General features: G+C 73.9%; 54 protein-coding genes, 1 tRNA gene and 1 riboswitch. Of the genes, 36 read left to right on the top strand and 19 right to left on the bottom strand.

Annotated elements, in window-relative coordinates; all coding sequences use genetic code 11:
• Positions 1-170 precede the first annotated feature (170 nt).
• Positions 171-446, bottom strand: coding sequence for a MoaD/ThiS family protein (locus LPA27_RS14205; RefSeq protein WP_056863510.1), 276 nt, complete (start codon positions 444-446; stop codon positions 171-173).
• 60 nt (positions 447-506) lie between these two features.
• Positions 507-1,742, bottom strand: a complete 1,236-nt coding sequence (gene thrC / locus LPA27_RS14200; RefSeq protein WP_056863601.1) for a threonine synthase — start codon at positions 1,740-1,742, stop codon at positions 507-509.
• Positions 1,743-1,808: 66 nt separating this feature from the next.
• Positions 1,809-1,953, bottom strand: a riboswitch (SAM riboswitch).
• A gap of 200 nt (positions 1,954-2,153) precedes the next feature.
• Between thrC and LPA27_RS14195 the strand changes: the two genes are divergently transcribed.
• A complete protein-coding gene (locus LPA27_RS14195; protein WP_228942852.1) occupies positions 2,154-3,941 on the top strand; it encodes a PHP domain-containing protein in 1,788 nt (595 codons plus the stop codon).
• Positions 3,938-4,549 carry a hypothetical protein gene (locus tag LPA27_RS14190; RefSeq protein WP_228942851.1) on the top strand — a complete coding sequence of 204 codons (612 nt, stop codon included), beginning with the start codon at positions 3,938-3,940 and terminating at the stop codon, positions 4,547-4,549. Before LPA27_RS14195 ends, LPA27_RS14190 begins: the two co-directional genes overlap by 4 nt.
• 43 nt (positions 4,550-4,592) lie before the next feature.
• Here the strand turns inward: LPA27_RS14190 and otsB are convergent, their stop codons facing one another.
• The 3 genes from otsB to LPA27_RS14175 are packed head-to-tail and all read right to left on the bottom strand — an operon-like array spanning position 4,593 to position 6,311.
• Complete coding sequence (otsB, locus tag LPA27_RS14185; RefSeq protein WP_056863507.1) at positions 4,593-5,438, bottom strand: trehalose-phosphatase; 846 nt, start codon at positions 5,436-5,438, stop codon at positions 4,593-4,595.
• A gap of 26 nt (positions 5,439-5,464) precedes the next feature.
• The gene (locus tag LPA27_RS14180; RefSeq protein ID WP_228942850.1) at positions 5,465-5,980 is read right to left on the bottom strand and encodes a LytR C-terminal domain-containing protein; all 516 of its coding nucleotides are present in this window, start codon (positions 5,978-5,980) and stop codon (positions 5,465-5,467) included.
• 40 nt (positions 5,981-6,020) lie between these two features.
• Positions 6,021-6,311, bottom strand: a complete 291-nt coding sequence (locus tag LPA27_RS14175) for a DUF3263 domain-containing protein (protein ID WP_056903452.1) — start codon at positions 6,309-6,311, stop codon at positions 6,021-6,023.
• A 121-nt stretch (positions 6,312-6,432) separates the two neighbouring features.
• Between LPA27_RS14175 and LPA27_RS14170 the strand changes: the two genes are divergently transcribed.
• From LPA27_RS14170 to LPA27_RS14150, 5 genes are all read left to right on the top strand, one after another.
• Positions 6,433-7,497, top strand: a complete 1,065-nt coding sequence (locus tag LPA27_RS14170; RefSeq protein WP_228942849.1) for a Gfo/Idh/MocA family protein — start codon at positions 6,433-6,435, stop codon at positions 7,495-7,497.
• An 80-nt stretch (positions 7,498-7,577) separates the two neighbouring features.
• Entirely contained in the window at positions 7,578-9,002 is a 1,425-nt protein-coding gene (locus LPA27_RS14165; protein WP_056903450.1) for an alpha,alpha-trehalose-phosphate synthase (UDP-forming), read from the top strand.
• Between the two features lie 58 nt (positions 9,003-9,060).
• Positions 9,061-10,161 (top strand): alpha/beta fold hydrolase, encoded by a 1,101-nt coding sequence (locus LPA27_RS14160; RefSeq protein ID WP_228942848.1) that lies wholly within the window; start codon positions 9,061-9,063, stop codon positions 10,159-10,161.
• A 9-nt stretch (positions 10,162-10,170) separates the two neighbouring features.
• Positions 10,171-10,863, top strand: coding sequence for a uracil-DNA glycosylase (locus LPA27_RS14155; RefSeq protein ID WP_228942847.1), 693 nt, complete (start codon positions 10,171-10,173; stop codon positions 10,861-10,863).
• Between the two features lie 34 nt (positions 10,864-10,897).
• Complete coding sequence (locus LPA27_RS14150; protein ID WP_228942846.1) at positions 10,898-11,707, top strand: dioxygenase; 810 nt, start codon at positions 10,898-10,900, stop codon at positions 11,705-11,707.
• Positions 11,708-11,723: 16 nt separating this feature from the next.
• Here LPA27_RS14150 and LPA27_RS14145 read toward each other — a convergent pair whose 3' ends face one another.
• On the bottom strand, positions 11,724-12,263 hold the full coding sequence (locus tag LPA27_RS14145) for a GNAT family N-acetyltransferase (RefSeq protein WP_228942845.1): 540 nt from the start codon (positions 12,261-12,263) through the stop codon (positions 11,724-11,726).
• A gap of 46 nt (positions 12,264-12,309) precedes the next feature.
• Between LPA27_RS14145 and pdxY the strand changes: the two genes are divergently transcribed.
• From pdxY to LPA27_RS14130, 3 genes are all read left to right on the top strand, one after another.
• On the top strand, positions 12,310-13,161 hold the full coding sequence (gene pdxY / locus LPA27_RS14140; protein ID WP_228942844.1) for a pyridoxal kinase PdxY: 852 nt from the start codon (positions 12,310-12,312) through the stop codon (positions 13,159-13,161).
• A gap of 22 nt (positions 13,162-13,183) precedes the next feature.
• Positions 13,184-13,606 (top strand): DUF6153 family protein, encoded by a 423-nt coding sequence (locus LPA27_RS14135; RefSeq protein WP_228942843.1) that lies wholly within the window; start codon positions 13,184-13,186, stop codon positions 13,604-13,606.
• A 73-nt stretch (positions 13,607-13,679) separates the two neighbouring features.
• The gene (locus LPA27_RS14130) at positions 13,680-14,363 is read left to right on the top strand and encodes a DUF305 domain-containing protein (protein WP_228942842.1); all 684 of its coding nucleotides are present in this window, start codon (positions 13,680-13,682) and stop codon (positions 14,361-14,363) included.
• Between the two features lie 21 nt (positions 14,364-14,384).
• Here LPA27_RS14130 and LPA27_RS14125 read toward each other — a convergent pair.
• Positions 14,385-14,460 (bottom strand) — tRNA-Thr (locus LPA27_RS14125).
• 127 nt (positions 14,461-14,587) lie between these two features.
• Between LPA27_RS14125 and LPA27_RS14120 the strand changes: the two genes are divergently transcribed.
• Both LPA27_RS14120 and LPA27_RS14115 read left to right on the top strand, forming a co-directional pair.
• On the top strand, positions 14,588-16,465 hold the full coding sequence (locus LPA27_RS14120) for a glycoside hydrolase family 13 protein (protein ID WP_228942841.1): 1,878 nt from the start codon (positions 14,588-14,590) through the stop codon (positions 16,463-16,465).
• Positions 16,466-16,505: 40 nt separating this feature from the next.
• Positions 16,506-17,717, top strand: a complete 1,212-nt coding sequence (locus LPA27_RS14115) for a DUF4032 domain-containing protein (protein ID WP_056903444.1) — start codon at positions 16,506-16,508, stop codon at positions 17,715-17,717.
• A gap of 22 nt (positions 17,718-17,739) precedes the next feature.
• On the opposite strand, the gene LPA27_RS14110 is transcribed toward LPA27_RS14115, so the two are convergent.
• The gene (locus tag LPA27_RS14110; RefSeq protein WP_228942840.1) at positions 17,740-19,293 is read right to left on the bottom strand and encodes a metallophosphoesterase; all 1,554 of its coding nucleotides are present in this window, start codon (positions 19,291-19,293) and stop codon (positions 17,740-17,742) included.
• Positions 19,294-19,414: 121 nt separating this feature from the next.
• Here LPA27_RS14110 and LPA27_RS14105 point away from each other — a divergent pair, with 121 nt between their 5' ends.
• Positions 19,415-20,473 carry an aldo/keto reductase gene (locus LPA27_RS14105; protein ID WP_228942855.1) on the top strand — a complete coding sequence of 353 codons (1,059 nt, stop codon included), beginning with the start codon at positions 19,415-19,417 and terminating at the stop codon, positions 20,471-20,473.
• A 10-nt stretch (positions 20,474-20,483) separates the two neighbouring features.
• Here the strand turns inward: LPA27_RS14105 and rlmB are convergent, their stop codons facing one another.
• Positions 20,484-21,437 (bottom strand): 23S rRNA (guanosine(2251)-2'-O)-methyltransferase RlmB, encoded by a 954-nt coding sequence (rlmB, locus tag LPA27_RS14100; protein ID WP_228942839.1) that lies wholly within the window; start codon positions 21,435-21,437, stop codon positions 20,484-20,486.
• A complete protein-coding gene (cysS, locus tag LPA27_RS14095) occupies positions 21,427-22,845 on the bottom strand; it encodes a cysteine--tRNA ligase (RefSeq protein ID WP_228942838.1) in 1,419 nt (472 codons plus the stop codon). Before cysS ends, rlmB begins: the two co-directional genes overlap by 11 nt.
• Before the next feature lie 85 nt (positions 22,846-22,930).
• On the opposite strand from cysS, the gene LPA27_RS14090 reads away from it, so the two are divergent.
• On the top strand, positions 22,931-24,244 hold the full coding sequence (locus tag LPA27_RS14090; protein ID WP_228942837.1) for a C39 family peptidase: 1,314 nt from the start codon (positions 22,931-22,933) through the stop codon (positions 24,242-24,244).
• Positions 24,245-24,248: 4 nt separating this feature from the next.
• Here the strand turns inward: LPA27_RS14090 and LPA27_RS14085 are convergent, their stop codons facing one another.
• Positions 24,249-25,811: a molybdopterin-dependent oxidoreductase gene (locus LPA27_RS14085; RefSeq protein ID WP_228942836.1), complete on the bottom strand. Its 1,563-nt coding sequence runs from the start codon at positions 25,809-25,811 to the stop codon at positions 24,249-24,251.
• A gap of 31 nt (positions 25,812-25,842) precedes the next feature.
• On the opposite strand from LPA27_RS14085, the gene ispF reads away from it, so the two are divergent.
• Positions 25,843-26,370, top strand: coding sequence for a 2-C-methyl-D-erythritol 2,4-cyclodiphosphate synthase (gene ispF / locus LPA27_RS14080; protein ID WP_056903440.1), 528 nt, complete (start codon positions 25,843-25,845; stop codon positions 26,368-26,370).
• A gap of 21 nt (positions 26,371-26,391) precedes the next feature.
• Here the strand turns inward: ispF and nirD are convergent, their stop codons facing one another.
• Positions 26,392-26,763 carry a nitrite reductase small subunit NirD gene (gene nirD / locus LPA27_RS14075; RefSeq protein ID WP_228942835.1) on the bottom strand — a complete coding sequence of 124 codons (372 nt, stop codon included), beginning with the start codon at positions 26,761-26,763 and terminating at the stop codon, positions 26,392-26,394.
• Positions 26,764-26,971: 208 nt separating this feature from the next.
• Between nirD and LPA27_RS14070 the strand changes: the two genes are divergently transcribed.
• From LPA27_RS14070 to LPA27_RS14015, 12 genes are all read left to right on the top strand, one after another.
• Positions 26,972-27,949, top strand: coding sequence for a thiamine pyrophosphate-dependent dehydrogenase E1 component subunit alpha (locus tag LPA27_RS14070; RefSeq protein ID WP_228942834.1), 978 nt, complete (start codon positions 26,972-26,974; stop codon positions 27,947-27,949).
• A 43-nt stretch (positions 27,950-27,992) separates the two neighbouring features.
• The gene (locus LPA27_RS14065; protein ID WP_056863487.1) at positions 27,993-29,018 is read left to right on the top strand and encodes an alpha-ketoacid dehydrogenase subunit beta; all 1,026 of its coding nucleotides are present in this window, start codon (positions 27,993-27,995) and stop codon (positions 29,016-29,018) included.
• Positions 29,018-30,322 (top strand): dihydrolipoamide acetyltransferase family protein, encoded by a 1,305-nt coding sequence (locus LPA27_RS14060; protein ID WP_056903439.1) that lies wholly within the window; start codon positions 29,018-29,020, stop codon positions 30,320-30,322. The genes LPA27_RS14065 and LPA27_RS14060 overlap by 1 nt, the downstream gene beginning before the upstream one ends.
• A gap of 203 nt (positions 30,323-30,525) precedes the next feature.
• Positions 30,526-31,512, top strand: a complete 987-nt coding sequence (locus LPA27_RS14055) for a sugar-binding transcriptional regulator (protein ID WP_056863485.1) — start codon at positions 30,526-30,528, stop codon at positions 31,510-31,512.
• A gap of 1 nt (position 31,513) precedes the next feature.
• Positions 31,514-31,918 (top strand): transcriptional regulator GutM, encoded by a 405-nt coding sequence (locus LPA27_RS14050; RefSeq protein WP_056863484.1) that lies wholly within the window; start codon positions 31,514-31,516, stop codon positions 31,916-31,918.
• Positions 31,919-32,070: 152 nt separating this feature from the next.
• Positions 32,071-32,697, top strand: a complete 627-nt coding sequence (locus LPA27_RS14045) for a PTS glucitol/sorbitol transporter subunit IIC (protein ID WP_082500122.1) — start codon at positions 32,071-32,073, stop codon at positions 32,695-32,697.
• A complete protein-coding gene (locus LPA27_RS14040; RefSeq protein ID WP_082500121.1) occupies positions 32,694-33,290 on the top strand; it encodes a PTS glucitol/sorbitol transporter subunit IIB in 597 nt (198 codons plus the stop codon). The genes LPA27_RS14045 and LPA27_RS14040 overlap by 4 nt, the downstream gene beginning before the upstream one ends.
• Before the next feature lie 32 nt (positions 33,291-33,322).
• Positions 33,323-33,694: a hypothetical protein gene (locus tag LPA27_RS14035; protein WP_056863483.1), complete on the top strand. Its 372-nt coding sequence runs from the start codon at positions 33,323-33,325 to the stop codon at positions 33,692-33,694.
• Positions 33,695-33,696: 2 nt separating this feature from the next.
• Complete coding sequence (locus tag LPA27_RS14030; RefSeq protein ID WP_162242360.1) at positions 33,697-34,098, top strand: PTS glucitol/sorbitol transporter subunit IIA; 402 nt, start codon at positions 33,697-33,699, stop codon at positions 34,096-34,098.
• Entirely contained in the window at positions 34,095-35,426 is a 1,332-nt protein-coding gene (locus LPA27_RS14025) for an NAD(P)H-dependent oxidoreductase (protein ID WP_056903437.1), read from the top strand. The genes LPA27_RS14030 and LPA27_RS14025 overlap by 4 nt, the downstream gene beginning before the upstream one ends.
• Before the next feature lie 112 nt (positions 35,427-35,538).
• The gene (locus LPA27_RS14020) at positions 35,539-36,330 is read left to right on the top strand and encodes an IspD/TarI family cytidylyltransferase (RefSeq protein WP_228942833.1); all 792 of its coding nucleotides are present in this window, start codon (positions 35,539-35,541) and stop codon (positions 36,328-36,330) included.
• Positions 36,327-36,635 carry a hypothetical protein gene (locus LPA27_RS14015; RefSeq protein ID WP_056863480.1) on the top strand — a complete coding sequence of 103 codons (309 nt, stop codon included), beginning with the start codon at positions 36,327-36,329 and terminating at the stop codon, positions 36,633-36,635. Before LPA27_RS14020 ends, LPA27_RS14015 begins: the two co-directional genes overlap by 4 nt.
• Before the next feature lie 21 nt (positions 36,636-36,656).
• Here the strand turns inward: LPA27_RS14015 and LPA27_RS14010 are convergent, their stop codons facing one another.
• From LPA27_RS14010 to LPA27_RS14000, 3 genes are all read right to left on the bottom strand, one after another.
• Entirely contained in the window at positions 36,657-37,364 is a 708-nt protein-coding gene (locus LPA27_RS14010) for a 2-C-methyl-D-erythritol 4-phosphate cytidylyltransferase (RefSeq protein WP_228942832.1), read from the bottom strand.
• A gap of 31 nt (positions 37,365-37,395) precedes the next feature.
• The gene (locus LPA27_RS14005) at positions 37,396-37,992 is read right to left on the bottom strand and encodes a hypothetical protein (protein WP_056903435.1); all 597 of its coding nucleotides are present in this window, start codon (positions 37,990-37,992) and stop codon (positions 37,396-37,398) included.
• A 118-nt stretch (positions 37,993-38,110) separates the two neighbouring features.
• Positions 38,111-38,596, bottom strand: a complete 486-nt coding sequence (locus tag LPA27_RS14000) for a CarD family transcriptional regulator (protein WP_056863477.1) — start codon at positions 38,594-38,596, stop codon at positions 38,111-38,113.
• 268 nt (positions 38,597-38,864) lie between these two features.
• Here LPA27_RS14000 and LPA27_RS19285 point away from each other — a divergent pair, with 268 nt between their 5' ends.
• The 3 genes from LPA27_RS19285 to LPA27_RS13985 all read left to right on the top strand — a co-directional run bounded on the left by LPA27_RS19285 (position 38,865) and on the right by LPA27_RS13985 (position 41,354).
• Positions 38,865-39,854, top strand: coding sequence for a UbiA family prenyltransferase (locus tag LPA27_RS19285; protein WP_267477216.1), 990 nt, complete (start codon positions 38,865-38,867; stop codon positions 39,852-39,854).
• 64 nt (positions 39,855-39,918) lie between these two features.
• Entirely contained in the window at positions 39,919-40,599 is a 681-nt protein-coding gene (locus LPA27_RS13990; RefSeq protein WP_056863475.1) for a hypothetical protein, read from the top strand.
• Positions 40,600-40,601: 2 nt separating this feature from the next.
• Positions 40,602-41,354, top strand: coding sequence for a phosphoglyceromutase (locus LPA27_RS13985; RefSeq protein ID WP_056903432.1), 753 nt, complete (start codon positions 40,602-40,604; stop codon positions 41,352-41,354).
• A 28-nt stretch (positions 41,355-41,382) separates the two neighbouring features.
• On the opposite strand, the gene phoU is transcribed toward LPA27_RS13985, so the two are convergent.
• Positions 41,383-42,039: a phosphate signaling complex protein PhoU gene (gene phoU, locus LPA27_RS13980; protein WP_056863473.1), complete on the bottom strand. Its 657-nt coding sequence runs from the start codon at positions 42,037-42,039 to the stop codon at positions 41,383-41,385.
• 121 nt (positions 42,040-42,160) lie between these two features.
• Here phoU and LPA27_RS13975 point away from each other — a divergent pair, with 121 nt between their 5' ends.
• From LPA27_RS13975 to LPA27_RS13960, 4 genes are all read left to right on the top strand, one after another.
• Entirely contained in the window at positions 42,161-43,309 is a 1,149-nt protein-coding gene (locus tag LPA27_RS13975; protein ID WP_056903431.1) for a sensor histidine kinase, read from the top strand.
• On the top strand, positions 43,306-43,983 hold the full coding sequence (locus LPA27_RS13970; RefSeq protein ID WP_056863471.1) for a response regulator transcription factor: 678 nt from the start codon (positions 43,306-43,308) through the stop codon (positions 43,981-43,983). Before LPA27_RS13975 ends, LPA27_RS13970 begins: the two co-directional genes overlap by 4 nt.
• A gap of 79 nt (positions 43,984-44,062) precedes the next feature.
• Entirely contained in the window at positions 44,063-45,016 is a 954-nt protein-coding gene (locus LPA27_RS13965; protein WP_228942831.1) for a DMT family transporter, read from the top strand.
• Positions 45,013-46,371: an EAL domain-containing protein gene (locus LPA27_RS13960; protein ID WP_228942830.1), complete on the top strand. Its 1,359-nt coding sequence runs from the start codon at positions 45,013-45,015 to the stop codon at positions 46,369-46,371. Before LPA27_RS13965 ends, LPA27_RS13960 begins: the two co-directional genes overlap by 4 nt.
• Positions 46,372-46,381: 10 nt before the next feature.
• Here the strand turns inward: LPA27_RS13960 and LPA27_RS13955 are convergent, their stop codons facing one another.
• Together LPA27_RS13955 and mshA are read right to left on the bottom strand one after the other, a co-directional pair.
• Entirely contained in the window at positions 46,382-46,897 is a 516-nt protein-coding gene (locus LPA27_RS13955) for a YbjN domain-containing protein (RefSeq protein ID WP_193666241.1), read from the bottom strand.
• On the bottom strand, positions 46,894-48,147 hold the full coding sequence (gene mshA, locus LPA27_RS13950) for a D-inositol-3-phosphate glycosyltransferase (RefSeq protein WP_228942853.1): 1,254 nt from the start codon (positions 48,145-48,147) through the stop codon (positions 46,894-46,896). Before mshA ends, LPA27_RS13955 begins: the two co-directional genes overlap by 4 nt.
• A 204-nt stretch (positions 48,148-48,351) precedes the next feature.
• Here mshA and LPA27_RS13945 point away from each other — a divergent pair, with 204 nt between their 5' ends.
• Both LPA27_RS13945 and LPA27_RS13940 read left to right on the top strand, forming a co-directional pair.
• Entirely contained in the window at positions 48,352-49,152 is an 801-nt protein-coding gene (locus LPA27_RS13945; RefSeq protein ID WP_228942829.1) for an SDR family NAD(P)-dependent oxidoreductase, read from the top strand.
• Between the two features lie 33 nt (positions 49,153-49,185).
• On the top strand, positions 49,186-49,875 hold the full coding sequence (locus LPA27_RS13940) for an aspartate/glutamate racemase family protein (RefSeq protein WP_193666243.1): 690 nt from the start codon (positions 49,186-49,188) through the stop codon (positions 49,873-49,875).
• 16 nt (positions 49,876-49,891) lie between these two features.
• Here the strand turns inward: LPA27_RS13940 and LPA27_RS13935 are convergent.
• Positions 49,892-50,200: protealysin inhibitor emfourin (locus LPA27_RS13935; protein ID WP_324251260.1), on the bottom strand; the 309-nt coding region annotated here is incomplete at its 5' end.

Below are 50,200 nucleotides of genomic sequence, written 5' to 3'. Positions count from 1 at the left end.
TTGCGCTGTCGCGCGAGGGTGGTTTCGAGACGGTCGCTGGCGCTCCCTCCTCAACCACCGGGGCGCGGGCGCTCCCTGCTCGACCACCGGGGCGCGGGCGCTCCCCCCTCGACCACCGGGGCGCTGGAGGTCCAGCCTTGACCGCCGCTCCGGGCAGGGATCGGGGCGGGTCAGCCGCCGGCGACGGCGGGGATGACCGAGACCTGGGTGCCGTCGGGGGTGGGGGTGGCGAGGTCGTCGAGGAAGCGGACGTCCTCGCTGCCGACGTAGACGTTGACGAAGCGGCGCAGCTTGCCGTTGTCGTCGAGCACCCGGGCGCGGATGCCGGCGTACTGCGTCTCGAGGTCGTCGAGCACGTCGGCCAGGGTGGCGCCGGAGGCGGTCACCTCGGACTCACCACCGGTGTAGGTGCGCAGGATGGTGGGGACGCGGACGGACACGCTCATGGGGTCGATCTCCTGGTGCTGGTGCGGCGAGGGCTGGGAAGGGTGCGGCGGACCGGCCGGTCAGGCGATGCCGGTGGCGGTGAACGCCGCGTAGGACGCGTCGATCGTGGCGGCCGGGCCGACCTGGTCGGAGACGGCGTCGAGGGTCTTCAGGCCCATGCCGGTGTTGATGACGACGGTCTCGAGGGTGGGGTCGAGCTGACCGGTCTCGACGAGCTTCTTGAGCACACCGACGGTCGTGCCGCCGGCGGTCTCGGTGAAGATGCCCTCGTGGCGGGCCAGCAGCAGGATGCCCTCGCGGACCTCGTCGTCGGTGATGTCCTCGACCGCGCCGCCGGTGCTGCGGCAGATGTCGAGCACGTAGATGCCGTCGGCGGGGTTGCCGATGGCCAGGCTCTTGGCGATGGTGTCGGGCTTGACCGGGCGGATCGCGTCGACCTCGGCCTTGTAGGCGGTCGAGACCGGTGAGCAGCCGGTGGCCTGGGCGCCGAAGATCTTGACCGGCTTGTCCTCGACGAGACCGAGGCGCACGAGCTCGCCGAAGGCCTTGTGCACCTTGGTCAGCTGCGAGCCCGAGGCGACGGGGATGACGACCTGGTCGGGCAGGCGCCAGCCGAGCTGCTCGGCGATCTCGTAGCCGAGGGTCTTGGAGCCCTCGGCGTAGAAGGGGCGGACGTTGACGTTGACGAACGCCCAGCCGTCCTCCTCGCCCGCGATCTCGGAGGCCAGCTTGTTGACGTCGTCGTAGTTGCCGTTCACCGCGACGAGGGAGTCGGTGTAGACCGCCGAGTTGACCTGCTTGGGCTTCTCGAGGTTGCTCGGGATGAAGACCACGGTCTTGATGCCGGCGCGGGCGCCCGCCGCGGCGACGGCGTTGGCCAGGTTGCCCGTCGAGGGGCAGGCGAAGACCTTCGAGTGGAACTCGGTGGCGGCGCTCAGCGCGCAGGCCACGACGCGGTCCTTGAAGGAGTTGGTGGGGTTGGTGCTGTCGTCCTTGACCCACAGCTTCTCCAGGCCAAGCTCGCGGCCGAGGTTGCGGGCCTGGAGCAGGCGGGTGAAGCCCGGCTCCATGTTGGGGCTCTGCTCGATGTCGTCGGGCACCGGCAGCAGGGCCTTGTAGCGCCAGATGTTGCGCGGGCCGGCCTCGATCTCCTCGCGCGTCACGACCGGGAAGTCGTAGGACACCTCGAGCGGACCGAAGCACTCCGGACAGGCGTAGTGGGGGCCGAGCTCGACCTCGTTGCCGCACTCGCGACAGGCGAGGGCCCGGGCGTTGCCGAACGCGCCCTCGCGGATCCCGGGCTGGTCGGCCGGGGTGGGCTGGGCGGTCTCTACTTCAGCGACGGTGCTCACGCGTCCTCCTTCTCATCTTCCCCGGCTGCGACTCTCGCGCCGGGCGGAATTGGCACCGTCTCCACGTCCGTTTCCCCGATGTGCCGGGTGGCGGAGGCTCGTGGCGGTTGCCGGGACTTCACTGGGCCGTTCCCTCAGTCCCTCTGGATGAGCTGTTGAAAACAGTACGACGCCGTCTCAGCATGCGCACATCGGTCCCGCGATGTGGACCCGCCCACCGGGGTGAGACGTACGCCGGGCGCGCGTCGTTCACCGGCGGGCCGCGCGCAGCGGGGCCGGCGTTCACCGTCGCGGTGGAGCGTCGCAGGGCTGGCCCGCGGCGGCCGGCTCCCCCACGTCTCGAGGAGAGCGACAGTGAGCACGCACGACGGCCACACCCACGACCCCGACCACCCGCACGACCACTCCCACGGGCACACCCACCACCGCCACACCACCGACGAGGCCACCGACGAGGCCACCGCGGTGACGTCGGCGGCGCTGGCCGGGGACGCCCCCGACACCGACCTCTCCCCCGGCGAGCTGTCACGGCGCAACCTGCTGCGCGCGGCCGGGCTCACCGGCGCGGCGGCGGCCGGCATGGCCGGCATGAGCGGTGTCACCGCGGCCACCGCGGAGGAGGCCGCCCGACGCGGCCCCGGCCCCTCCGGCGGCGCGGTCACGCAGTGGCTGGCCGGCGACCACCACATCCACACCCAGCACAGCTCCGACGGGCAGTACACCGTGCTCGACCAGGCCCAGCACGCAGCGGCCTACGGCCTGGACTGGCTGGTCATCACCGACCACGGCGGCGCCACCCACGCCCGCATCGGCGTCGACCTGGTCAACCCCGACATCCTCGACGCCCGCGCCGAGCTGCCCGGCACCCTGGTCTTCCAGGGCCTGGAGTGGAACATCCCCGCCGCCGAGCACGGCACGGTCTTCGTCGCTCCGGGTCCGCACGAGGTCGCGGTGCTCAAGCAGTTCGAGAACGACTACGACGGCTCGGTCAAGGGCGCCTCCGCCAGCAGCCCGGAGAACGAGGCGCTGGCCGTGGCCGGCATCCAGTGGCTGGGCCGGCAGGTCAGCCGCAAGCGGGTCACCGACGCGCTCTTCCTGGCCAACCACCCCGCCCGCAACGGCATCGACAGCCCCCACGAGATCCGCGCCTGGCGCGACGCCGACCCCAGCGTGGCCATCGGCTTCGAGGGTGCGCCCGGCCACCAGGCCGCCGGTCTGCCCGAGGGCTACGGCGCCGGCTCCTCGCGCGGCTACTACGGCAACGCGCCCGGCCCGAACTCCTTCGCCGCCTACCCGCCCGAGAGCTACCGCACGTGGGGCGGCTTCGACTGGATGACCTCCACCGTCGGCGGGCTGTGGGACTCGCTGCTGGCCGAGGGCAAGCCCTGGTCGATCAGCGCCAACTCCGACTCCCACGTCAACTGGACCGACACCTCACGGCGCCCCGACGGCTCCACCTCCGAGCAGTTCAACGCCGACGGCCGCTACGGCGACCCGGTCTACGCCGGCCGGGTCAACACCACCGCGGGCGACTTCTGGCCCGGCTTCTACAGCCGGACCCACGTCGGCACGACCTCGCGGTCCTACCGCGCGGTGATGAAGGGCATGCGCGACGGGCGGGTGTGGGTCGACCACGGCGGCCTGGTGAAGTCGGTCGACGTCAAGGTGGTCGCGACGCGGGGTAACGGACGGCGCCCCGGGCGGCTCACCGAGACCCTCGGCGGCACGCTGGTCGCCCCGCGCGGCGCCCGCCTCAGCCTGGTGGTGACCATCACCGCCCAGGACGTCCCGAACTGGGCGATGTTCACCCCCCGGCTCAACCGCGTCGACCTCGTGCGCGGCGTCGTGGACCCGGCCTCGGCCAGCGACCGCGACACCTTCACCGCCCCCGACACCACGGTCGTGGAGCAGTGGGACACGTCGGCGCGCACCGGCACCTTCCAGATCCGCCACGACCTCGGCACGGCCGAGGAGGCCTTCTACGTGCGCCTGCGCGGCACCGACGGCAACCGCCAACAGCCGGGCTACCTCGGCGCCGGCGTCGACCCGGCCGGTCCCGCGCTCGACGTCATGGGCGACGCCGACCCGTGGGTGGACCTGTGGTTCTACACGAACCCGATCTGGGTCGTCCCGGCGAGGTGACCCCGCCCCTGCGCACCACGCTGGGCGTCGACGGCGGCACCCGCGACCACGGCGCCGCCGAGCACCTCGTCCACGCGGTGGGCGAGGTGCTCGCGCAGGTCGCCGGCACCGGGTCGGACCGCTGGGCCAGCACCCACGTGGTGCGCGTGCCCGACGCGCACACCGCGGTCGCCCTCTCCTGGGCCGATCCCGGCGAGGGCGCGGGACCCCCCGCCCGGGCCGACGTGCTCTGCCGTCTGGCCGAGGCCCTGCCCGGGGTCGCGCTGGTGCTCGACGGCGCCAGCGCCGGGCCGCCCGAGCTGCTCGGCGGCGCCCGGGCGGCACGGGGCGAGCACCGCGCCCGGCGGGCGGGGCGGCTGGTCGACTACCCCGGCCGCGCCGCCGTCGAGCGGGTCACCACGCCCGCCGCCGTCGAGGCCGACAGCGGCGTCGACGCCGTGGAGGGCCTGGCCGGGAGCGACGTACGCCGCGACGCGGCGCTCGACCTCACCGGCTTCGCCCGGCCGGTGTGGCGGGAGGGCCGGTGCGTGCTCCTCGTGCAGCCGGGTCGTGGCGGCCTGGTCGCCTTCGAGCAGCGCGTGCAGATCCCCTGCTGCTCGGCGCACTGAGCCGCCCGGTCCAGGAGGACACGGCCCGGGGCGGACGGCGGTGTCAGGCCCGCGAGTCGCGCGCGTCGGCGGTGAGCTGGGCCAGCAGCGCGAGGACGCCCTCGGGCCCGGCGACCACGACGTCGGACATCGCGACGAGCGTGCTCTCCTCGTCGCTGGCCGAGCACACCCGCAGCGTCGGCAGCCCCGCGTCGTCGAGAGCGCCGACGGCCTCGAAGGCCTCGACGTCGCCGAGGTCGTCGCCGGCGAAGAGGAAGCCGCCGGCGCCCAGCTCCTCGACCAGCCGCTCCACCACCAGTCCCTTGTGCATGCCCGCCGAGCGCACCTCGATCACGTGGCGGCCGGGCTCGACGCTGAGGTCGTGGCTGCGGGCGAGGTCGCCCACGGGGCCGAGCAGCGCCTCGAAGGCCGCGTCGGGGTCGGGCAGGCGGCGGGTGTGCACGGCCACCGCGAGGCCCTTGTCCTCCAGCCACGCCTCCCCCGCGCCGGCGCTGCGCAGCGTGCGGGGCAGGTCGCGCAGGAAGGTGGCCAGGCCGTGCGGCGGGCGCGGCCCGACCACGCGGCGCCGCGTGGAGCTCCAGCGCTCGTTGCCGTACTGGCCGAAGACGTAGAGCTCCTTGCCGGCCTCGCCGACGGCGTTGCCGACCTCCTCGAGCCCACCGAGGTCGAGGGCCTGGCGCGCGGGCCGCCCGGTCACGACGGCGACCGCGGAGACCTGCGTGGCCAGGTCGACCAGCACCGCGCTGGCGTCGGGGTGGATGTGGGCCTGCTCGGGGTCGTCGACGATGGGCGACAGCGTGCCGTCGAAGTCCAGGCCCACGACGGTCTCGGCGGCGGCGCGGACCAGGGCGGCGTAGCGCTGCTCGCCCCGGGTCGAGGTGAACTCCATGGACCCAGCCAACCACGCCCCCGCGCTCAGGACAGGGGCGCGGTGAGGATCAGGGTGAGGCGGTCGGGCTTCATGACGCCGACCGCCGGCATGGTGCGGTCCACGCCGAGGTCGAGGGCGAGCAGCTCACCCTCGCGCTTGAGGCCGGCGGGGTAGTAGACGGTGGTGGCCGGCACGGTGCCGTACCAGTTGTCGGTGCCGACGACCTGCCAGCCGACGTCGGAGGCGCTGGCGCCCGCCTCGGCGGCCAGGCCGGAGATGCTGGAGTTGTTGTAGACCTCGACGTAGACCGCGCTGCGCTCCACGGCGGGCTTCGGCTTCTTGGTCTTCTCCGGCTCCGCCGGCTCGGTCGTCTCGTCGGCCTCGGGCGTGGCGCTCGGCGAGGGGCTGGCCTCCTCGCGCGCGATCGGGGTGATCTCGCGCTCGGTGGGCTCGCTGCCCTGGGTCGCGAAGAACGCCACGGCCGCCATCGCGACGGCGATGATGGAGAGGATCACCACGGGCGAGGGGTAGACGACGCCTCGCTGGTCACGCACCCGCATGGGAGCTCCCTGTCAGGGTCTGGTCGTGCTGGGGAAGGGGTCAGACCTCGAAGCCGAGGCGGCGCGCCGAGCGCTGGCGCTGACGGGCGGCCCGCAGCCGCCGCAGCCGCCGCACGAGCAGCGGGTCGGCCTCGAGCGCCTCGGGGCGGTCGATGAGGGCGTTGAGGACCTGGTAGTAGCGCGTGGAGCTCATGTCGAACTTCTCGCGCACCGCCGACTCCTTGGCGCCGGCGAACTTCCACCACTGCCGCTCGAACTCGAGGATGTCGCGGTCGCGCTCGCTGAGCGCGGCGTGGCCGGGGTCGCGCTGGGTGTCTCGCTGCGGCTCCATGCGTTGCGCTCCGGGAGGTCGTGGTGGGGGTGGCCGGGGCTCACTGTAGTCGCCGAACCACAACGGTGTCATTCGAACCGCCGCCGGACCCGCCGCGCGTCGCGCTCCTAGGGTGGGGCCCATGAGCGCCCCCACCCCGACGCCCGACGCCGCCCCGGTCCCCGAGCTGCGGTGGGGCTTCCTGGCCACCGGCAAGATCGCGCGCAGCGTGGCCCAGGACCTCGCGCTCACCCCGGGCGCCCGGCTGGTGGCCGTGGGCTCGCGCCGCCAGGAGGCGGCCGAGGAGTTCGCCGACTGGTACGCCGGGATCGGCCCCCGGCCGACCGCCCACGGCTCCTACGAGGCCCTCGTGGCCGACCCCGAGGTCGACGTCGTCTACGTCGCCTCCCCCCACGCCCTCCACCTCGAGCACGCCCGCCTGGCCTTCGAGGCCGGCAAGCACGTGCTGTGCGAGAAGCCGCTGACCCTCGACGCCGCCCAGGCCGAGGAGATGGTGCGCCTGGCCGGCGAGCACGACCGCTTCCTCATGGAGGCGATGTGGACCGCGACCCACCCGGTCGTGCGCGAGGTCGCCGCCCGGCTGGCCTCCGGCGAGCTCGGCACGCCGCGCCACCTCCACGCCGAGCTCGGCTTCCGCGTCGACGCCGACCCCGGCGACCGGATGCTCGACCCCGCGCTGGGGGCCAGCGCCCTGCTCGACATGGGCATCTACCCCCTCACCGTGGCCCACCTGCTGCTCGGGGAGGCCGAGGCCCTCACCGCGACCGCCACGCTCTCCGAGGGCGGCATCGACCTCGACATCGCGGTCGCCGGTCGCTACCCCGGCGGCGCCCTGGCCACGATGACCGCGTCGATGACGTCGTGGTCCTCGCGCGCCGCCGCCGTCGCCACCAGCCTCGGCCGCGTCGACCTGCCCGACTTCCACCACCCGGCCGCCGCCACCTTCACGCCGTACGCCGAGGGCAGCAGCAACGACGGCGGCGGGCTGGGCGAGGTGCTGCTCCTCGAGGGCGCCGAGCCGGTCGTCGGGCGCGGCTACGGCAACGAGCTGCTCGAGGTGGCGCGCTGCGTCGCGGCGGGGCTGCGCGAGAGCCCGCTGGTGCCGCACGCCCAGACCCTGGCCCTGCTGCGGCAGATGGACGACCTGCGCGCGCAGGTCGGTGTGCGCTTCCCCCACGAGCGCTGACCCCGCCCCCCCTCCGATCCGCCCCCGATCCACCCCACCGGGGGGACGCGCCGCCCCCGAGGACTGACTAGGGTCGCCCCGTGCCCTACGACCTCGTCATCGTCGCCAACCGCCTGCCGGTCGACCGGGTCACCCAGCCCGACGGGTCCTCGGGCTGGCGCACCTCCCCCGGCGGCCTCGTGACCGCCATCGAGCCCGTGATGCGCGCCAACGACGGCGTGTGGATCGGCTGGCCCGGCGGCACCGAGGAGGGCCTGGAGCCCTTCGAGCACGACGGCCTCGAGCTGGTGCCGATGTCGATGACCCAGGCCGACATCGAGGGCTTCTACGAGGGCTTCTCCAACGGCACCCTCTGGCCGCTCTACCACGACCTCGTGGCCAAGCCGGAGTTCCACCGCGAGTGGTGGGACTCCTACGTCCACGTCAACCAGCGCTTCGCCGAGAAGGCCGCGTCGCTGGCCGCCGAGGACGCCACGGTCTGGGTCCACGACTACCAGCTGCAGCTGGTGCCGCAGATGCTGCGCACGCTGCGCCCCGACCTGCGCATCGGCTTCTACCTCCACATCCCCTTCCCGCCCGCGGAGCTCTTCCAGCAGCTGCCGTGGCGCCGCCAGCTGCTCGAGGGCCTGCTCGGCGCCGACCTGGTCGGCTTCCAGCTGCCGGGGGCGGCGCAGAACTTCGTGCGCCTCGTGCGCCAGCGCGTGGGCCACAAGACCCACCGCGACCTGGTCTACCTGCCCGACGGCCGCACCGTGCGGGCCTCGCCCTTCCCGATCTCCATCGACGCGGCCGGCTTCGAGGAGATGGCGCGCTCCGAGCCGGTCGTCGCGCGCGCCGCGGAGATCCGCGAGGCGCTCGGCGACCCGCGCAAGGTCTTCCTCGGCATCGACCGGCTCGACTACACCAAGGGCATCTTCGCCCGGCTGCGCGCCTACGCCGAGCTGATCGAGGACGGCCAGCTCGACGTCGAGGACGCCGTCTTCGTGCAGGTGGCCGTGCCCTCGCGCGAGCAGGTCGAGGAGTACCGCATCCTGCGCGACGAGATCGACCGGCTGGTCGGCCGCATCAACGGCGACCTGGGCCGCATCGGCCGCCCGGCGATCTCCTACCTGCACTCCTCCTACCCCCGCGAGGAGATGGCCGCGCTCTACACCGCCGCCGACGTCATGGTCGTCACGCCCTACCGCGACGGCATGAACCTCGTGGCCAAGGAGTACGTCGCCTGCCGCTACGACAACGACGGCGCCCTGGTGCTCTCGGAGTTCGCCGGCGCCGCCGACGAGCTGCGCCAGGCGTGGCTGGTCAACCCCTACGACATCAACGGCATGAAGTCGGCGCTGCTGGAGGCCTTCAACGCCGAGCCCCGCGAGACCACCCGGCGCATGAAGGCGATGCGCAAGACCGTCACCCAGCACGACGTGGCGGCGTGGGCGGCCTCCTTCATGTCGGAGCTCTCCGACGTCGGCACCCACGGCAAGGCGGTCAAGCCGGCCCGGCGCTCGTGACCTGCTCCCGACCCGATCCTGGCCCGCTCCTCGCGGACCCCGGGGTAACTTTCGCAGCATGGATCTGATCCCCAAGCCCGATCAGGTCGTCTCCGCGGCCGGCAACGTCGCCCACAAGGTCCTCTACGGCGGCCTCGCCGACCTGCGACCGATGCCGCGCACCCTCATCGACGAGGGCACGCTGCGCGAGGTCTACCACTACCGGCCCGCCGCCGCGGTCAAGCAGACCGGCGACCCGGTGCTGCTGGTGACGCCGCTGGCGGCGCCCGCGACCTGCTACGACCTGCGCCGCGGCTGCTCGCTGGTCGAGCACTTCGTGCGCGCCGGCCGCCCGACCTACCTGGTGGAGTACGGCCAGGTCTCCTTCCGCGACCGGGCCCTGGGCATGGAGCACTGGGTGGAGGAGGTCGTGCCCACGGCCGTGCGCGAGGCCTCGGCCCACGCGGGCGGGCGCCCGGTGCACGTGGTGGGCTGGAGCCTGGGCGGCATCTTCTCGATGCTCGCGGCCGCGGGCTCCCCCGACCTGCCCATCGCCTCGCTCACCGTGGTCGGCTCCCCGGTCGACGTCAGGCTGGTGCCGCTGGTGGCGCCGCTGCGCCCGCTGCTCAACCTCAGCGACGGCCGCGGCCTGGTCACGCGGGGCTACCAGGCCCTCGGGGGCGCCCCGAAGCCGCTGGTGCGCTGGGCCTTCCAGCTCTCGTCGTTCCAGAAGGTCGTCACCAAGCCGCTCGCGGTGGCCCGCAACCTCGACGACGGCGAGTGGCTGGCCCAGATCGAGGCGGTCGACCGCTTCACCGACGGCATGATCGCCTACCCCGGGCGCACCTTCGGCCAGCTCTACCACCGCTTCGTCAAGGGCAACGCCCTGGTCGGCGGCACCTTCGACGTCGAGGGACGCACCCTCGACCTCGCCGACATCGACGTGCCCGTGCTCGTCTTCGCCGGCGCCACCGACGGCATCGCCCCGGTGCCTGCGGTCAAGGCCGTCGTGCCGCTGCTGTCGGGCTCGCCCGAGGTCCGCTTCGAGATCGTGCCCGGCGGCCACCTCGGCATGCTCACCGGTCGCGCGGCCCGGAGGACGACGTGGGTCGCGCTCGACGAGTGGATCGCGCAGTGGTCCTCCGACGCCGCCGGGGCGACCCCCTCCGGCGCTGGGTAGCGTCGCGGCATGAGCGCACTCGCCGGACTCGTGGAGAAGGGCCTCATGGCCCCCGACTGGGCCGAGGCCCTGGCCCCGGTGGACACGCAGGTGGCGGCGATGGGTGCCTTCCTGCGCGAGGAGGTGGCGGCGGGCCACGGCTACCTGCCGGCCGGCGAGCACGTCTTCCGCGCCTTCCAGCGGCCGCTGGCCGACGTGCGGGTGCTGGTGGTGGGCCAGGACCCCTACCCCACCCCCGGACACCCGATCGGGCTGAGCTTCGCCGTCGACCCCCACGTGCGGCCGGTGCCGCGCAGCCTGGCCAACATCTACGCCGAGCTGCGCAGCGACGTCGGCGTCGAGCCACCGCCGCACGGCGACCTGACGGCCTGGGCCGACGCCGGGGTCATGCTGCTCAACCGCGTGCTGACGGTGCGTCCCGGGGAGTCGGCCTCGCACCGCCGCAAGGGCTGGGAGCAGGTCACCGACGCCGCGATCGCGGCGCTGGCGGCCCGGGGCGGGCCGCTGGCCGCGATCCTGTGGGGTCGCGACGCCCAGTCGCTGCGCCCCGCACTGGGCGACGTGCCGGCAGTGGAGTCGGTGCACCCCTCGCCGCTCTCGGCGAGCCGGGGCTTCTTCGGCTCCCGCCCCTTCTCGACGGTCGACCGGATGCTCGTCGAGCAGGGTGGCTCCCCGGTGGCGTGGGCGCTCCCGAAGGAATAAGGTTGAATCCTCAACCATTGATCTGGACGTGACCATGCCCGACGCAGCAACCCCCGCCTCACCCGCGCCCGCGCCCGCGCGCGTGCCCGCCCTCTACATCGGCCACGGCGCGCCGCCGCTGCTCGACGACCCGCTGTGGTCCTCGCAGCTGGCGGCCTGGGCCGGTGACCTGCCGCGCCCCACCGCCGTGCTCATCGTCAGCGCCCACTGGGAGTCGGCCCCGATCAGCCTGAGCGCCAGCGGCGCCCCGCTGGTCTACGACTTCGGCGGCTTCGACCCGAAGTACTCCCGGATGACCTACCGCACCCCCGACGCCAGCGCGCTGGCCGCCCGGGTCGCGGCGATGATGCCCGCGGGCGAGCCGGTGCACCAGCACACCTCCCGCGGCCTCGACCACGGTGCGTGGGTGCCGCTGAAGGTCATGTACCCCGACGCCGACGTGCCCGTGCTGCAGATGTCGCTGCCCACCCACGACCCGGCCCGCCTGCTGGCGATCGGCGAGCGGCTGCGCCCGCTGCGCGACGAGGGTGTCCTGGTGATCGGCTCGGGCTTCCTCACCCACGGCCTGCCCTTCCTGCGCGACTTCCGCATCGACGCCGAGGCCCCTGCCTGGTCGCAGGACTTCGACGCGTGGGCCGCGGAGGCCCTGGCCCGCGGCGACGTCGACGAGCTCGCGGCCTACGCCGACCGCGCACCGGGCCTGCCCTACGCCCACCCCACGGTCGAGCACCTCTCCCCGCTCTTCGTGACCCTCGGCGCGGCCACCCGCGCCGACGACCCGGGCGAGCAGCGCATCGACGGCTTCTGGATCGGGCTCTCGAAGCGCTCGCTCCAGGTCGCCTGAACCCGGGTCCGCCGCCTCAGCCCGGCTCGGGCTCGAGAGGGCGGTCGCTCCACGCGTGGCGCTCCACGCCGTCGTTGACGTCGACGCGGGGCCCGCGGTCGACCAGGCCGACGGCTGCGGCGACCCGCGCCGAGGCCGTGTTGGCGGCCAGCACGAAAGCCACCACGGGGCTGGTGGGGTCGGCCAGGCGTGCGGCCTCCACGCCCGCGGCGGCCAGCTCCGTCGCCAGGCCCCGGCCCCACTGCCCGGTGGCCACGCGGTAGCTGAGGTTCCACGCGCCGCTGCGGTGGCGCTGGGCTCCGCCGAGGCCCACCACGTCGCCGGTGCGCAGGTCGCGGGCGGTCCAGTAGGACAGCCCGTCGGCGGGCCACCGCGCGGCAGCGCGCTCGGCGTACGCCCGGGTGCGGGCGAGGTCGACGTGGCGTGCCGCGGGGTCGAACCACCACCCGCGCGGGTCGGAGAGGATCGCGAAGAGCTGCTCGGCGTCGTCGGGTCCCATCGCGATGAGCGCGAGCCGCGCGGTGGAGCGCGTGCGCAGGTCGGGAGCCGGGGGCACGCCCCCAGGCTCGCACGCCGCCCACCCGGCCCGCGATGATGGTCCCGTGCAGATCCTCTCGATCCAGTCCTCGGTCGCCTACGGCCACGTCGGCAACTCCGCCGCGGTCTTCCCGCTGCAGCGCCTCGGCCACGAGGTGTGGTCGGTCAACACCGTGCACTTCTCCAACCACACCGGCTACGGCGCGTGGCGCGGCCCGCTCCTCGCCCCCGACGACGTGCGCGACGTGATCGCCGGGATCGACGACCGGGGAGTGCTCGGGCAGGCCGACGCGGTGCTCTCGGGCTACCAGGGCGACCCCGCCGTCGGGGCGGTCGTGCTCGACGCCGTGGCGCGGGTCAAGGAGCTCAACCCCGCCGCGGTCTACTGCTGCGACCCCGTGATGGGCGACGTGGGGCGCGGCATGTTCGTGCGACCGGGGATCCCCGAGTTCATGCGCGACACCGTGGTGCCGGCCGCCGACGTCGTCACCCCCAACCACTTCGAGCTCGACTTCCTCGCCGGCACCACCACCACGACGCTGGAGGAGGTGCTGGCCGCGGTCGACGTCGTGCGCGAGCGCGGCCCGCGCGACGTGCTGGTCACCTCGGTGCTGCACGACGCGGTGCCCGAGGGCCACCTCGACGTCGTCGCCGTCTCCGACGCCGGCGCGTGGGCGGTCACCACCCCCCTGCTGCCCCTCGCCCCCAACGGCTGCGGCGACGTCACCGCCGCGCTCTACCTCGCCCACCTGCGCACCACCGGCTCGCCCGCCGAGGCGCTCGCCCTCACCACGGGCACCGTGTTCGCGGTGCTCGAGGAGACCCTCGCGGCCGGCACCCGCGAGATCCAGCTGGTGGCCGCCCAGGGGGCCATCGCCTCCCCGCCGAGGACGTTCGCCCCTCGACGGCTGCGCTGAGCGCCTCGCTACCCTGGAGGACGTGACGAGGTCGAGGTCCCGCTGGGCCCTGGCCGCACTCTTCCTGGTGCTGGCCGGGCTGTTCGGCATGCACGGGCTCGGCGACCACTCCGCGGGCCACTCCGCCCACGTCGCCCCCGCCGGTGCCACCGACCACGGGACCGACCACGGGACCGGCCACGAGACCGAGACGGCCGGCGCGGCGGCCCCGGGCACCGGCCCGGACACGGCGGTGCTGTCGGCGCCCCCGGTGGACGACGGCATGGCCGGGCTGTGTCTCGCGGTGCTGCTCGGCGGCCTCGGCGCCCTGCTGCTCCTCGGGCGTGGACTGCGCCGCACCCCCTGGCTGCTGCCGCGGCTGACCCTCGTCGGGGTCGCCCCGCCGGCCCGTGGCCGCGACCCCGACCCACCGCTGCTCTCCGCGCTCTGCGTGTGCCGCTGCTGAGGAGCCGGTCGTCGACGACGGCCTGCACCTGCGCGCCCGCACACCTGAACCACCGACGAGAGACGAGACAGCCATGACCACGACCCGCACCACCCCTGCCCGCACCACCCACGCCCGCACGCGACGGGCCCTCGCCGCCGGCCTCGCGGCCGCGGCGCTCGCCACCGGCCTGGCGGCCTGCGGCGACGACGACGGCTCCGGCTCCGACACCGGGTCCGCCGCGGTCTCGGTGCCCGAGAGCGCCGACTTCAACGAGGCCGACGTCGTCTTCGCCACCGACATGGTCCAGCACCACGCCCAGGCCCTGGCCATGGTCGACATGACCACCGGCCGCGACCTCGACCCCGAGGTGGCCGACCTCGTCGAGCAGATCCGCTCGGCCCAGGCCCCCGAGATCGAGCAGATGGTCGACTGGCTCACCGCCTGGGACCAGCCCGTGCCCCCCACCGTCAACGACCACGCCAACGCCCACGCCGAGGACGGCACGGGCACGGACGGGTCCGGCGGCATGGACATGGACTCCGACATGCCCGGCATGATGAGCGACGCCGAGATGGACGCGCTGGAGGAGGCGCCCGACGCGTCCTTCCAGGAGGAGTGGCTGGAGATGATGGTCGCCCACCACGAGGGTGCGGTGGAGATGGCCGAGACCGAGGCCGCCGAGGGCGAGGACGCCGACGCGGTGGCCCTGGCGGAGTCGATCGTCGACTCCCAGAGCGCGGAGATCGAGCAGATGCGGGCGCTGCTCGGCGCGTGAGAGCGGTGGTGGGGCGGGTCGTGGAGCCGGTGACAGGAGTCGAACCCGCGACATCTTCTTTACAAGAGAAGCGCTCTACCTACTGAGCTACACCGGCGTGCGCTCGTCGAGCGCGGCGTCATCCTAGACGCCGCGCCCGACGGCGGCGCGAGCCGGGCGGCGCCCGTGGGCGCAGTCGCCGGAGCCGTGCGCCCGGCCGCGCGCGGTGAGGGAGAATCCGCGCCATGAGCCTGCTGCGCGAGCCCCACCACGACGGGTCCCCCGCCTACCTCGACGACGAGTCCCCGACGCTGGGCTGGTCGGTGCGCGTGCGCTGCCGGGTCGCCGCCGACGACCCGGTCGAGCGGGTCTGGATCCGCACGACGTACGACGCGGAGCCCACCTTCCACGCCTGCACCGTGGTCGCGCGCGACGCCCGCGCCGACGGGTCGGTGTGGTGGGAGGGCGAGCTGCCGCTGCACAACCCGGTCACCCACTACCGCTTCCTGCTGGTGGGCCCCGAGGCCGACGGCTCCCCGCAGCGCTGGCTCACCGCCGCCGGCGTCGTCGACCACGACGGCCCCGACAGCCTCGACTTCCGCGTCACCACCCACGCCGGGGCGCCCGACTGGGGCAGGGAGGCGGTGGTCTACCAGGTCTTCCCCGACCGCTTCGCCCGCTCGACGGCCGCCGACGAGCGCGAGACCCCGGCCTGGGCGGTGCCGGCGCACTGGGACGACGAGGTCGTCTTCGAGGGCTCCGACCCGCGCACGCCGCTCCAGCTCTTCGGCGGCGACCTCGACGGCGTCACCGAGCACCTCGACCACCTCGTCGAGGTCGGCGCGACCGTGCTCTACACGACGCCGGTCTTCCCCGGTGAGAGCAACCACCGCTACAACGCCTCCACCTTCGACGGCGTCGACCCGCTGCTCGGCGGCGACGCGGCCTACGCGCGGCTGGCCGAGGCCGTCCACGCCCGGGGGCTGCGCCTGCTCGGCGACCTCACCACCAACCACACCGGCGACACCCACGAGTGGTTCACGCGGGCCGCGTCGGCCCCCGACTCCCCCACCCGCGGGTGGTACTACTTCGCCCACGACGGCAGCTACGAGTGCTGGATGGGCCACGGCACGCTGCCCAAGCTCAACCTCGCCGACCCCGACCTGCGCGCGGCCATGGTCGAGGGCCCCAACAGTGTCGTGGCCCGCTGGCTGCGCCCGCCCTTCTCGGTCGACGGGTGGCGCATCGACGTCGCCAACATGACCGGGCGCCTCGGCGCGGTCGACGTCAACCACGCCACCGCCCGGGCCGTGCGGCGCACGGCGGAGGCCGAGCGCGGCGACGCCTGGGTCATCGGCGAGCACAACCACGACGCCTCCGGCGACCTCGACGGCGACGGGTGGCACGGCACCATGAACTACTCCGGCTTCTCCTGGCCGGTGTGGTCGTGGCTGCGCGACCCCGACTCCCCCGCACGCCCCTTCGGCCGCCCGGTGCCCGTGCCGCGCCGCCCCGGCCAGCAGGTCCACCGCACCCTGCGCGAGTGGCAGGCGCGCTACGGCTGGCAGGCCACCGCCCAGTCGTGGAGCATCCTCGGCAGCCACGACTCCGCGCGCATCCGCACGTTGACCGGCTCCGCCCCGGTCCACCGGGTCGCGGCCGGGCTCCAGTTCACCCTGCCCGGCGTGCCCATGGTCTTCGCCGGCGACGAGATCGGCCTCGAGGGCGTCAACGGCGAGGACGCGCGCCGCCCGATGCCGTGGCACCGCCGCGACGACTGGGACCACGACACGCTCGCGACGTACGCCGCCCTCGCGCGGCTGCGCGCCGCGGAGCCCGCGCTGACCCGCGGGGGCCTGCGGTGGGCCCACGTCGACGACGACACCCTCGTCTTCGTGCGCGAGCACCCCGCGGGGTCGCTCCTGGTGTGCGCGCGACGCGCCGCGGGCGGGAGCGTCGACCTGCCCGAGGGTGCCCTGCTCGCCACCGGCCAGGAGGCCCTCGGCGACGTCGAGGCGCTGCTCGGCACCGAGCCGGGGGGCCCGGGCGGGCGGCTCAAGGTCCGCCGCGGCACCCTGCGCGTGCCGGCCGACGGGGTCGGCGTGCGGGTCTGGCGGCTCTGAGCCGCCCGGGGCCGGCCGGGCGAGGGTCTAGGTTGTGGCCATGGCGCTGCGCATCGTCGCGAGCAGGCCCGATCCCGCGATCGTGACCCTGCCCTGGTCGACCCCGCTGGAGGAGTGGGACGACCGGTTCGTCGTGCCCCTGCCGCGCGGGCTCTCGCGCCACGTCGTGCGCATCGTGCGGCTGCGCGGGCGCACCTACGCGGTGAAGGAGACCGTGGAGGCGATCGCCTTCCGGGAGTACCGGATGCTGCGCGACCTCGGCCGGCTCGGCCTGCCCGCCGTGGTGCCCCAGGGGGTGGTGGCCGGCCGGGTCGACGCCGACGGCGAGGAGCTGCCCGCGGCGCTGCTCACCGAGCACCTGCAGTTCTCGCTGCCCTACCGCAGCCTGTTCAGCCACGGCCTCGACGCCGACGACCTGCCCTCGCTGGTCGACGCGCTCGTGGTGCTGCTGGTGCGCCTGCACCTCGCCGACTTCTTCTGGGGCGACGTCTCGCTGTCCAACGTGCTCTTCCGCCGCAACGCGGGCGGCTTCGCGGCCTACCTCGTCGACGCCGAGACCGGGGAGCTCAACGCCACGCTGTCCGACCAGCTGCGCCAGCACGACCTCACCGTCGCCACCGAGAACGTCTTCGCCGAGCTGCTCGACCTCCAGGCCAGCCAGTCGGTGCGCCACGAGATCGACGCCCACGCCGTCGTCGAGCTGCTGGGGCGTCGCTACACCGAGCTGTGGGACGAGCTGACCGGTGTCGAGCAGTTCTCCGCCGAGGAGATGTGGCGCATCGAGCAGCGCATCGAGCGGCTCAACGACCTCGGCTTCGACGTCGACGAGCTCGACATCGTCACCGACTTCGACGGCGACCAGGTGCGCATCCAGCCCAAGGTCGTCGACCTCGGCCACCACCGTCGCGAGCTGCAGGCCCTCACCGGGCTCAACGTCGAGGACGGTCAGGCCCGACGCCTGCTCAACGACCTCGCCTCCTTCACCGCCCACCACGACCTCGGCCGCGAGGACCGCTCGCTGGTGGCCAACCGCTGGCTGACGCGCATCTACGAGCCGGTGACGGCCCTGGTGCCGCCGGAGGCGCGGGGCAAGCTGGAGCCGGCCGAGGTCTTCCACGAGATCCTCGAGCACCGGTGGTACCTCTCCGAGCAGGCCGGGCGCGAGGTCGACATCTTCGACACCGCCCGCGACTACATCGCCACCCAGCTCACGCGCCGCCCCGACGAGGTCGTCGCCGTCGAGCCCGAGTGAGCCCCGAGCCGGGCACCGGCCCTCACTCGGCCTCGACCAGCTCCAGCTCGACGTAGTCGCGCACGGTGAAGGCGCCGTTGGTCTGCAGCTGCACCGACTGCACCCCTGCGGGCCGGCCGTCCTCGGCGTAGGTGACCAGCGTGACGTCGGCGGCGCGACGGATCTTGCTGCCGATCGCCAGGGCGTAGGCCGCGCCGCCGGTGGTGCCGTTGGTGACGGTGTAGCCGACCTGGTCGCCGTCGGTGGCCTCGACCCGGTCGGGTCCGCCCTGCACGTGCAGGTGCCCGCCCAGGACGAGGTCGGCGCAGCCGCGCTCGAGCACCTCGCGGGCCATGTTGGCGTCGTGGACCACGACGGTCTCGACGCGGTCCTCGGCGCCGCAGGCGGCGTCGGCCAGGCGGGTGCCGACCTCGTCGAAGGACAGCCCGGTCTCGTCGCGCCAGCTGCCCAGGCCGCTCGCGCGGGGGTCGGAGACGCCCAGCAGGTCGCCCCCGCCGGGGCCGTCGACGACCTCGCCGTCGAGCAGGGTCCAGCCACGGTCGGCGAGGTAGCGGCCCACGAAGTCGCCGTTGTCGTGGTTGCCGGTGACGGCCCAGCGGCGGTCGTCGTAGGGATCGCCGTCGAAGGCGGCGTTGAGGGAGTCGAGGGAGAAGGCCTCCCAGGGCTGGCCGGTGGAGGTGTCGTCGCCGAGGTCGAGCACCGCGCTGGCGCCGGCGGCGTCGCCGATGCCGCGGGCCACGGCGTCCATGCCGACGTTGTCGTGGCGGTCGGAGACGACGACCGCCACGGTCTCGCCCTCCGCCGGCTCGTGGAGGTCGAGGTCGGCGGCGGCCTGCGCGGCGTCGGCGTAGAAGACCCGGCTCTTGTCGTAGGTGTCGACGGCGCTGGCGACCAGACGGCTGGTCTCGTCGGTGGTGACGTCGCCGAGCACCTCGACGCCGGCCAGCTCCTCGGGCACGGGCACCCCCGGGCCGAGGAAGTCGTCGAGCGCGACCCAGCGCTGCTCGTCGGTGAGCCGGTCCTCGCGCGGCGCCCACGGCTGCCACAGCCCCGCGACCATCAGCCCCACCAGCGCCACGGCGAGCGGTCCCCGCGGCGTGCGCGCCACGCCCAGCAGCTCGCGGCGGCGGTCAGCGCCCACCAGCACCCACACCAGGAGCGGCACCAGCCCGAGCACCGCGCCCCGCAGGGCGGCGTCGACGGCCATGTCCTCGACCGCCTCGCGCAGCTTGGCCTCCAGCCCCTCGGGCTGGGCGGCGATGACGGCGTAGCGGTCGAGCAGCGCCCCGGTCGTCGTGGCGTCGGTCTTGCCGAGCCTGACGTCGATGCCGATGCGGCTGTCGGAGGCGACCCGCACGTCGGGCAGCACCGGACCGGTCCGCACGACGACCTCGCCGGTGAGGTCGGGGCGCACGACGGCGTCGTGGCTGGCCAGGTTGACCTCGCGGTCGCTGCCGAGGAAGAGCAGCACGGCGGCGAGGGCGGCCAGCACCAGCCAGGCGCCGAGGTAGCCCGCGACGACCGCGGCCGTGCTCCACGGCCGTCGCCGCACCGGGCCGGTCTGCTCCTCGTGCACGGGGTCGGCTCCTGGAGGTCGGGGGGCTGTGCTGGTTGGCCGGGCGGCCTAGCGTGGGCCCATGGCCGCCGACACCGCAGCAGACACCGCCCCCGACAGCACGCAGCAGCCCACGCCCTCGATGTCCCAGTATCGCAGCCTGGGTCGCACCGGCATGCAGGTGAGCCCGCTGTGCCTGGGCGCGATGATGTTCGGCGCCTGGGGCGAGCCCGACCACGCCGAGTCGACGCGCATCATCCACCGCGCGCTCGACGCGGGCATCACCATGGTCGACACCGCCGACGTCTACTCCCGCGGGGAGTCGGAGGAGATCGTCGGCAAGGCGCTCTCCGGCGGGCGCCGCGACCGGGTCGTGCTGGCCACCAAGTTCCACGGCCCCATGGACGTCGACATGGGCCAGCCCGGCGGCGACCCGCTCCAGCGCGGCAACTCGCGCCGCTGGATCGTGCAGGAGGTCGAGCACAGCCTGCGCCGCCTGCGCACCGACTGGATCGACCTATACCAGGTGCACCGCCCCGAGCGGGAGACCGACGTGGAGGAGACGCTCGCCGCCCTCACCGACCTCCAGCGGGCCGGCAAGATCCGCGCCTTCGGCTGCTCCACCTTCCCCGCCCACGAGGTGGTCGAGGCCCACTGGACCTCGGAGCGCCGCGGTCTGGGCCGCTTCGTGACCGAGCAGCCGCCGTACTCGCTGCTTGCCCGCGGCATCGAGCGCGACCTGCTCCCGGTGGCGCAGAGGTACGGCATGGGTGTGCTCCCGTGGAGCCCGCTGAACGGCGGCTGGCTCACCGGCCGCTTCCGTCAGGGCCAGGACGCCCCCGACAACCACCGCTCGCGCCTGCGCGCGGGCCAGTACGACCTCACCGACCCCGCCAACCAGCGCAAGCTGGAGGCGGTCGAGCAGCTCGCGCTGCTCGCCGAGGAGCTCGACCTGACGCTGGTGCACCTCGCCCTGGCCTTCGTGCTCCAGCACCCGGCGGTGACCGCGCCGATCATCGGCCCGCGCACCATGGAGCAGCTGGAGACCCAGCTGGGCGCCGTCGAGGTGCGGCTGACCCCCGACGTGCTCGACCGCATCGACGAGATCGTGCCGCCCGGCACCGACCTCGCCGCCGCCGACCGGGGCTACGTGCCGCCCTCGCTGGAGGACCCGTTCCTGCGTCGGCGGCGCACCGCCTGACCCGCCTGGGTCAGGCGCGCGCCCGGGCGATGGCGTAGAGCGTGACCGAGGCGGCGACGCCGGCGTTGAGCGACTCCACCTGGTTGGCCATGGGGATCGACACCAGCTGGTCGCAGGTCTCCGACACCAGGCGCGAGAGGCCGTTGCCCTCCGAGCCCACCACGACGACCAGCGGGCCGTCGGCCAGTTCGAGCTCGGGCAGGGTGACGTCGCCGTCGGCGGCCAGGCCGATGACCATGCAGCCGGCGTCCTGGTAGGCCTTGAGCTGGCGCACGAGGTTGACCGTCTGGGCCACCGGGATGCGCGCTGCGGCGCCCGCGCTGGTCTTCCACGCCGAGGCGGTCATGCCGGCGGCGCGGCGCTCGGGGATGACAACGCCGTGTGCGCCGAAGCCGGCCGCGCTGCGCACGACGGCCCCGAGGTTGCGGGGGTCGGTGACCTGGTCGAGCACCACGATGAGCGGCTTCTCGCCGGCCTCCTCGGCGCGGTCGAGCAGGTCGTCGGCGTGGGCGTACTCGTAGGCCGGGATCTTCGCGGCCAGGCCCTGGTGGACCGCACCGGCGGTGAGGCGGTCGAGCTCCTGGCGGCCGACCTCAAGCAGGCTGATGCCCTTGTCCGCGGCCAAGGCGAAGGCCTCGCGCAGCCGCCCGTCGCGCTCGGCGCCCTCGGCGACGTAGACGCCGGTGACCGGCACGCCCTCGCGCAGCGCCTCGACCACCGAGTTGCGCCCGGCGATCCACTCGATGTCGGTCGAGCCGGTGCGTCGCCGCTTCTGCGGGGTGCGCTCGGCCGACTTCTCGGCGCGCTTCTTGGCCTTGTGGGCCTGGTGGTAGGGCCGGTCGGTGGCCTTGGGCGTGGGGCCGCGCCCCTCCAGGCCGCGGCGGACCCGCCCGCCGGAGCCGGCGGTGGGGTTGCCCTTGCCGGTCTTCTTGATCGCGCCCTTGCGCTGGGAATTACCGGGCATCGGTCAGGCTCCACTTCGGTCCGTCGGGGGTGTCCTCGATCGCGATGCCGGCGTCCTTGAGCCGGTCGCGCAGCGCGTCGGCCGTGGGCCAGTCCTTGGCGGCCCGGGCCGCGTCGCGCTGCTGGAGGAGGCCGGCGACGAGGACGTCGACGGCATGGGTGAGCTGGTCGTCGGCGCCCGCGGCCGGACCCCAGGCGGGGTCGGCGGGGTCGAGGCCGAGCACGGCGAGCATGGCGCGCACCCCGCCCGCGAGCTCCCGGGCGCCGGCGTGGTCGCCCGCGGCGAGCAGGCGGTTGCCCTCGCGCACGGCGTCGTAGAGCACGGCCACCGCCGCCGGGGTGCCGAGGTCGTCGTCCATCGCCGCAACGAAGGCCGCGGGCAGGGCGTCGGCGGGCTCGACCGGCCCGCCGGCGGCGGCGACGCGGTCGAGGAGGCCCTCGATGCGTCGGAAGCCCTGGGCGGCCTCGTCGAGCGCCTCGAAGCTGAACTCCACGTGGCTGCGGTAGTGGGCGGCCACGAGGTAGAACCGCAGCTCCACCCCACGCACGCGCTGGAGCACCGAGGGGATGGAGAGGGTGTTGCCCAGCGACTTGCTCATCTTCTCGCCGGCGGTGGTGATCCACGCGTTGTGCAGCCAGTACGACGCGAACGCGTGACCGGCCGCGCGGGACTGGGCCTGCTCGTTCTCGTGGTGGGGGAAGCGGAGGTCGACGCCGCCGCCGTGGATGTCGAAGGCGGGGCCGAGGTACTTGCCGGCCATCGCGGAGCACTCGATGTGCCAGCCCGGCCGGCCGCGGCCCCACGGGCTGGGCCACGACGCGGTCTCGGGCTCGGTGGTCTTGCGGCCCTTCCACAGCGCGAAGTCGCGGGGGTCGCGCTTGCCGCGGGGGTCGGCGTCCTCGGCGGCCTCCATGTCGTCGATGCCCTGGCGCGTCAGCTCGCCGTAGGACGGCCACGACCGCACGTCGAAGTAGACGTCGCCCGAGCCGTCGGCGGCGGCGTAGGCGTGGCCGCGCTGCACCAGCGCGCCGATCAGCTCGACCATCTCCGGCACGTGGCCGGTGGCGGCGGGCTCGTAGGTCGGCGGGGCGACGTTGAGCGCGGCGTAGGCGCGGTCGAGCTCGCGGTGCATCGCGTAGGCCAGGTTGAACCAGGGCCGGCCCTGGTCGGCGGCCTTGGTGAGGATCTTGTCGTCGATGTCGGTGACGTTGCGGATGAAGGTGACGTCGTAGCCGCTGTGGCGCAGCCAGCGCTGGAGCACGTCGAAGTTCACCCCCGAGCGCACGTGGCCGACGTGCGGCTCCGACTGCACGGTGAGACCGCAGAGGTAGAGACCCGCCCGACCCTCGACGAGGGGGACGAAGTCGCGCACCTCGCGCGTCGCGGTGTCGTAGAGCCTGAGCGTCACGGGCCCAGTCTAGGAGCGCGGGGCCCCGCCCGGCGCATCCCCGGATCCTGTGACTGCTGTGACGGGAGTGACTTATCGTGGCGGCATGCGTCCTCCCCGCCGTCCCGCCGCCTCCCGCCTGCTCGGCGCCCTGCTCGGCGCCGCCCTCGTCGCGCCGCTGGCCCCCGCGACCGCCGCGACCGGCTCCGCGTCGGCGGACCCGGCGCCGGCCGAGCGGCGCGCCAGCACCCGGCAGGTCGACCAGACCCGCTTCGAGGGCGCGAAGGCCTTCCGCGCGGGACAGCTGGCCGGCACCCGCGTCGCCCGCGACCGCGTCTTCCTCGGCGAGCCCGTGGCCACCCGCGGCTACGATGGGCGCACCTACGACGTGGGCCGCTGGACCGGCCGCTGGGTCGAGCCGGGCTTCGGCCTGACCCAGCTCGTGGCCTCGTGGGAGGCGCGCACCCCCGGCGACAGCTGGGTCGAGGTCGAGGTCCGCGGCCGCGGCCCCGCCGGGAGGGTGACCGGCTGGGACACCCTCGGCCGCTGGGCCGCCGACGACCGCTTCGTCCAGCGCACCACCGTCTCCGGCCAGGACGACGACGACACCTCCGTCGACGTCGACACCTGGAAGGTGGGCGGCACGGCCGGCATGGCGGCCTGGCAGGTGCGGGTCTCGCTGATGCGGCGAGCGGGCGCGTCGACCAAGGCGCCGTCCTTCGGCTCGGTCGGGGCGATGTCCTCGCGGCTGCCCACCGGCGACGTCACCACCTCCAGGCCCGGCGTGGCCCGCGGCGTGGTGCTCGACGTGCCCCGCTACTCCCAGATGATCCACCAGGGCCACTACCCGCAGTGGGGCGGCGGCGGCGAGGCGTGGTGCTCCCCCACCTCGACCTCGATGGTCCTGGCCTACTACGACGCCCTGCCCTCCCCCGGCTCCTACTCCTGGGTCGGCCAGGGCCACGTCGACCCGTGGGTCGACGCCGCCGCCCGCAGCACCTACGACCACGCCTACGACGGCACCGGCAACTGGCCCTTCAACACCGCCTTCGCCGCGCTGCACACCACCTCGCCCGAGGGCGGCGGCGCCTTCGTGACCCGGCTGCGCTCGCTGCGCGAGGCCGAGCTGATGATCAAGGCGGGCATCCCGGTGATCGCCTCGATCTCCTTCGGCTCCGGCGAGCTCTCGGGCGCGCCGATCTCGGCCTCCAACGGCCACCTGCTGGTCATCGTGGGCTTCACCGCCTCGGGCGACGTGGTGGTCAACGACCCCGCCGCCCGCGACCGCACCGGCGTGCGCCGCACCTACGACCGCGGACAGTTCGAGGACGCCTGGCTGCCCACCTCCGGCGGGCTGGCCTACCTCGTCACCGACGCCGAGCACCCCCTGCCCGCGCCGCGCGAGCACTCCAACTGGTGACGCCCTAGGCGGAGGCGGTGAAGTCGCGGGCGTCGAGGCCGGTGGCCCCGTCGGGCAGCACGTCGCGCTCGACGGCGGTCTGCACGAGGCCGTCGGCGTCGGTGGCCCGCACCCGCACGAGGTGGTCGCCGGGCTCGACCTCGGCCGTGCCGGTCCACTGCACCCAGGTGTCGTCGCTCGGCACCCGGCCCAGCTCGGCGGGCAGCCACGGTCCGCCGTCGACGCTGAACTCCACCGCCGAGATGCCGGTGTACTGCGACCAGGCGACGCCGCCGAAGCGGACCTCGCCGGCGGCGACCTCGGCCCCGGAGGCGGGCACGTCGACGCGCGAGGACATCTTCACGGGGCCCATCTCGCCCCAGCCGCGCTGGGTCCAGTAGGCGTCGACGTCCTCGAAGCGGGTGACCTCGTAGTCGACGACCCACTTCGTGCCCGAGACGTAGCCGTAGAGCCCGGGCACGATCGTGCGCACGGGGAAGCCGTGGTCGATGGGCAGCGGCTTGCCGTTCATGGCCACCGCGAGCATCGCGTCGCGCCCGTCGGTGAGGGCCGCCAGCGGGGTCGAGCAGTTCCAGCCGTCCTCCGAGGTCTGGAGCACGCAGTCGGCACCGTCCTGGACCCCGGCGCGCTCGAGCAGGTCGGCGACGCGCACCCCGCTCCACCAGGCGTTGCCGATGAGCGTGCCGCCGACCGGGTTGGACACGCAGTTCAGGGTGATCCAGGCCTCGGTGGTCTCGCTGTCGAGCAGGTCCTGGTAGGTCACGACGACCTCGCGGTCGACCATCCCGTGGATGCGCAGCGACCAGTCGACCGGCTCGATGGTCGGCACCACGATGGCGGTGTGGATGAGGTAGAAGTCGTCGTTCGGGGTCATCCACGACGAGATGCCCTCCACCGGCAGCCGCGCCCCGGTCGGCAGCGTCGGCTCCGTGACGCCGTCGAGCTTCAGCAGCCGCCGGGTCTCCTCCACGTGGCGTCGCCCGGAGCCGAGGACGCGCCCGGCCACGCCGAGCACGACACCGACGCCGGCGATCAGCCCCGCCCGCAGCAGGAACGTACGCCGCGTCGCGCGGTCGGCGCCCTGCGCGACCGGGTCGGTGCCGTCGACCTCGGCGGCCGCCGCCGTGAGCCGCTCGGCGCGGCGCAGCGGCTCGGTGAGCAGCGAGAGGCACACCACCCAGGTGACGTAGCCGACCGCGACGGGCACCAGGTCGATCGAGCCGGCGCTGCGCTGGAGCAGCACCGCGGTCGCGGCGAGCGCCGCGAGCAGCGAGTAGACGAGCACCGGCGCCCACCAGCGGGTGCGCGCCAGGCGACCCGTGCCCCAGAAGAGCCACGAGACCAGCAGCAGGATGACGAGCACCAGGAAGGGCTTGTCGAAGGTGCCCAGGAAGCGGATGGCCCGCTCGGCCACCGGGCCGGGCGTGAGGCGGATGACCAGCTCCGCGATCGCCACGACCGGCGACTCGCGGATGGTCATGAGCATCGCCGCCGCGTAGCTGGTCAGCAGGCCGGCCCAGCCGGCGACGAGGCCGGCCGGGGGCCAGAGGTCACGGGGGCGTTCCACCTCTTGATTGTGGCTCAGGCATCATCATCGCGTGCACGAACCCCCGTCAGGACCCCGCGTCGGCATCGGCACCGACGTCCACCGGCTCGTCGAGGGCCGCGCGATGCACCTGGCCGGGCTGTCCTGGCCCGAGGAGACCCACGGGCTGGAGGGCCACTCCGACGCCGACGTCGCCGCCCACGCCTGCTGCGACGCGCTGCTCTCGGCGGCCGGGATCGGCGACCTCGGCTCCCACTTCGGCACCGCGGAGCCCGCCTGGGCCGGCGCCTCGGGGGCCACGCTGCTCGCCGAGACCGCGCGACGGGTCCGCGAGGCCGGCTTCACCATCACCCACGTCGCCGTGCAGGTCATCGGCAACCGGCCCAAGGTCGGCCCGCGCCGTGCCGAGGCCCAGGCCGCGCTCGGCGCCGCCGTGGGCGCGCCGGTGTCGGTCTCGGCCACCACCACCGACGGCCTCGGCCTCACCGGGCGCGGCGAGGGCGTCGCGGCCGTCGCCACCGCGCTGCTGCAGGCGCTGGGCGAGGAGACGACACCACGGACCGCCCACCAGCAGGAGTGACCCCGGGCCGCGGCGGCCGGATCAGGCGGCGTCGACCTTGCGGTGCCCGACGTGCACGACGCCGTCGAGCACCTTGACGCAGTAGACCGGCACCGAGACCCCGAGGTCGTCGAGGCAGCGGCCGGTGCGCAGGTCGAAGGCGTGCTTGTGCGCCGGGGAGGCCACGAAGGGCACCCCGGAGCGCTGACCCACGATCCCGCGGGCGAGCATCGAGGCCTTGGCGAACGGGTCGTGGTTGCCGAGGGCGTAGACGGTGTCGTCGGCGCGCCGGAACAGCGCGACGGCCTGGCCATGGACCAGCGCGGTGGCGCCACGGTCGACCTCCAGGTCCACGACGCGGCAGACCGGCTGCCACTCGTCCTGGCTGGCTGCGCGTGCCGGACGCGGGGTCATCCGCGCCCTCCGGCGGGCCGAGTCATCGCCATGGAGGTGCCTCCTTCACCCGGTCGACGCTAGGTCTGGCGTGTTCGGTGCCGGTTTCGCCGTGTTACGGGCGTGAAAACCCTTCCTGCGCGGCGACCTCTTGTGGGCGGTGACCTGGGTCACCTACAGTCTGAACATCCGTGACTGACATATGCACATATGTGCAAAGGAGCCTCCTGTGACCTCTGCCCCTCTCGCCGACGCCGGACGCGCGCGTCACGCGCTGCTGACCATGTGGACCATCCGCCGCTTCGAGGAGGCGGTCGACGACCTCTTCGCTCGCGGGCTCATGCACGGCACGATGCACCTCTCGATCGGCCAGGAGGCGTCGGCTACCGGCGCCTGCATGGCCCTGCGCAGCGACGACGCCATCACCTCCACCCACCGCGGGCACGGACACTGCATCGGCAAGGGGGCCGATCTGACGCGGATGATGGCCGAGCTCCTGGCCAAGGAGACCGGTTACTGCCGTGGTCGGGGCGGCTCCATGCACATCGCCGACGTCGCCACCGGCAACCTCGGCGCCAACGGCATCGTCGCGGGCGGCATCCCGATCGCCACGGGCGCCGCGCTGGCCTACCAGCTGCGCGGCGAGGACCGCGTGGTGGCCTGCTTCTTCGGCGACGGCGCGGCCAACGAGGGCGCCTTCCACGAGGCGGTCAACCTGGCGGCCATCTGGAAGCTGCCGGTGGTCTTCATCTGCGAGAACAACAAGTACGGCATGTCCTTCTCCACGGAGAAGTCGATGGCGGTCGCGCACGTCGCCGACCGTGCCTCGGCCTACGGCATCCCGGGCGTCACGGTCGACGGCAACGACGTCGAGGCGGTCCACGCCGCGGTCGCCGACGCGGTCGCCCGGGCCCGCTCGGGCGCGGGACCCACCCTGGTCGAGAACGTCACGTACCGGTGGAAGGGCCACTCCAAGTCCGACAAGAACCTCTACCGGACCAAGGAGGAGATCGCCGAGTGGCGGGCCCTGGACCCGATCGTGCGGTTCGAGGCCGTCGTCCAGGAGCGCGGGCTCCTCGACGAGGCCGCCGTGCAGGCCGTGCGCGACGAGGCCAAGCAGGCCATGCGCGAGGCCGTGCGTGCCGCCAACGCCGCACCCGACGCCGACCCCTCCGACCTCCTCGACGCCGTCTTCGCCCCGGCCTGACCCGCCGCGGCCCACCCGACCCCACCGCACAGGAGCAACGACCATGACCAGCACCACCCTCGACCCGGGCGCACCGACCGCCGGCGAGCGCGACCTCACCTACTCCGAAGCCGTGCGCGAGGCGATCGGCCAGGCCATGGAGGCCGACGACCGCGTCTTCATGCTCGGCGAGGACATCGGCGTCTACGGCGGAGCCTTCGGCGTGAGCGGCGACCTCTTCCACCGCTTCGGCGGCGAGCGCATCCGCGACACGCCCATCTCCGAGCTCGGCATCGTCGGCGCCGCCGTCGGCGCCGCACTGGCCGGCATGCGTCCGATCGTCGAGATCCAGTTCTCCGACTTCACCAACCAGGCGATGGACCAGATCGTCAACCAGGCCGCCAAGATCCACTTCATGCTCGGGGGCGCGGCGAGCGTGCCGATGGTGCTGCGAGCCCCTCTCGGCTCCGGCACAGGCGCCGCCGCCCAGCACTCCCAGAGCCTCGAGGCGTGGTTCGCGCACGTGCCGGGCCTGAAGGTGGTCATGCCGGCCACCCCCGCCGACGCCAAGGGCCTGCTGCTCTCGGCCATCGACGACCCCAACCCGGTCATCTTCCTCGAGCACAAGCTCCTCTACCGCACGTCGGGGCCGGTCCCCGTCGAGCCGCTCCGCGTCCCGCTCGGACGGACGGCGGTGCACCGCAGGGGCGCCGACCTCACCGTCGTGGCCACCGGCGTGATGGTCTCCCGGGCCCTCGACGCCGCCGCCGTCCTGGCCGACGAGGGCGTGGACGTCTCCGTGCTCGACCCGCGGACCCTCACCCCGCTCGACGACGCCCCGATCCTCGAGGACGTCTCCCGGACCGGGCGCGCCCTGCTCGTGCAGGAGGCGCCGGGCCATGCCGGCTTCACCGCGGAGATCGCCGCCCGCATCACCGAGTCCCCGACGCTCTACCGCCTCCTCGCTCCCGTGCGCCGCCTCAGCGGCCTCGACGCCCCCATCCCCTACGCGCCACAGCTGGAGCGCGCCTCCGTGCCACAGGTCGACGACATCGTCGACGCGGCCCTGACGCTCATGAAGGAGTCCTGATGGCACGACTGGCCATCCGCATGCCCAAGATGTCGATGACCATGACCGAGGGCGAGGTCTCGTCCTGGATGGTCAAGGTCGGCGACGTCGTCGAGACCGGCGATGTCGTGTGCGAGGTCATGACCGACAAGGTCGACATGGAGGTCGAGAGCACCGTCTCCGGCACCCTGGTCGAGATCGTGGTCGAGACCGGCCTGGTCGACGTGGGCGAGCCGATCGCCTGGGTCGAGGGAGAGGATGACGGCGGCGCCTTCGGCGACCTCCTGTCCGAGCCGGACCCGGAGCCCGAGCCGGTCACCCCCTCGACGGACCCCGGCGACCTGGGCGTCCCGGACACCGAGGCCCCCTCGACCACGCTAGCCGCGGAGACCCGGGCCCCGCTCGCCCCGCCCGAGGCGGACCAGGGAGCGTCTGCCGGACCGGCCGCCGCGGTCCCGCGGGCGCGCGCCCTGGCCCGGCAGCACGGCATCGACCTCGGCGCCGTCACCGGCACCGGGCCCGAGGGCCTCGTGCGCGTCGGCGACATCGAGGCCCTCGTCGCCTCGGCGGCGGACTCCCCCGCGGCCCCGACGCCCGCCACGCCCGCCGTGACCGCCGTGACCGCCGGGCCCGCACCCGCGGCCCCCCGGGCGCCGAGCACGACCGACGCGGCCTCTCGGCCGGCCAAGGCCCCGCAGGACCGGCGTACGGCGATCCGGGTCGCCGTGGCCCGCGCGATGGCCCCGAGCGCGGCGGTGCCGCAGTTCACCGTGTGGCGCGAGCTGCGACTCGACGCCGCCGACGCTCGCCGCGGGCGGCTGTCCTGGACCACCGTGCTGCTGCGTGCCTACGCCGCATCGCTGCGCGAGGTGCCCGAGCTGCTCAGCCGGTGGGAGGACGGTCGGCCCGGCCCCTCCACGCCGCCGTCGATCGCGCTGGCCGTGGCCACCGACCGCGGACTGCTGGTCCCGACGTTCACCGAGCCCGACGTCGACACCGCCGCGGATCTCGACGGCGAGATCCGCGCCGTCGTCACCTCCGCCCACGCCGGACGCCTCGACCCGAGCTACATGGGGGTGGCCAACGCCTCGCTCTCCAATCTCGGAGGCATGGGCGTCGACCGCTTCCAGGCACTGCTCACCCCGCCACAGGCGAGCGTGCTCAGCCTCGGCGGCATCGCACAGCGTCCGGTCGCCGTGCCCGGCGGCGTCGGACTGGCCCTGACCCTCCACGCAGGCCTGACGGTCGACCACCGGGTGGCCGACGGGGCGCACGCCGCGCAGCTGCTCGAGAGGATCCAGCACCGGCTCGACGGCGCACTCTGAGACCGCCGCTGGCGCGACCGCCCGACCCGGGCGGTCGCGCCCTCGGTCGCGCCCACGCCCGGATCCCCCCGCCCCGCGGCCCGTTTCCTGCCGACCGCGCCCGACCGTTCCCAAGATGATCACGTTCGACCCTTGACGTGACCCGGCTCACACGCTTACATGATCGAGCACATATGTGATCGACCTTCCGCACAGAGGTGAACATGCCCACTCCCCGCGATCCCGCGATGCTGCTCGCCGCAGCCCGGATGTACTACGTCCAGGGCCGCTCGCAGGCGCAGGTCGCAGACGCCCTGGGCACGAGCCGGTCCAACGTGTCGCGCATGCTCACCGAGGCGCAGAACCAGGGCATCGTCGAGATCCGCATCAACGACCCCGAGGGACGCGTCCACGACCTCGAGGACGAGTTGCGCGACCGGTTCGGTCTGCGTGACGTGCGTGTGGCCCACGCCGGCCTCGTGGCGGGTCTGCGCATCGAGGACCAGGTCGGCACCCAGGCGGCGCGCCTGCTGCTGGACAACCTCAAGGACGCCATGACCGTGGCCCTCTCGTGGGGCCAGGCCCTGCAGGCCATGGTCTACGCGACGACCGCCCAGACCGAGCACCACCGCCTCTCCCTCGTCCAGCTCGTCGGAGGCCTGTCATCGATCAGCAACGAGATCAGCGGGCAGGAGCTGGTCCGCGAGCTCGCCGTGCGTCTCGGTGCCGAGTACCGGTTCCTGCACGCCCCGGCGACCCTCGAGACGCGACGCTCACGCGACGCGCTGCTCGGCGAGTCCTCGATCGCCGACGCGCTCACCGAGGCCGCCCGGGCCGACCTCGCGCTGGTGGGCATCGGCACCCCGACCCACGGGTCGTCGTCGGCGATCCTGGAGTCCCTGAACCTCGCCCCGGCCGAGCTCGACGCCTTCTGGGCCGCGGGCCCGGTCGGTGACGTCGCCGCGCGCTACTACGACGCCGAGGGCCGACCGATCCAGGGCGCGGTCGACGACCGCGTCCTCGGTGTGGACCTGCCCACGCTCCTCGAGATCCCCCACGTCGTGGGCGTCACCTGGGGCCGGGCCAAGATCCCCGGCGTCCTGGGAGCACTGCGCGGCCACCTCATCGACTCGCTCGTCTGCGACGAGACCCTCGCGCGCGGCCTCATCAGTGCCGCACGCACCCGCCCCGACAGCACCGGAGGTGCCTGAGATGCCCGCTTCATGGATCCTCGTCCTCGCCGCCGTCGTCGCCGGTTGGGCCGTGCAGCTGCTGCTCGCCTACAAGCAGTCGATGGCCTTCAACGCCGCCGTGCGGGACCTGCGCCGCTCGGGCACGGTGAGCGTCGGCGCGGCCGGTCGGCGCTACCGCGGCGGCCGCGCCTTCGTCGCGCTCGCCGTCGACGAGCACGGCATCATCCGCGAGGCACTGACGCTGCGCGGCTTCACCACCTTCGCCCGGGCCCGACCGGTGCCCGCGCTGATCGACGCCAGGACCAACCACGTCCTCGGCGACAAGGACTTCCCCACGCTCTCCACACAGCAGCGCGACGCGGCCCGCCAGGCCGTCGAGCTCCTGCGGGCGCGGGACAGGACGGCGGCTCGGGCCACGGCCTAGCAGCACCACTCTCACCGGACCCGGGGTGGAGCCCGGAGCCGGCGAGAGGCACCTCGGTCGAGCGGGCCCACCCGCCGACCACACACACGATGCCGGGCAAGCATCACCGACTGGCCCTCCTGAGGGAGGCCTACTCGACGAGGAGTTCCATCATGCCATTCACCTTCACGGCCGCGGCCCTGCTGCCGCTCGCCGCCGATCCCCAGATCGAGGAGCCGTCCGGCGTCTTCGGCGCGCTGGCCCACGGCGCCGAGTGGTTCATCGGGCTGTTCCAGGCGGGCGGCGAGGTCTTCGTCGGCCTCGTCACCGGCATCCTGCCGACCCTGATCGTCCTGCTGACCGCGGTCAACGCCCTCATCCGCTGGATCGGGCCCGAGCGCATCGACAAGCTCGGCGAGTACGCCGCGCGGCCGGGTGTCCAGTGGTACCCGGTCCGCTACCTGCTGTTCCCCATGCTGTCGGTCTTCTTCCTCACCAACCCCATGTGCTACACGATGGGGCGCTTCCTGCCCGAGCGCTACAAGCCGGCCTTCTACGACTCGGCCGTCAGCTTCGTGCACCCGATCACCGGCATCTTCCCGCACGCCAACGCCGGTGAGCTGTTCGTCTACCTCGGCATCGCCGCCGGCATCACCACCCTGGGGCTCGGCACCAGCGACCTCGCGGTCCGCTACCTGCTGGTCGGCCTCGTGGTGATCCTGATCCGCGGCATCCTGACCGAGCTCATCACCGCCCGGATGCTCTCGCGCCGCGGCACCACCCAGGAGGTCGCGGCATGAGCACCACCACCCCCACCCCGAACAAGGGCGGCTCGGGCAAGAGCGTCGATGCCGTGAACCGCGCCCTGGTCGGTGTCGGCAAGTCCGTCGGCGGAGTCGTCAACACGCTCTACCAGTCGGGTCGCGACACGATCGAGACCGTCATCCGCAACATCCTGCCGTTCATCGCCTTCATCGCGGTGCTGATCGGCATCATCCAGGAGTCAGGACTCGGCGACCTGCTGGCCCACCTCGTGGAGCCGCTGGCCGGCAACCTGCTCGGCCTGCTCGCGATCAGCGTCTTCTGCTCGATCCCGATCCTCTCCCCCGTCCTGGGCCCGGGAGCCGTCATCGCCCAGGTCGTCGGGGTCATCCTCGGCACGCGCATCGGCGAGGGCGACATCCCGCCGCAGTACGCGCTTCCGGCGCTGTTCGCGATCGACCCGCAGGTCGGGTGCGACTTCATCCCCGTCGGTCTCGCCCTCGGCGAGGCGGAGCCGGAGACCGTCGAGGTGGGCGTACCCGCCGTGCTGATCTCACGCCTGGTGACGGGTCCGCTGTCGGTCGTCATCGCCTACTTCGCCAGCTTCGGCCTCTACAGCGCCTCGAGCTGACCCACCACCCCCACCAACACACAAGGACAACCATGAGCGACTACAAGTCCGTCAAGGTCAGCAAGGGCCGGGGAGGATGGGGAGGGCCCCTCACCATCACGCCCACCAGCGAGAAGCCCCTCATCGCCTCCATCACCGGCGGCGGGATCCACCCGGTGGCCCAGCGCATCGCCGAGCTCACCGGCGGCGAGGCCTTCGACGGCTTCAAGAGCTCGGCGCCCTTCGACAAGATCGCGGTCGCCGTCATCGACTGCGGCGGGACGGCGCGGGTCGGGGTCTACCCGATGAAGAAGGTCAAGACGGTCGACATCCACGCCACGAGCCCGGCCGGGCCGCTCGCGCAGTTCATCACCGAGGACCTCTTCGTCTCGGGCGTCAAGACCGAGGACGTGCAGGAGTCATGACGGTGACCAGCCCCGCGACCACGACGGTCTACGAGTCGGTCGTGACCCAGGTCGGCGACCAGGTGGAAGCCTTCCTGGCCCACGGTCTCCTCATCTTCTTCGCCGACGGCTCTCCCGCCGAGCTCCACGACATCTCCGTGCTGCACACGGCGAGCACCGCGGTCGACGGGCCCCGCCCCGGCGACACGGTGCACATCGGCGACACCTCCCTGGAGGTCCTCGCCGTCGGTGACGTCGTCGGCGACAACCTGCTCAACCTGGGTCACCTCGACCTCAAGGCCGACGGACGCAGCCAGGCCAAGCTGCCCGGCGACGTCTGCGTGCGCAAGGGCGACCTGCCCCTGCTCGCGGTCGGCGACACGTTCCGCATCACCCGCACCGCGGGAGAGGAAGGCAGCCCATGAGCTACCGAGACAGGCTCCAGCTCCGCCTGGAGGAGACAGGACGCCCGCTGCGCATCGGCCTCGTCGGCGCGGGTCAGATGGGTCGCGGCTTCGCCGCCCAGCTGCTGCGCATGCCCGGCATCACGCTGTCCGCCGTGGTCGACGTCCAGCACGAGCGTGCGGTGGAAGCCCTCACCCAGGCGGGGATCACCCCCGTCGAGACGCTCGGGCCCGACGACGCGGCCCGAGTGGTCGAGGCCGGCGGCAGCGTCGCTCTCACCCGTCCCGAGGACCTCGGCTCCCTGCCCCTGGACGTCGTGGTCGAGGCCACCGGCGTGCCCGAGGTGGCCGTCAACGTCGCGGTCCAGGCGCTGGCAGCGGGGATCAACGTCGCCACCCTGACGGTGGAGGCCGACGTCACCGTCGGCCGCTACCTGACCCACCTCGCGGGCCAGTCCGGTGCCGTCTACTCTGTGTGCCGGGGCGACGAGCCGGTGGAGACCAAGATCCTGGTCGACTACGCACGCGACCTGAACTTCGAGGTCATCTGCGCCGGCAAGGGCAAGAACAACCCGCTCGACCCGTACGCGACCCCCGAGTCGCTGGCCGAGCGCGCCGGGACGAAGCAGATGAACCCGAAGATGCTCACCAGCTTCGTCGACGGGTCGAAGGCCATGATCGAGATGGCGTCGCTGGCCAACACCACCGGTCTGGGGGTCAGCACCCGCGGCATGCACGGCCCGCCGTCGACCGTGCCGACCCTCCACGAGACGTTCTCCCTCGTCGAGGACGGCGGCGTCCTGGAGAAGGCCGGGGTCGTCGACTACTGCACCGGCCCGGTCGCACCGGGCGTCTTCGTCGTCATCCGCACCGAGGACCCCTACGTCCACCACGAGATGAGCTACCTGCAGATGGGCGACGGGCCCTACTTCGCCCTCTACCGGCCCTACCACCTGGCGAGCATCGAGGCGCCGCTCACCGTCTACGAGATGGTGCTCGACGGGCGTGCCAGCCTCACCACGGAGCACTGGACCGCGGAGGTGGGCGCGCAGACGAAGCGGGCCATGTCGGCCGGTGAGCGGATCGACGGCATCGGCGGCGCGACCGTGCGGGGCATGATCGATCCCGCGGAGGACTTCGCACGGGAGGGACTGGTCCCGCTCGGGGTGCTGTCGGGTGCCGTGCTGACCCGCGACGTCCCTGTCGACCATGTCCTCACCTACGACGACGTGGCCCTCGAGGAGTCCTCGCTCATCGTGCGGATGCGACGCATCCAGGAGGCGATGGACACCCCTGGAGCCGAGGTCCCGGCGCTGGGCGACCTGCAGCGACGGCTCGTCGCGGGCTGAGCAGACCCACCCGGCACGACGTCCGGGCGGATCGGGAGGAGGACGACGTGACCGCTACGCTCCGTGCGTGCGACCACGCCCCTCCCGTCCGCTCGGACGGTCCTCGCAGGACGTGTCCGCTCCCCGTGCCGCCGTCGTCATGCTGGCCGCCGGCGAGGGCCGCCGCTCCGGCTACCAGACCAACAAGGTCCTGCTGCCCCTCGCGGGTCGCCGGGTCTTCACGTGGGCGGTGCGCTGGGCACGTGGGCTGGCGTCGGTGGAGCGCACCGTGATCGTCATCCGCGAAGCCGACCGCGACGACGTCGTCGCCGCCGTGGGTCGCGAGGTCGGCCCCCCCGAGGTCACGATCGTCACCGGCGGCGACAGCCGCCACGCCTCCGAGTGGGAGGCCCTCCAAGCACTCGCGCCCGACATCGAGGCCGGCCGGGTCGACGTCGTCGTCATCCACGACGCCGCGCGTCCCCTCGCCGGCACGGCTCTCTTCGCCTCGGTGGTCGACGCCGCCTGGGAGCACGGCGGAGCACTCCCGGTGCGAGAGCAGGCGCACCTGACCGCTCTCGACTCCGGCAGCGAGCCTCCGGACCGCGTCGTCGCCGTGCAGACGCCGCAGGCCTTCCGAGCCGCTCCCCTGCTCGAGGCCTACCGCCGCGCCCATCGCGACGGCTTCGTCGGCACCGACACCGCCAGCTGCATGGAGCGCTACACCGACCTGCCCGTGCACTGCGTCGAGGGCGACGCACGCAACGTCAAGATCACCTTCCCCGAGGACCTGTTCCTGGCCGAGCGCCTTCTCGCCAAGGCCGGCTACGACCTGTCGGGCACCCACGATCCCGATCCCGCTGCCGCTCCGCCGTCGCGACGCTCGGCGCTGCGCCACCTCTGGCCGGGGGGTGACCACGAGTGAGCGTCGAGCAGGCCTCCCTGCGCTGCGAGAGCTGCGAGGAGCTGACCGTGCACGAGCTGCACTACGCGGGCCGGCTCCTCGACGCGGTGCGGTGCACGCGGTGCGGTCGACACCTGGAGCTCTCGCAGCGGGCCCTCCTCCCGGCGTACGTCGTCGACCTCGAGCAACGCGTGGTCAGCAAGCCGGGCCGGATGCTGCGACGCGCCGGCGACGACCCGCTCGGTTTCCTCCGCCAGCTACCGCGAGCGGTGCTGCGTCAGCCGGTGAAGTTCCTCGGCGAGTTCCGCGAGCTCCTGCGCCGCTGACGGCGGGGCCGGCCGCCCTGGTCAGTGCCGCACGGTGCGGCTGAGCTCGTCGACGCACTCCAGCAGCTCGACGGCGGAGCGGTCGTCGACCCGGCGTGCCAGGGAGGGGCCCTTGACCAGCTCCACGTCGCCCCTCTCCCGCATCCACCTGACCAGGGCCGCGGTGTCGTCGAGCGGCGGGACCGCCCCCTCGCTCAGTGCTCGCCCGACGACCGCGCCGGACACGACCGTCGGCACGATCAGCGCTCCGAGCCGCTCGCGGTCGATGGTGCCGGCGATGCGTCCCTCGTCGACCGTCTTCACCGTGTCGGTGACCGGGCGGAATGTCGCCAGCGAGACCTCAGGGGCGAGCAGCTGCTGGTCCAGCACCGAGCGCAGCAGCTCCGCGGAGGCCAGCGGGCACCGGGCGTCGTGCACCAGGAGGGCCCCCGCAGGGCGGGAGGAGCGCGCGCTCCACCACTCCTGCTGGGTCATGACCTCGACAGCACCGCCGCCCCGGGAGGAGCGGACGACTCCCGACCACCCGGCGGCCACCCGGGCGTGGTCCCCGTCGGACACGAGGAGCGTGACCGGGACCTCGGTGCCGGCGAGGGCCGCGACCAACGAGGTGGCGGCGTGCAGGTAGAGCGGTCGACCGTGGAGTGCCTCGAAGGCGAGGCCGTCGCGTCGGCCCACGACGAGCACCGCCTCGGTCCCCCGTGGGTGCGTCGATCGCGCGGCCGGGCTCATGGGCCCCACGGTAGACGGCCCCCGCGCGACCTCAGCCCTCGGCCGACGCCGGGCGGGTCTCGCGCTCAAGCAGTACGACGTCCTCGCGCGTGGTCACCCGACGGCCCGCGGTCGGCGCCCTGACCCGGACCACCTCGTGGTGGGTCTCCAGCGCCGTCACCAGCGCGTCCAGGTCGCCGTCGTCGACGAGTCCGGAGGGACTGTCGCCGAACGACCCGAGCGCGACCTGCGCCACCACCGCGGCCGGCAGCACCACCGGCGACGCGGCGTCGGGGCGTCCCTCGGAGCCCCCGGTCACGCCGACCACGACGGCGTCGCGCTCGACGGCGGCCCGCACGCAGGCGGCCAGGAACGACGCGGGGGTCATCGGGCACAGCGCGTCGTGGAGCACGAAGGGCTCGCCGGCGTCCGCGACTCCCTCCCAGCCGGTGCCGAGGTCGACGGCGGTGATGCCGGCGTCACCGAGCGCCCAGGAGGCGCAGGCGACCAGCGCCTCGCCGTGGATGAGCGCGTAGGGCAGCGAACCGCGCCCCTGCTCGACGACCGCCCCGAGGGCGGGCTCGGGCTCGACGTCGGGGTCGGGGTCGGGGAGGACGACCGGGACGGCGTCGTGCGGCGCGGTGCTCATGACCGCCCACCGTACGGCGTCCCGGGCCCGGCGTGACGGCTCGCGACGCGACGAGGCCCCCGGGTGGTCCCGGGGGCCTCGTCGGTGGTGCGGGTGACCCGACGCGTCGGGTCGGGGCTCAGGACGCGAGCACCTCGTCGAGGAGGGTCTCGGCCTTGTCCTCGTTGGTGTGCTCGGCCAGGGCCAGCTCGGAGACGAGGATCTGGCGCGCCTTGGCCAGCATCCGCTTCTCGCCGGCCGACAGCCCGCGGTCGCGCTCGCGGCGCCACAGGTCGCGCACGACTTCGGCCACCTTCATGACGTCGCCGCTGTGCAGCTTCTCCAGGTTGGCCTTGTAGCGGCGCGACCAGTTGGTCGGCTCCTCCACGTGGGCCGCCCGCAGCACGTCGAAGACGCGCTCCAGGCCCTCCTTGTCGACGACGTCGCGGACGCCGACCAGGTCGAGGTTGCAGGCCGGCACGCGCACGACCAGGTCTTGCTGGGCCACGATCCGAAGGACGAGGTACTGACGGTCCTCCCCCTTGATCGTCCGCATCTCGATGTCCTCGATGACTGCGGCCCCGTGGTTCGGGTAAACAACCGTTTCGCCGACGGTGAATGTCATATGTCAGGTACCCCTTCCTAGGCCTCTATCTTAACACGACCTGAGAATGTCGACTGACACGTTTGCGCAGGTCAGAGGCCCCTTCAGGGCTTGACAGATATCGAGACGTGTGATGCGGACGACTCCGGGACCCCCGCCGGCACACCCTTCGGGACCCTCGTCCGTGCCGCCGGCGCGCCCGTCGCGAGCCTCCTCGGACCCGGGCGCCGACCGCGACCCGCGGGCTGGTTCTGCGCGGATCCGACCGGCCGTGGCCGATACTCCCCCCATGGCCAGACCGACCCCGTGGCGACGACGCCGCAGCAGCGGCGAGCAGCACGAGACCAGCACCCCGGCTCCCGCCTCCGCGCCCTCGCCCGCTCCGGCACCTGCTCCGGCGCCTGCTCCGGCGCCTGCTCCGGCGCCCGCAGCGTCCCGCGACGTCACGGGTCCCGGGGCGCGAGCCGGCGGCACCCTCACCGCCGCGGCTCCCGCGCCCACCTCGCCGACCCCCGCCTCCCCGACCCCCGCCCCTCCGTCCGACGCCACGGCGCGCCGGGGCGCCCTGACCCGGCTGCGCGACCTCACGCCGCTGCTCCTGCTGCACGCCGCCCACCCGCGCCAGGCGGTGCTCACGGCGGCGCTGATGGGCCTGGCCTCGGCCCTGGCCAACCGACCGACGCGCGAGCTGGGCCTGGTGCTCGCCACCGTCCTGGTGGGGCAGGCCGTCCTCGGCTGGCACAACGACCTGGTCGACCGCGGGCGCGACGCCGCCCACGCCGCGAAGGGCAAGCCGCTCGCCGACGGGCGCCTCGAGCCGGGCACGGCGTGGTTCGCGCTGGCCTGCGGGGTGCTGCTGCTCGTGCCGCTGTCGGTCTCGCACGGCGTCACCGCGGGGTCGGCGTACCTGGTCTCGGTCGCGCTGGGGCTGGTCGGCAACGTCGTCCTGCGCAGCGGCGTGCTGTCGTTCGTGCCCTGGGCGGCGGCCTTCGCCCTCTACCCCGTCTTCCTCTCCTACGGCGGGTGGGACGGCGAGGACGCCGGCTCCGCACCCACCGTGGTCATGGTGGTCCTCGCGGCGCTGCTGGGCGTCGGGGTCCACGTGCTGCGCGCCGTGTGGGGCCTCGTGGCCGACAACGAGGACGGCTGGACCTACCTGCCACTGCGCCTGGGGCTCCGGCTCGGCGCCGCCCGGCTGCTGCTCCTCGTGGGCCTCTACCTCGCTCTCGTGGTCGCCGGGATGGTCGTGGCCGGCACCGCCGTCGGGCTGCGCGCCTGAGCCCCGTCGGCGCCCGCTAGGCTGGCGCCACACACGCGCCACGACGACCTGAGAAGGCCACCTCATGCACCTCCCCCGCAGGCTCACGCTCGCCGTGGGCGCGCTCGCGCTCGTCGCGCCCACGCTGACCTCGTGCGGCTTCAACCTCGGCACCGACCGGCCCTACACGCCGGCCGCAGGCACCAACTTCGTCGACGGCAGCTTCAAGGTGCTCGGGGCCACGGTCGTCTCGGCCGCCCCGGGAGCCGGCACCCTCGTCGTGGGACTCAACAACGACGACCCGCTGGAGCCGATCACGCTCACCGCTGTCGACGCGCGCACCAGCCCCGACGACGCCAGCGAGCTGCCCATCGAGGTGGCCTCGTTCGACCCCGTCGAGATCGCGCCGCTGGGCTTCGTCAACCTCGTCGACGTCGACCCCGCCATCGGCGTCACCGGCGACTTCATCGCCGGCGACGTGCTGCCCATGACCTTCACGCTCGAGAGCGGCGAGACCGTCGACCTGGGCGTGCCGGTCGTCGCGGCCTGCGACGAGTACGAGGGCTTCGACGTCGCCGACACCGGCGAGACCCGCAGCGGGGAGGCCGCCGGGAGCGTCGAGGAGTCCTACGACTGCGAGTTCCCCGAGGCCGTGGTCGAGTACGGCCCCGAGACCGAGCCCCAGGGCGAGGTCGAGGGCCCCGGCGGCAACGAGGGCACCGCCCCCGACGAGCCCGTCGAGACCGAGTCGACCCCCACGGAGTGACGATGACCGACACGACCCACACCCTCGTGCTGCTCCGCCACGGCGAGAGCGAGTGGAACGCCAAGAACCTCTTCACCGGCTGGGTCGACGTCGCCCTCACCGAGAAGGGACGCGCCGAGGCCGCCCGCGGCGGGGAGCTGATCAAGGAGTCGGGCCTGCTGCCCGACGTGGTCCACACCTCCCTGCTGCGCCGCGCCATCAACACCTCGGCCCTCGCGCTCGACGCCGCCGACCGCCACTGGATCCCGGTGAAGCGGTCCTGGCGGCTCAACGAGCGCCACTACGGCGCCCTGCAGGGCAAGGACAAGAAGCAGACCCTCGAGGAGTACGGCGAGGAGCAGTTCATGCTCTGGCGCCGCTCCTTCGACGTGCCTCCGCCGCCGATCGCCGACGACGACCAGTGGTCGCAGGTCGGCGACCCCCGCTACGCCGACCTCGGCGACGCGATGCCTGCCACCGAGTGCCTCAAGGACGTCATCGCCCGGATGCTGCCCTACTGGGAGTCCGACGTGGTGCCCGACCTGCGCTCCGGCAAGGTCGTGCTCGTCGCCGCCCACGGCAACAGCCTGCGCGCGATCGTCAAGCACCTCGACGGCATCTCCGACGACGACATCGCCGGGCTCAACATCCCCACCGGCATGCCGCTCGTCTACCGCCTCGACGACGACCTGCGCCCCACCGTGCCGGGCGGGGAGTACCTCGACCCCGACGCCGCGGCGGCCGCCGCCGCCGCGGTCGCCAACCAGGGCCGCTGAGCGACCCCGACCAGCGGGACCGGCGCCCTCAGGCCTGCAGGGCCCGCGGGTGCTCGCCGGTGACGACGAAGACGATCCGGTTGGCGATCGACACGGCGTGGTCGGCGATGCGCTCGTAGTAGCGACCCAGCAGGGCCACGTCGACCGCGGCCTCGACGCCCTCGGTCCAGTCGTCGGAGAGCAGCTGCGCGAAGCTGCTGCGGCGCAGCTGGTCCATGACCTCGTCGTCGCGGCCCAGCTCGATGGCGGCGGTGACGTCCTGGCTGAGGATGATCTGGCCGACGCGCTTGACCATGTCCTCGGCGACCTCGGCCATGCGGGCGATGGTGGGGTGGATGGCCTGGGGCACGGCGACGTTGGGCACGCGCAGCCGGGCGATCTTGGCGACGTGCACCGACAGGTCGCCCATGCGCTCGAGCTCGCTGACCATGCGCAGCGCGGCGATGACCACGCGCAGGTCGCCGGCGACCGGCGCCTGCAGCGAGAGCAGCGCGAAGGCCTGGTCCTCGACCCGCTCGCGGGCCCGGTCGATCTCGACGTCGGCGCTGATCACCTGCTCGGCGACGGCCGCGTCGCCGCTCAGCAGCGCCTCGGTGGCGAGCCTGACGGCGGTCTCGACGTCGCGGCAGATGCCGGCGAGGTCACCGAGGACGGACTCGAGCTGGTCGTGGAAGGCGTCGCGCATGGAGGCAAACGTAGAGAGCCTAGGTGTCCGGCGTGCGAGGAGGGGTGAACGTGCGGTGAACATCGCGAAGCCGGCCGCTCCGCGGTGAGGGCGGGTCCGGGGCCTGCGTACCATTCCGCACGTGGACCCGACGACGCAGGCCTTCCTGGCCGCGATCATCGGGGCCGTCGTCGCCGGCGGCGCCGTGCTCGCGTGGCACGTCAGCGACCGTCAGCAGTACGCCGCGCGCCCGGTCGAGACGCCCGTGGTGCCGCCCGGGGTGGCCACCGTGCTGTCGGTGCTGCGCAGCAGCGCGGTGGTGGTCGACGACGACGACACCGTGCTCAAGGCGTCGGCCCCGGCCTACGCGCTGGGGCTGGTGCGGGGCACCCGGCTGCTCGCCGACGAGCTGGCCGAGATGGTGCGCCAGGTGCGCCGCGACGGCCAGATCCGCGAGACCGAGATCCTCATGACCCGCGAGGGCGTGCCGGTGCGCAACGTGACCGCACGCGTCGCGCCGCTGGGCTCGCGGCTGGTCCTGGCCCTGGTCGAGGACCGCACCCGGGAGCGGCGCGTCGAGGCCGTGCGACGCGACTTCGTGGCCAACGTCAGCCACGAGCTCAAGACCCCTGTCGGCGCGCTGCGCCTGCTGGCCGAGGCCGTCCACGAGGCCTCCGACGACCCCGAGGCCGTCGAGCGCTTCGCCGACCGCATGCTCACCGAGAGCGACCGGCTCTCCAAGCTGGTGCAGCAGATCATCGAGCTCTCCCGGCTCCAGGCCGACGCCCCGCTCGACGCGCCGGTGGCCGTGGACCTCGACGAGGTCGTGCAGGTCGCGGTCGACACCAGCAAGATCGACGCCGAGGACAAGCGGATCTCGGTGATCGTCCACGGCACCGAGGGCCTCGAGGTCTTCGGCAACGAGGGCCAGGTGATGGCCGCGGTGTCCAACCTCGTGGCCAACGCGGTGTCCTACAGCGAGCCCGACTCCACCGTGCTGGTCACCACCAAGGCCGACGACGGCACGGTGGAGATCTCGGTGGTCGACCAGGGCATCGGCATCCCCGCCGGGGAGCTCGACCGGATCTTCGAGCGGTTCTACCGCGTCGATCCCGCACGACACCGCTCGACGGGCGGCACCGGACTGGGGCTGTCCATCGTCAAGCACGTCGCCGCCACCCACGGCGGCGAGGTCCGGGTCTGGTCGGCGGAGGGTCAGGGCTCGACCTTCACCCTCACGCTGCCCCAGCACCACGCGCACGAACGACAGATGCAGGAGGAGAGCCCGTGACACGGGTACTGGTGGTCGAGGACGAGGAGAGCTACAGCGACGCCCTCGCGTACATGCTGCGCAAGGAGGGCTTCGAGGTGGCCATCGCCGCCGACGGCAACGCCGCGCTCACGGAGTTCGAGCGCAACGGCGCCGACATCGTGCTGCTCGACCTGATGCTCCCGGGGCTCCCGGGCACCGAGGTGTGCCGGCAGATCCGGCAGACCTCCCACGTGCCGGTGATCATGGTGAGCGCCAAGGACGACGAGGTCGACAAGGTCGTCGGGCTGGAGCTCGGGGCGGACGACTACGTCACCAAGCCCTACTCCCCCCGCGAGCTGGTCGCCCGCATCCGGGCCGTGCTGCGCCGCGGCACCGAGCCCGACCTCGCCCCGGCCACTCTCGAGGCCGGACCGGTGCGGATGGACGTGGAGCGCCACGTCGTGACCGTCGACGGCGAGGAGCAGCGGCTGCCGCTCAAGGAGTTCGAGCTGCTGGAGATGTTCCTGCGCAACCCCGGGCGGGTGCTGACCCGCGGTCAGCTGATCGACCGGGTCTGGGGCTCGGACTACGTCGGCGACACCAAGACCCTCGACGTGCACGTGAAGCGGCTGCGGGCCAAGCTCGAGCCCGACCCGGGCGAGCCGAGGTACCTCGTCACCGTGCGGGGCCTGGGCTACAAGCTGGACCTCTGACGCCGCGGTGCGCACGGCCCCGACCGCGCGGTCCGAAACCCGCGCGACCGGGCCGGGCGCACGTCCCTAGGGTGGTCGCGTGACCACCCGTCCCTCGACCTCGGCACCCACCTCCCCGACCTCCGACGCCGTCCCGGCCCCCGCCGCGTGGCTGCCGGTCGCCGCGGTCGGGGTGACCCTGGTGCTGTGGGCCTCGGCCTTCGTGGCGATCCGTCACCTCGGGGCCGACTTCTCCCCCGGCGCCCTGTCGCTGGGGCGGCTGGTGGTGGGCTCGGTCGTCCTGGCGCCCTTCGCGCTGGCCCGGGGCCTGCCGCGGGCGACGCCACGGCAGTGGGTGTCGCTGGTCGTGATCGGGGTGCTGTGGTTCGGCGTCTACAACGTGGCGCTCAACGAGGGCGAGCAGCGGGTCGACGCCGGCACGGCGGCCATGCTCATCCAGGTGTCGCCGGTGCTCATCGCGCTCCTGGCCGCGCTCTTCCTGGACGAGCGGTTCACGCCCTACCTCGGGCTCGGACTGGCCCTGGCCTTCGGCGGCGTCGCCCTCATCGGGCTGTCGACCTCGGAGAGCGGCGAGCGCGACCTGCTCGGGGTCCTCCTCTGCCTGCTGGCCGCGGTCGTCTACGCCGTGAGCCTCGTGCTGCAGAAGCCCCTGGTGGCGCGACTGCCCGCGGTGCACGTGACGTGGCTGGCCTGCACGATCGGGGCGGTCGCCTGCCTGCCCTTCGCGGGCCGGCTGGTCGCCGAGACCGCGGCCGCGCCGGCCTCGTCGGTGGCCTGGGTGGTCTACCTGGGCGCCTTCCCCACGGCCATCGCCTTCACCACCTACGCCTACGCGCTGTCGCGGATGAGCGCGGGCAACCTCGGCGTCACCACCTACCTCGTGCCGCCGATCACCATCGTGCTCGGCCTGCTGCTGCTCGACGAGACCCCGCCGACCATCGCCTACGCCGGCGGCGCGCTGGCCCTCGTCGGCGTCGCGGTGGCCCGGCGCCGGCCACAGCCCCGGGCGCAGCGCACGGTCACGGCCCCGTGACCCGTCGGGTCGGCCGCGCGGGCACCGACGCACTGACCGGGCTGGCCGACCGCGCGCGGCTGGAGCGGCGCGCCCGGCGTCTCCTGACCGGGGAACGGCACGGCGACCCGACCCGCCGGGCCGTCCTGATCGTCGACCTCGACCACTTCAAGCACGTCAACGACACGCTCGGGCACGCCGCCGGCGACGCCGTGCTGGTCGAGGTCGCGGCCCGGCTCGAGCGCGCGGCGCGGCCCGGGGCGCTGGTCGCGCGCCTCGGGGGCGACGAGTTCCTCGTGCTCTCCGCCGCCCTGCCGGCCGGCGACGACGGCTCCTCGCTGGCCGGTGCGGTGCGTCGGTCCCTCGCCCCGCCCGTCCGGGTCGACGGGGTGGGACTGCGGGTCGGCGCCTCGGTCGGCGTCGCCCTCGAGGGCCGTGACGGACACGACCTCGTCGAGCTGATGCGCGTCGCCGACCGGGCGATGTACGCCGACAAGGCCCGCCCGGGCGCGCCTGCGCGTGAGGAGGCCGCCGCGGACCCCACGCTCGGCCCCGACCTGCGCGCGGCCCTCGAGCGCCGCGACGGCTCCGAGGCCCTGGGCCTGCACCACCAGCCGCAGGTCGGGTGGGACGGCACCGTGAACGGCTACGAGGCGCTGCTGCGCTGGAGCCACCCCCGTCGCGGGCTGCTCCTGCCCCGCGACGTCCTGCCGGTGGCGCGGGCCGAGGGCGCCCTCACGGCGCTCACGCTGCACGCCGTGGCCCGGGCCCTCACCGACCACGCGGTGCTGGCGGCCGCCGCCCGGCCCGCCGACCCGCCCACCGGCCTGGCCCCCGACGCACCCACGGTGTCGGTCAACGTCGCGGCACGCGACCTGCTCGTCGACGGCTTCGTCGACGACGTCGCGTCGCTCCTGGCCGCTGCGTCGGCCCCGCCGGGGTGCCTGCTGCTCGAGATCGCCGAGCCGGCGCCCCACCCGCGCCCGGCGGTGCAGGCGCTGTTCGCCGCCCTCGACGCCCTCGGGGTCGGGGTGAGCATCCACGAGTTCGGCGCCGGAGCGGCCTCGCTGGCCCCGCTGGCCGGCTACGCGGGTGTGCGCGAGCTCAAGCTCGACCCGGCCCTGACCCGTGCCGTCGCGACCGACCCGGCCGCGTCGCGGCTCGTGGCCGCCACCGTGGGCGCCGCCCACGCCCTCGACCTCGCCGTCGTGGCCGAGGGGGTGGAGGACCCCGGCGTGGTGCCCCGCCTGCGCGACCTCGGCTGCGACCGGCTCCAGGGCTTCCTGGTGGCTGCGCCGCTGCCGCCCGGCGAGGTCGCCGCGTGGCTGGACCGCTGGCGGACCGGCGGGGGCGCTCAGGCGCTGCTCGGGGCCTAGCCGGCCGGTCTCAGTTCTCCGAGACCGGCTCGTGGTCGCTCTCCAGCCAGCCGCGGAAGGCCTCGAGGTTGGCGGTGGACTCCCCGCGCAGCTTGCGCCACTCCCACTCCTTGCGGATGGAGGAGGCGAAGCCAAGCTCGAGGATGGCGTTGAAGGACTCGTCGGCGTAGGTCAGCACCGAGCCGAGCAGCCGGTCGAGCTCGGTCTCGTCGACCGAGCGCAGCGGGAGACGGCCGTCGAGGTAGATGTCGCCGAGCCGGTCCACGGCGAAGGACACGGCGTACATGCGCAGGTTCTTCTCCAGCAGCCAGCGCCAGACGCGCTCGTGATTCTCGTCGGGGTTGCGGCACACGAAGGCGTGCACCCCCAGGGCGTGGGCGCCGATGTCGAGGCGCACGGGGGTCTGCAGCTTCTTCTCGCCGGGCAGAGAGAAGGAGAAGACGCCCTCGGCCGACTCCTCCACCTCGAGGTCGTTGCTGCTCAGCCAGGCCCGGACGGTCGCGGCGGCCGCGTCGCGTGTGGTCATGACACCGACTCTCGCATGCGGGTGCGCGCGCGCTCGTAGACCGCGAGCACCTGGGCGGCGGTGGCCTCCCACGAGAAGCGGCGTGCCTGGGCCACGGCGCCGGCCTCGAGTCGCGCGTGGAGGGCCTCGTCGCCGACCACCCGGGCCAGCGCGTCGGCCCAGGCCCGCGGGTCGTGCCCGTCGACCAGCAGACCGCTGCGACCGTCGTCGACCACCGTGGTCAGCCCGCCGACCGCCGCGGCGACGACCGGGGTGCCGGCCGCCTGGGCCTCGGCGGCCACCAGCCCGAAGGACTCGTTGTACGACGGCACCGCGACCACCGAGGCGGCGGCGTACCACCGGGCCAGGTCGGCCTGGGCGACCGGCGGCACGAAGCGCACCACGTCGGGGCGGCCGGGCGACCCGACCAGGCCGAGGTCGCGGGCCAGGGTCGCCAGGGCCTCGGGGCGGTCCAGACCGCTGCCCGAGGGCCCGCCGACGACCGGCACCACCAGCCTGTGGCGCAGGGACGGGTCGCGCTGGAGCATCACCGCGACGGCGCGCAGCAGCACGTCGGGAGCCTTGAGCGGCTGGATCCGCCCGGCGAACAGCAGCACGTGGGCGTCGCGGGCCAGGCCGAGGTCGTCGCGGGTGCGGGCGTGGTCGAGGGGGCGGAAGAGATCGAGGTCGACGCCGGGGTGGACGACCTCCACGCGGCCGGGGTCGGCGTCGTAGAGGTTGATCAGCTGCTTGGCCTCGAGGTCGGTGTTGGCGACCAGCATGTCGGCGGCCTCGACCACCTGCTCCTCGCCGATGACGCGGGCGGCGGGCTCGGGGTGGTCGCCGACGGCGAGCGCGTCGTTCTTCACCTTGGCCATGGTGTGCATCGAGTGCACCAGTGGCACGCCCCAGCGGTCGCGGGCCAGGGCGCCGACCTGGCCGGAGAGCCAGTAGTGGGAGTGCACGGCGTCGTAGTGCCCCGAGGGCTGGGCGGCCTCGGCCCGCAGCACCTCGCGGGCGAAGACGCACAGCTGCGCCGGCAGCTCCTCCTTGGTCAGCCCCTCGAAGGGACCGGCGTGGATGTGGCGCACGACGAGGCCGTCGCCGGCCTCGACGACGGGCGGCAGCGTGGACCGCGTGGCGCGGGTGAAGATGTCGACCTCGACGCCGCGCGCGGCCAGGCGGCGGGCCAGCTCGATGACGTAGACGTTCATGCCGCCCGCGTCGCCGGTGCCCGGCTGGTCGAGCGGCGAGGTGTGCAGGCTGATCATGGCCAGCCGGCGGAGCTCTCCCACGCTGCGCCACCCTTCCTCGCGTCGTCGCCGGCGCCCCTGCGCCGACCTGCGGGCTCCCGCGGCGCGCGGAGGCCCACGGACCAGAGTGGTCCACCGGACAAGAACCCTGCGGCCCGCCCGGGGATTCCCGACCCGGCGACCGGGTCGTGGACACCTGGCGCCACGCGGCAGGATGGAGCCATGAGCGCCCCCTCCACCCCCGCGACCTCGCCGACCACCGACCCCGGGTCGGGCCTTGCCGACCGTCCGCTCGCCGTGGTCACCGGCGCCAGCAGCGGGATCGGCGCGGCCACCGCGCGCCAGCTCGCCGCCGCGGGCTACCGCGTGGTCTGCGCGGCCCGGCGCGCCGAGCGGGTCGAGGAGCTCGCCGCTGAGATCGACGGGGTGGCCGCGGTCTGCGACGTCACCGACGAGGCGTCGGTCGCCGGGCTGGCCGAGCTCGTCGGCGGGCGTCTCGACGTGCTGGTCAACAACGCCGGCGGGGCCTTCGGCTCCGCCCCCGTGGCCCAGGCCGACGCCGAGGAGTGGCGCCGGATGTACGAGGTCAACGTCATCGGCCTCATGCAGGTCACCCGCGCCCTGCTGCCGGCCCTGCTGGCCAGTGGCGCGGGGGTGATCCTCAACGTCGGGTCCACCGCCGGGCGGGTGGCCTACGAGGGCGGTGCCGGCTACACCGCCGCCAAGCACGGCACCCAGGTCGTGACCGAGACCCTGCGCCTGGAGCTCTTCGACCAGCCGGTGCGGGTGTGCGAGATCGCCCCCGGCATGGTCCGCACCGACGAGTTCTCCCTGGTCCGCTTCGACGGCGACCGGGAGAAGGCCGACGCGGTGTACGCCGGGGTCTCCGACCCCCTGGTCGCCGACGACGTCGCCGACGCCATCGTGTGGATGGTGACCCGACCGGCGCACGTCAACATCGACCAGCTGGTCATCCGCCCCCGCGCCCAGGCCGCGCAGCACAAGGTCCACCGCATCGGCTGACGCGCTGCTGCACCGGCTGTCACACTGACCCGCATGCAGACCATCGGACTCGTCGGCGGCATGAGCTGGGAGAGCAGCGCGGCCTACTACAAGGCGCTCAACCTGGGCGTGGCCCAGCGCCTGGGCGGCCTGTCCTCGGCCAAGGTCGTGCTCTCCTCCCTCGACTTCGCCGAGCTCACGACGCTGCAGGCCCAGGAGCGCTGGGACGAGGTCGCCGCGGTGCTGGTGGCCGCCGCCCAGGGCCTGGAGCGGGCCGGGGCCGACGTGCTGCTGCTGTGCACCACGACCTTCCACCGCGTCGCCGACGAGGTCGCCGCCGCGGTCGACGTGCCGCTGCTGCACCTCGCCGACGTCGTGGCCGAGGCCTGCCTGGCGCGCAAGGTCTCCGAGGTGGGCTTCCTGGGCACGACCTTCACCATGGAGCGCAGCTTCTTCACCGACCGCCTCGCCGACGACGGGCTGACCGTGCACGTGCCCGCCACCGAGCACCACGCCGAGCTGAACCGGATCATCTACGAGGAGCTCGTCCACGGGCGCGTCGAGGACTCCTCGCGCCGCTTCGTGGTCGACCTGATCTCCCAGCTCTGGGACGCCGGCGCCGGCGGCGTCGTGCTCGGCTGCACCGAGCTGGAGCTGCTCGTGCGCCAGGCCGACTCCGAGCTCCCGGTCTTCCCCAGCACCACGCTGCACGTCGAGGCCGCCCTCGACCGCGCCCTGGGCTGATCCGGCCGGGCGGCCCTCAGGCCGGGTCGCCCGGGGGCCGCAGCACGACCTCCACCAGCCGCGCGAGGTCGGCGCCGAGGGCCTGCTCGGGCACCCGCACGTGCGTGCCGGCCACGTCGACGTCGTAGACGAAGCGGTCGGCGCCGCCCGGCTCCTCCGCGCGCGCGGCGGCCGCCGCGAGGTCGACGCGCTCGAGCAGCGAGCGGGCCTCGGCCGCGCGCGGGTCGTCGTCGGCGTCGAGGTCGAGGTCGGCCTCGGCGCGCAGGCCGGCGAAGCCGCCCGTGCGCCGCACCGTCAGCCGACGGCCCGGGTCGGCGCCGCGACC

Source organism: Nocardioides sp. Leaf374, from assembly GCF_916862475.1.
Taxonomy (GTDB): domain Bacteria; phylum Actinomycetota; class Actinomycetes; order Propionibacteriales; family Nocardioidaceae; genus Nocardioides; species Nocardioides kribbensis.
Note: the sequence above shows the minus strand (reverse complement) of the source record. Positions and strands in the feature narration are given on the sequence as shown.

What these genes read in the sequence shown, in the direction of transcription:
- LPA27_RS14205 (WP_056863510.1), bottom strand. Translation starts at nt 446, where the DNA reads ATGAGCGTGTCCGTCCGCGTCCCCACCATCCTGCGCACCTACACCGGT.
- otsB (WP_056863507.1), bottom strand. Translation starts at nt 5,438, where the DNA reads ATGGAGTTCACCTCGACCCGGGGCGAGCAGCGCTACGCCGCCCTGGTC.
- LPA27_RS14180 (WP_228942850.1), bottom strand. Translation starts at nt 5,980, where the DNA reads ATGCGGGTGCGTGACCAGCGAGGCGTCGTCTACCCCTCGCCCGTGGTG.
- LPA27_RS14175 (WP_056903452.1), bottom strand. Translation starts at nt 6,311, where the DNA reads ATGGAGCCGCAGCGAGACACCCAGCGCGACCCCGGCCACGCCGCGCTC.
- LPA27_RS14170 (WP_228942849.1), top strand. Translation starts at nt 6,433, where the DNA reads ATGAGCGCCCCCACCCCGACGCCCGACGCCGCCCCGGTCCCCGAGCTG.
- LPA27_RS14160 (WP_228942848.1), top strand. Translation starts at nt 9,061, where the DNA reads ATGGATCTGATCCCCAAGCCCGATCAGGTCGTCTCCGCGGCCGGCAAC.
- LPA27_RS14155 (WP_228942847.1), top strand. Translation starts at nt 10,171, where the DNA reads ATGAGCGCACTCGCCGGACTCGTGGAGAAGGGCCTCATGGCCCCCGAC.
- LPA27_RS14150 (WP_228942846.1), top strand. Translation starts at nt 10,898, where the DNA reads ATGCCCGACGCAGCAACCCCCGCCTCACCCGCGCCCGCGCCCGCGCGC.
- LPA27_RS14130 (WP_228942842.1), top strand. Translation starts at nt 13,680, where the DNA reads ATGACCACGACCCGCACCACCCCTGCCCGCACCACCCACGCCCGCACG.
- LPA27_RS14120 (WP_228942841.1), top strand. Translation starts at nt 14,588, where the DNA reads ATGAGCCTGCTGCGCGAGCCCCACCACGACGGGTCCCCCGCCTACCTC.
- LPA27_RS14115 (WP_056903444.1), top strand. Translation starts at nt 16,506, where the DNA reads ATGGCGCTGCGCATCGTCGCGAGCAGGCCCGATCCCGCGATCGTGACC.
- LPA27_RS14105 (WP_228942855.1), top strand. Translation starts at nt 19,415, where the DNA reads ATGTCCCAGTATCGCAGCCTGGGTCGCACCGGCATGCAGGTGAGCCCG.
- rlmB (WP_228942839.1), bottom strand. Translation starts at nt 21,437, where the DNA reads ATGCCCGGTAATTCCCAGCGCAAGGGCGCGATCAAGAAGACCGGCAAG.
- LPA27_RS14090 (WP_228942837.1), top strand. Translation starts at nt 22,931, where the DNA reads ATGCGTCCTCCCCGCCGTCCCGCCGCCTCCCGCCTGCTCGGCGCCCTG.
- nirD (WP_228942835.1), bottom strand. Translation starts at nt 26,763, where the DNA reads ATGACCCCGCGTCCGGCACGCGCAGCCAGCCAGGACGAGTGGCAGCCG.
- LPA27_RS14065 (WP_056863487.1), top strand. Translation starts at nt 27,993, where the DNA reads ATGACCAGCACCACCCTCGACCCGGGCGCACCGACCGCCGGCGAGCGC.
- LPA27_RS14060 (WP_056903439.1), top strand. Translation starts at nt 29,018, where the DNA reads ATGGCACGACTGGCCATCCGCATGCCCAAGATGTCGATGACCATGACC.
- LPA27_RS14055 (WP_056863485.1), top strand. Translation starts at nt 30,526, where the DNA reads ATGCCCACTCCCCGCGATCCCGCGATGCTGCTCGCCGCAGCCCGGATG.
- LPA27_RS14050 (WP_056863484.1), top strand. Translation starts at nt 31,514, where the DNA reads ATGCCCGCTTCATGGATCCTCGTCCTCGCCGCCGTCGTCGCCGGTTGG.
- LPA27_RS14045 (WP_082500122.1), top strand. Translation starts at nt 32,071, where the DNA reads ATGCCATTCACCTTCACGGCCGCGGCCCTGCTGCCGCTCGCCGCCGAT.
- LPA27_RS14040 (WP_082500121.1), top strand. Translation starts at nt 32,694, where the DNA reads ATGAGCACCACCACCCCCACCCCGAACAAGGGCGGCTCGGGCAAGAGC.
- LPA27_RS14035 (WP_056863483.1), top strand. Translation starts at nt 33,323, where the DNA reads ATGAGCGACTACAAGTCCGTCAAGGTCAGCAAGGGCCGGGGAGGATGG.
- LPA27_RS14025 (WP_056903437.1), top strand. Translation starts at nt 34,095, where the DNA reads ATGAGCTACCGAGACAGGCTCCAGCTCCGCCTGGAGGAGACAGGACGC.
- LPA27_RS14010 (WP_228942832.1), bottom strand. Translation starts at nt 37,364, where the DNA reads ATGAGCCCGGCCGCGCGATCGACGCACCCACGGGGGACCGAGGCGGTG.
- LPA27_RS14005 (WP_056903435.1), bottom strand. Translation starts at nt 37,992, where the DNA reads ATGAGCACCGCGCCGCACGACGCCGTCCCGGTCGTCCTCCCCGACCCC.
- LPA27_RS14000 (WP_056863477.1), bottom strand. Translation starts at nt 38,596, where the DNA reads ATGACATTCACCGTCGGCGAAACGGTTGTTTACCCGAACCACGGGGCC.
- LPA27_RS19285 (WP_267477216.1), top strand. Translation starts at nt 38,865, where the DNA reads ATGGCCAGACCGACCCCGTGGCGACGACGCCGCAGCAGCGGCGAGCAG.
- LPA27_RS13990 (WP_056863475.1), top strand. Translation starts at nt 39,919, where the DNA reads ATGCACCTCCCCCGCAGGCTCACGCTCGCCGTGGGCGCGCTCGCGCTC.
- LPA27_RS13985 (WP_056903432.1), top strand. Translation starts at nt 40,602, where the DNA reads ATGACCGACACGACCCACACCCTCGTGCTGCTCCGCCACGGCGAGAGC.
- phoU (WP_056863473.1), bottom strand. Translation starts at nt 42,039, where the DNA reads ATGCGCGACGCCTTCCACGACCAGCTCGAGTCCGTCCTCGGTGACCTC.
- LPA27_RS13955 (WP_193666241.1), bottom strand. Translation starts at nt 46,897, where the DNA reads ATGACCACACGCGACGCGGCCGCCGCGACCGTCCGGGCCTGGCTGAGC.
- mshA (WP_228942853.1), bottom strand. Translation starts at nt 48,147, where the DNA reads ATGATCAGCCTGCACACCTCGCCGCTCGACCAGCCGGGCACCGGCGAC.
- LPA27_RS13945 (WP_228942829.1), top strand. Translation starts at nt 48,352, where the DNA reads ATGAGCGCCCCCTCCACCCCCGCGACCTCGCCGACCACCGACCCCGGG.
- LPA27_RS13940 (WP_193666243.1), top strand. Translation starts at nt 49,186, where the DNA reads ATGCAGACCATCGGACTCGTCGGCGGCATGAGCTGGGAGAGCAGCGCG.